Below are 56,433 nucleotides of genomic sequence, written 5' to 3'. Positions count from 1 at the left end.
GAAAGGCCGCGTTCCAGCCGCACCATCGGGCCGCGGACCACCGGGTGGTAGCGCACCGGAAGCTCACGGCGCCCGACGAACGGCAGTTCCCGCAACCAGCGGAAGGTCTCCCCCGCCGTTTCCTTCCCGGTCAGCACACCGATGACGTCCTCGTCCAGGACGCGGGGCAGCGACGCCGTGGCGGCGATCTCCTGCCTGGCCTTTTCGGGAACCCAGTGCAGGAACCGTTTGACCGCGTCATCGGTGGGATCACCGACCGCGTCCGCTTCGGTGGGATTCCCCCGTGCCAGCATGGCGACCAGGACGGGCAGACCGCCGCTCAGCCGCAGCACGCTCTCGATCACGTCTTCGCCGGTGACCCCGTGCTCGGCGAGCAGGTGGCGCGCCTCCGGCTCGGTGAACGGCCTGAGTTCGATCTCACGCACAAGCGGCGCGTACCGGTTCCAATTCCCTTCGTCCAGCGGGAACTGGCCTGCCACGGTGAGCACCAGGTTCTGCGGCAGGTCGCCGTACAGCCCGCCGAGCAGGTCGAGCAGCCAGGTCTCCAGCACCGGCGAGGTACGTTCGAAGGTGTCGAAGAACAGCGCGATCTGCCGGCTTTCCGGAAGGCGCCAGAGATCCTCCACGAACGGCTTGGTCAGCTCCTCCGCCGGTTCCAGGAGAAGCTGGACGTCGGCCTTTCGCTTGAACTTCGCCGCGAGGTAGACCTGCAGCTGCTCCAGTTGCTTCGCGGTCGCGTCCGCGTCGATCGCGTCGGCGGCGATGCTTCCGCCGGGGAGGGTCTTCGCCACGCCGAGACTGGCCTTGACCACGGTCTTCGTCACGAGCGCACGGCCGGCGGCCGGGGCCTGCGGATCGCTGTGGAGCCGTTCCCTCGCCTTGAGATAGGACTCGTAGCGCTTCTCGAATCGCCGCATCTCGTGCCCGCCGCGAGCGAGATCCTTCGCGAGTTTGACCAGTGTCGCGGGCAGATCCTGCTGTCTGTCGTCCACGAACCCGACGGCGGCGCGGGTCTCCTCGGCGATACCGCGAAGCTGGTCGAGGAGGAAGGACTTGCCGACCCCGGCGAGACCGTGCACCGAGAACAGGTACCGGCGGCGCCGATCGCTCCCGGGCAACCCCAGATTGACCCGGAAGTCCTCGCGTTCCCCGACTCTGCCGACGAAACCGTCGCTCAACCAGGCACGGGCGACGTCTTGGATGCTGGACCGACCGTCTGGACGTGACACAAGTCCTCACTTTGCCACATCCCACGACGAGTGAAGGCCCCTTTCCTCGACTGAGGAAAGGGGCCTTCACGAGACCACAGGTCAGGCCCGCAGGCTCGCACCGAAGCGTTCACCGGCGATCGCGACGGCGGCGTCGCGGGCCTTGGTGGCCTCGTCGACGGTCAGCGTGCGGTCCGAGGCACGGAACCGCAGCTTGTACGCCACCGAACGCTTTCCCTCGCCCAGCTGCTCACCCTGGTAGGAGTCGAACAGCGTGATGTCTTCGAGCAGCTCGCCCGCGCCCTCGCGCAACGCCTCGGCCAGGTCGGCCGACGGCACGCCGGTCTCGACGACGAGAGCGACGTCGAGCAGCACCGGCGGATACGCCGAGATCCGCGGCGCCGGACGGCTGTCCGGGATCGGGATCGCGTCCAGGTCGAGCTCCATCGCGACGGTGCGCGGCGGCAGCCCGAGCGCCTCGACGACCTTCGGGTGCAGCTCACCGGCGTAACCGACGGGCCACTGCCCCACCCGCAGCTGCGCGCAGCGGCCGGGGTGCCACGGCGGCTGGTCCGCCGCGGCGGTGGTCAGCTCGACACCGGCGGCCTGCGCCACCAGCCGCGCGGCCTGCACCGCGTCGGCCCAGTTCGCCTGCTCGCCCTCGCCCCACCATCCCGCGCGGCCACGACGGCCCGCGAGCACGACGGCGACGTGCAGCGGCTGCGGCGGGACGGCCGCTTCCAGGACCGCGAGTTCCTCATCGGTCGGCCGCCGGTCCACCCCGAGCGAAGGCATCGGTACCGGGTTCGGCCCGGGCAGCACGACCTGTCCGAGGTGGAACAGCGAAACATCCTTGAAGCCACGGGAAATGTTGCGCTGCAGGATCTCCAGCAGCCCCGGCAGCAGGCTGCTCGCCATCCGGTCCTTGTCCGCCTCCAGCGGGTTGCGGATTCCGACGGTGCTGCGGCGGACGTCGTCCTCGGGCAGCCCGAACGAATCCCAGACCGAGTCCGAGATGAACGGGAAGGGCAGCACCTCGACGTAGCCGTTCTCCGCCAGCGCACGCGCGACCGAACGACGGCGACGCTGCGTGTCGGTGAGGCCCCGGCCGGCCGGGGCTTCGGGCAGCACCGACGGGATGCTGTCGTAGCCCTCCAGCCGGAGCACCTCCTCGACCAGGTCCGCGGGCTGCACCAGGTCGCCGCGCCAGCTCGGCGGGACCGCGGTCACCAGCGCGGTGCCGTCCTCGGACGTGCCCACGTTGACCTTGCAGCCGATCTGCGAGAGCCGCTTGACCGTGACCCCGCGTTCGTAGCGCACCCCGGCCACCTGGTCGGGCAGGCTGATCGGCATGGTCACCGGCTTGTTCGGCTCGACGCCGCCCTCGTCGGTGCGGCCGGGCAGGATCGAGCCTTCGCCGTACTGGCGCAGCAGGCGCGCGGCGAGTTCGACGGCCGCCGCGCACAGCTTCGGGTCGGTGTAGCGCTCGAACCGCTTGGCCGCCTCGGAGAACAGCTTGTGACGGCGGGCCGTCCGGCTGATCGACGACGGATCCCAGTGCGCCGCTTCGAGCAGCACGTCGGTGCTCTCCGGCGTGATCTCGGTCGACGCGCCGCCCATCGTGCCCGCCAGCGAGATGACCCCGCTGTCGTCGGCGATGATCACGTCGTCGATGTCGAGCGTGCGCTCGACATCGTCCAAAGTGGTCAGTTTCTCACCCGGCTTCGCCTTGCGCACCACCAGATCGCCCTTGACCGAACCAGTCGCGAACGCGTGCAGCGGATGCCCGAGCTCGAGCATGACGTAGTTGGTCACGTCGACCGCGAGCGAGATCGAACGGATCCCCGCCAGCATCAGGCGGCGGCGCATCCACCACGGCGTCGGCGCCGTCGCGTCGAGGTTCTTCACCCGGCGCAGGACGAACCGCTTGCAGCCTTCGGTGTCTTCGATCCGCACCGGCCAGGCGTCGCTCTCGGCCTCGGGGACCTCGATGGACGCCGGGTCGCCGAACGGGACGTCGAGCGCGTTGGACAGCTCGCGGGCAAGGCCGCGGACCGACAGGGTGTACCCGCGGTCCGGGGTCGGCGTCACCTCGAGGACGGTGTCGTCGAGGTTGAGCAGCTTGTTCGCGTCCTCGCCCGGGCTGGCCGTGCTCGGCGGCAGCACCAGGATGCCGGAATGGTCGTCGCCGATGCCGAGTTCGCGCGCGGAACAGATCATGCCGTCGCTGAGCCGGCCGTAGGTCTTGCGCGAACCGATCTCGAAACCGCCGGGCAGCACCGTGCCGGGCAGCGCGACGACGACCAGGTCGCCCTCGGCGAAGTTCGTGGCACCGCAGATGATCCCGCGGGTCCTGATCCCGGCGGGGCCGTCGTCTTCGAACGGGCCTTCGTCGTCGTCCTCGTCGTCGAGGTTCTCGTCCGGCTTGTCGGCGGTGTGGTCATCGGACTCACCGACGTCGACCCGGCAGAAGCGGACCGGCTTCTTGAACTCGGTGAGCTCCTCGATCTCGGCGACACGGCCGACCACGAGCGGGCCGGTGACCGGTTCGAGCTTCCGGACGTCGTCGACCTCGATGCCGATACGCACGAAGGCGTCGGCCAGATCCTGGGCCGTGACCTCCTCGTCGACGTCGAGGTGCTCGGTCAGCCAGCTGGCTGGGACCTTCACTCAGGCCTCCGTTCCGAAGGGCAGGGTGAACCTGATGTCGCCCTCCACCATGTCGCGCATGTCCGGGATTCCGTTGCGGAACTGCAGGGTGCGCTCGATACCCATGCCGAAGGCGAAGCCCGAGTAGACCTCGGGGTCGACGCCGCAGGCACGCAGGACGTTGGGGTTGACCATGCCGCAACCGCCCCATTCGACCCAGCCCGGGCCGCCCTTCTTCTCCTCGAACCAGACGTCGACCTCGGCCGACGGCTCGGTGAACGGGAAGAAGTGCGGGCGCAGGCGGGTCTTCGAGTTTTCGCCGAACATCCTGCGGGCGAAGGCGTCGAGGGTGCCCTTGAGATGTGCCATCGTCAGGCCCTTGTCCACCGCGAGCCCTTCGACCTGCGAGAACACCGGGGTGTGCGTGGCGTCGAGCTCGTCGGTCCGGTAGGTGCGGCCGGGGCAGACGATGTACACGGGCAGGTCGCGGTGCAGCAGCGTGCGGGCCTGCACCGGCGAGGTGTGCGTCCGCAGCACCAGTCCGGAGTCCTCCTCACCGAGGTAGAACGTGTCCTGCAGCTGGCGCGCGGGGTGGTCCTTGCCGAAGTTCAGCGCGTCGAAGTTGAACCACTCGGCCTCGAGTTCCGGGCCGTCGGCGACCTCGTAACCCATCGCGACGAACGCGTCGGCGATCCGCTCCGACAGGGTCGCGATCGGATGCCGGGCACCGCGGGGCACCCGGTCCCAGGGAAGCGTGACGTCGACGGTCTCCTCACGGAGCACCTTTTCGTCACGCTCGACCTGGAGTACGGCACGGCGGTCGTCGAACGCGGCTTGGATACCTTGACGCGCTTCGTTGACCCGCTTGCCTGCCTCGGCCTTCTCCTGCTTCGGCAGGGCGCCGATCTCGCGGCGGGCGAGCAGTAGCGGAGACTGGTCCCCGAGGTGGGCGGGTTTGACCGCGGCCAGCGCGTCGAGATCCGCCGCGGCCGCGAACTCCGCCTCGGCCTGCTTGACGGCGGCCGTCAACGTTTCCGGCGCGAGGGCTCCCACCTGGGGGTCCTGCTTGTCGTTGGCTTCGGACATAACTCCTCGGCGTCCGCTGGGACTGGTCCGGTGCACGCGAGCGCACGCATGGGTTTAGCAGCTGCTGAATTCTATGGGACAGCGAACGGCGGCCCCCGATCACCCTCGGGCTGGGCACACCGTCACTCAGGAAGACGAAAAACGCGCTCTACGCCGTAAACAAGGTGCCGGAACGAACACTGCGTTCCATGAGAGCTCCCTTGGTGTCGTGGTGCGGACGGCGTCGTGCCCGCGACTCTACGTGGCCGCGGGCGACGAAGCCATCGGATTCCCGGCTCAGCGCCCGGCGAACGCGCCCTCGAAGTCCACCTTGCCGAACTCCTCCGGGACGATGCCGTCGGCGGCGTAGCGGTACAGCGCGGTCTGGTAGATCCCGGAGAGCGTCGTGCAGAGGATGGCGACCAAGAACCCCCACACGAGTGAAATCCCGAGGGCGACGAAGATCGTGATGGTTCCGCCGAGCAGGAAACCGGCACCCATGAAGACCACGAACCCGGCCAGCGTCAGCAGGAAGCCGACCAGCCCGATGCCGAACCTTCCGGCGGCCTGCTCGCCCCAGGTCCGCTTGAGCAGCTCCGCCGACCGCTTGGCACCGTGCCGGACACCGGCGTCCTCGATCATCATCACCGGCAGGACGAGGTAGGTGACGAGGTTCCAGGCGGCGCCGACCAACCGGCCGACGAAGAAGCCGATGAACCCGAACCGCTGCTCGATCTCCCGGAGGATCAGGGAAACCGTCGCGGTCACCACCGACCAGCCCAGCAGCGGCAGCCATCGGCGTCCCGCTTCGGCCAGCCCGGCCGCCACGCGAGGGTCGTCGCCGCGCAGCGCGACGTCGGCCTGCGAGATGAGGGCGGCGTTGAAGAACACCGTGACGAACGCGGCGGCGAGATAGAACAGCCCGATCATCACGTACGAACCGGGTGTCAGCCGGGAGTGGTCGGCGATCTCGGTGTGGGAGATCCAGTAACCCGAGCCGAGGAACACCGCGGCGACCAGCAGACCGGCGACGGCGGCGAGCACCGGGAAGATCGCGAGTTCCTTGCGGGACCGCAAAACTCGCCAAGAAGCACCGAACAAGGCGAAAGAACGGGCGATACGCCCCATGATTCCCCCAGTGAATCAACGGAAATGGTGAAGCGGCAGCTTAGCGAGCCGCGCGCGACGCCATCGCGTTGGTATAGACGCAGATCGCCGCGGCCGTCGCGAGGTTCAGGCTCTCCGCCCGGCCGTACATGGGGATCTTGACCGCGAGGTCGACCGTCTCCAGGACGCTCTGCGGCAAACCGTGCGCCTCGTTGCCGAAAACCCAGGCGGTGGGCTCGTCGAAGGACACCTGATCGAGTTCGTTGTCGGCGTAGCCGTGCGCGCCGAAAGTGCGGAGACCGGCCGCGGAGCAGGCCTTCAAGGCCGCGTCGACGTCCCGGATCCGGGTGATGGCGGGGTGGAACAGGCTGCCCGCGGCCGCGCGGACGCATTTGCCGTTGTGCGGGTCGACGCTGTCCCCCGCGAGGACGACCGCGTCGGCGCCGGCGGCGTCCGCGACGCGGATCACAGTGCCCGCGTTGCCGGGGTCCGCGACGTCGACGAGGACGACGACGAGCTTGGCGCCCGGCTTGAGGACGGTCTCTTGTGGACGGTCGACAAGCGCGCAGACCGCGACGATGCCTTGCGGCGTCACGGTCTCGGACAGGCCGTCGGCGGCGCGGTCGGTGATCGGCGAGACGGGGACTCCCGCCTCACGCGCGGCGAAGAGCAGACGCTCGTGCTGTGCGGCGGCGCGTTCGGTCACGAACAGCTCGTACACCTTGCCGCCGTCTTCGAGGGCGGCTTCGACCGCGTTCGCGCCCTCGGCGAGGAACCGTCCCGCCTTCTCGCGTTCGGCGCGGCGGGTCAGCTTGCGCGCAGCAACAACCCGGGGCGTCCGTTCGGTGAACGGAGCCGCCCCGGGTTGCGGAAGAGCGCTGTAGCCGGTCAGGCCGACTTCTTCTCTTCGGTGTTCACGTTCGCCTTGGCCAGCTCGGCCAGCGCGGTGAAGGCGGCGGCGTCGTTGACGGCGAGGTCCGCGAGGATCTTGCGGTCGACCTCGACACCCGCGGCCTTGAGGCCCTGGATGAACCGGTTGTAGGTCACGCCGTTGGCGCGAGCCGCCGCGTTGATACGGGTGATCCACAGCTGGCGGAAGTCACCCTTGCGGGCACGACGGTCCCGGTAGGCGTAGTTCAGCGAGTGAAGCGTCTGCTCCTTCGCCTTGCGGTACAGCCTCGAACGCTGGCCGCGGTAGCCGCTGGCGAGCTCGAGAGTCGCGCGACGCTTCTTCTGGGCGTTGACAGCCCTCTTGACGCGTGCCACTGGTCCATCCTGTCGATCTGGGGGCGCGGCGAGCGCGCCCGGGGTTTACAAGTGCGGGGGTGTCAGCGGCCGAGAAGGCGCTTGACGCGGCCGACGTCGTTCTTGGCGATCTCGGTCGTGCCTTCGAGGCGACGGGTGAGCCTGTTGGACTTCTTCTCCATCAGGTGGCGACGGCCGGCCTTCTGGCGGCGCAGCTTGCCGGTACCCGTGACGCGGACACGCTTGGACGTCCCGCTGTGCGTCTTCATCTTCGGCATTACGTAGTCCTCTTTCGTGCGGCGGCACACCGGGGTGCTCCGGTGTGCCGCTGACATGTGCTGGTCGGCGCTACGCGTCGGCGGGCGACTCGGACGGATCGTCCTTGCCGGCCTTCGCGGCCTTCTGCGGCTTCACGTTCTTGTGCGGGGCCAACACCATGATCATGTTGCGACCGTCCTGCTTCGGCGACGACTCGACGAAACCGAGTTCGGTCACCTCGTCGGCGAGCTTCTGCAGCAGACGGAAACCGAGTTCCGGCCGGGACTGCTCGCGACCGCGGAACATGATCGTGACCTTGACCTTGTTGCCTGCCGCGAGGAAGCGCGACACGTGACCCTTTTTGGTCTCGTAGTCGTGCTGATCGATCTTCGGCCGCAGCTTCTGCTCTTTGATGACGGTGAGCTGCTGGTTGCGGCGGGACTCGCGGGCCTTCTGCGCGCTCTCGTACTTGAACTTGCCGAAGTCCATGAGCTTGCATACGGGCGGGCGTGCCTGAGGAGCGACCTCGACGAGATCGAGATCGTTCTCCTGTGCCAGCCGCAGCGCATCTTCGATCCGGACGATGCCGACCTGTTCACCGGCTGGTCCGACGAGTCGGACTTCCGGTACCCGGATTCGGTCGTTGATGCGTGTCTCGGAGCTGATGGGGCCTCCCTGGTTCGAGGTAAATTCTTCTACCGTTTCGACCTGGTGCCCACATGCCGAAGGCCCCGGTACCGTGAGGTACGCGAGGCCCACTCATTCCGATCGCGTTCAGTCTCCAGAACCGAACACACCGCCGCGGACGCCCGAAATCGTCTTTGGCAAAACCGGACCCGGACACCTGATGTTACGGCAGTGACGCGGGTGGGAGCGGGGCTCCACTTGCGCCCCCGATCGCTCGGAGGCTGGTCGCTCGTGGAAGGGTACCAGACGTGTCAGATGAACCCGTTCAGCAACCCCCGTATTCCCCTGACGTCCGCGACCTGGAGGACATCCCGAGCGTCGAGGTGATCAGCAGGGCGGCCGTCATGCTGCTCTCCGCCGGCGCCGAGCGACTCGGCCTCGCCGACGAGGATCCGGCCGCTTCACCGCACCGCGACCTCGACGAGGCTCGCCGTCTGATCACCGCCCTCGCCGGGCTGGTGACCGCTTCGGCAGAGTACCTCGGCCTGCACGCGGGCCCGTTGCGTGACGGCTTGCAGTCACTGCAGAAGGCGTTCCGCGAAGCTTCGGCCGTTCCGGACGCGCCGGGGCAGGGGCCGGGCGAGAAGTACACGGGGCCGGTCTACTAGGCGTCGTCCCGCCTGCCTTCAAGTGCGATGAAGGGGCCTTTCATGGCAAATTTTGCCATGAAAGGCCCCTTCATCGCACGCGCACTAGGCGTCGGCGCGATTGGAAGCTAACATTTCAGATGTGAGTGGGTTAGCGAAGGTGCCGAGGTCCCTCCTCAGGGACGAGGCTTACGAGAACATCCGCCGGGCGATCATCGACGGGACACTGCCGCCGGGGACGAACCTGCGCGACGGCGACCTCGCCGATCAGCTGGGTCTCTCCCGGGCTCCAGTGCGCCAGGCGCTGCTGAGGCTCATCGAGGACGGACTCGTCGAGTCGAAGCCGCAGAGCTACACACGCGTGGCCGGCTTCGTTCCCGACGACGTCCGCGACGCGCTCCAGCTCGTGCGCACGCTGCACGAGTCCGCCGTCCGCGCGGGCGCGCCGCGGATGGGGCCCGCCGAGGTCGCGGCGATGCGCGCGGCCAACGCCCGGTTCGCCGACGCGATCGCCGCCGGGGACATCGCGACCGCGATCGCCGCCGACGACGAGCTGCACGACGTCCCGGTGGCCGCCGCGCGCAACCGGGCGATCGCCGCGACGCTGGCCCGCTACACGCCGCTGCTCCGGCGTCTCGAATACGCCCGCTTCGGCTCCCTGCCCGCGCACCGGTCCGTCCAGCGTCACGCGGAGCTGGCCGACGCGATCGAGGCGGGCGACGTCGACGCGGCCTGCGCGATCACCGCCACGATCTGGACCGAACTCGAAGCCCTCTTGGAGGCGCCATGACCCTCGCCGACTTCCCGCGCTACCCGCTGCTGTTCGGCCCCCCCCCGTCCATCCGCTCGAGCGGCTCACCGCCCATCTCGGCGGCGCGAAGGTCTGGGCGAAACGCGAGGACGTCAATTCCGGTATCGCGTTCGGCGGCAACAAGACCCGGAAGCTCGAGTACCTGGTCGCCGACGCGCTCGCCGAGGGCGCGGACACGCTGATCTCGATCGGCGGCGTGCAGTCGAACCACACCCGCCAGGTCGCCGCGGCCGCCGCACGGGCCGGGCTCAAGGCCGTGCTGGTCCAGGAGAGCTGGGTCGACTGGAACGACCCGCTGTACGACAAGGTCGGCAACATCCAGCTCTCGCGCATCCTCGGCGCGGACATCCGAATGGTCGAGGCCGGGTTCGGCGTCGGCTTCAAGGAGAGCTGGGAGAACGCGGTCAAGGAGATCGAGGCGGGCGGCGGGAAGCCGTACGCGATCCCGGCGGGCGGGTCGGACCATCGCCTCGGCGGGCTCGGTTTCGCGAACTGGATCGTGGAACTCGAAGCGCAGGAGGCCGAGCTCGGCGTCTTCTTCGACACGGTGGTCGTGTGCTCGGTCACCGGCAGCACGCAGGCCGGGATGGTCGCCGGGGCCGCGCTGTCGGGCAAGCCGCGGCGGATCCTCGGCATCGACGGTTCGGCGAAACCGGCCGAGACCCGCGACCAGGTCACGCGCATCGCCAGGGCGACCGCGGAGCTGATCGGCGCGGGCGAGATCGGCGAAGTCGAGCTGGACGAGCGGTACCACGCGGGGATCTACGGCGTCCCGGACGAGTCCACTTTGGACGCGATCCGGACGCTGGCGCGGCTGGAGGGTGTCCTCACCGATCCGGTGTACGAAGGCAAGTCCATGGCGGGGCTGATCGACCTCGTCGGCCGCGGTGAGATCTCACGGGACTCGAATGTGCTCTTCGCGCACCTGGGCGGGCAGCCCGCGCTGAACGGGTACACGAGCGTGCTCTAGCGGAGCTGAAGGACGCCATACCCGCATCCGACGCGGTGAAGGGCGCTTTCCCCACACGAGATGCGGGGAAAGCGTCCTTCAGCCAAGTCAGGCCACCACGGCCAGGACGTCGATCTCCACCAGCAGTCCGGCGGGCAGGCCGACGTACACGGTGGTGCGGGCCGGGTGCGGGGCCTCGCCGATCAGCTTGTTGTAGGCCTCGTTGAACACACCGAAGTGGTCGACGTCGGTCAGGTACACCCGCACCATCAGCGCGTCGGCCAGGCTCGAACCGGCGGCCTCGAGCACCGCTTCGATGTTCTTGAAGGTCTGCTCGGTCTGCTCGCCGACGGTCTCGCCGACGATGGCGCCGGTGGCCGCGTCGAAGGCGACCTGGCCGGCCACCTGCAGGATGTTGCCCTTGCGGACCGCCTGCGAGAACGCGGCCACCGGCTTCGGCGCGTTCTCCGTGCTGATCGCGGTCTTGCTCATTCCAACTTCCCCTTTCGGTTCCCCGTCCATCCACTGTGGACGGAAGCTTCTTCGGCGGCGGCGACGAGTTCGGGTACGAGCCCCATCAGGCCGTCGTAGTCCAGCAGCACCTTCGGCACCGATATCGACGCGGCCGCCAGTACGACGCCACCCGGGCCGCGGACGGGCGCCGCGATGCAGTGGATGAAGTCCTCGTGCTCGGCGTTGTCCACCGCGTAGCCACGGTCGGCGACGAGCCCGAGCTCCTTCCCGTACGCCTCGGGCGTGGTGATCGTGTTCGGGGTGCGGACGAAGAAGTCGATCCTCGACACCACGTCCGCCTGCTTTTCCGGCGTCATCGCCGCGACAAGCACCTTGCCGACGGCGGTGCAGTGCAGCGGCGCGCGTTTCCCGATGCGCGAGTACATCCGCACCGAATGCCTGCCCTCGAACTTGTCGATGTAGACGACCTCGCCGTCCTCATAGGACGCCAGGTGGATGGTGTGCCCGGTGCGCGAGTTGAGCCCGGCGAGCGCCGACTGCGCGGTGCGCCGGACGTCGCGGTCTTCGAGCGCCTGCTGTGCGAGGTCGAAAAGCGCGCTGCCCAGCCGGTAGTACCGCTGCCCTTCCCGGCGCACGAAGTGATGCGACTCCAGGGTCCGGAGCAGGCGCAGCACGGTCGACTTGTGCACGCCGATCTCCTCGGCGAGCTGATCGAGGGTCTTCGGCTCACGGGCGAGCCCGCTCAGCAGTGTGAGCGCCCTGTCCAGGCTTTGACTCATGCCGCCTCCGCGGGAAGAAGTACGTCGGCGGGGCTCATCCGCTCACCAATCCCTTGTCCGTCAGCTTCGCTGCCGCCCATGCTGCCTCATCCGCCCCGAGGAGCGTTTCGACCACGGATTCGGGCAACGGCGTCCCCACATCGTCGTGGGTCAGCAGGGTCGCGGCGGCCTGCAGGTGGCCGCGCCGCAGCCGGGTCGCGGGGGCGTCGCCGCGCAGGGTGGCGGCCAGGAAGCCCGCCGCGAACGCGTCACCGGCGCCGACCGGCTCCACGACGTCGACCTGGAGCGCGGGCGCGAACAGGGGCGCCGTGTCACCGTCGATCAGCGTCACACCGCGTTCCCCGTGCTTGACGACCAGTGTCTTCGGCCCGGGCAGCGCGGCGCGCAGCCGCTCCGGGTCACCGGTCCCCCACACCCGCTCGGCCTCGTCTTCCCCGGCGAGCACGATGTCGGCACGAGCGGCCAGTTCGGCCAGCACCGAAGGATCGCGCCCGGTCCACAGCGCGGGCCGGAAGTTCACGTCGAACGACACCAGCGTCTCGCCGCGCGGCCGTTCCAGCAGGGCCCGCACCAGGTCGAGACAGCCGTCCGACAGCGCGGGCGTGATCCCGGACAGGTGGATGACGCGCACCCCGTCCAGATCGAGTTTCCCCAGTAGCCCGGCGTCCATTCCGGACGCGGCCGAACCCTTGCGGTAGTACCGCACCGGGCTGCCCTGAGCGCCGCTTTCCTTGATGTAAAGCCCGGTCGGCCGCGTCGGGTCGACCATGACCGCGCTGACGTCCACCCCCGCCGCCGCGATCTCGCGCACCAGCGCCCGGCCGAACGGATCGTCGCCGACGGCACTCACCCAGGCGCTGGCGAAACCCAGCGCCGGGAGATGGCAGGCGACGTTCGACTCGGCTCCGCCGATGGTCCGCACCCACTTCCGTACCTCGTCGGGCGGCCCGGATTCGGCCGGTACGAACAAGGCCATCGACTCCCCGATGCAAATAACGTCGGGCGCGCTTGTCACCTTCGCGTCTCCTAGTCGTCACGCCGTTGACCTCTAGCGGACCGGATGCTACACCTATCCCACGCAATATGCGCAACGTCCGTTGCAACATACGCAACCGAGGTGAACCTCATGTTCGAAGCCGGCACCATCGATTCCGCCGCGGTCGCGGCCGTCCGGGAAGAGCGCGTCGACTGGCGCTTCCGCTCGGTCGCGCCTTCGCTGTCCGGTCTGACGATCGGCGAAGCCGCCGCTCGCGGCGCGAAGCTGTTCGAGGACGGCTTCCTCGGCCCGTTCGTCGTGCTCGACGAAGAGGCCGTCGAACACAACCTGCGCACGATGGCGGACTGGTGCGCCACGCGTGGTGTCGCGCTGGCCCCGCACGGCAAGACGACGATGGCGCCGCAGCTGTTCGAGCGGCAGCTCGACCACGGCTCGTGGGGCATCACCTGCGCGAACGCCGGTCACCTGCGGATCTACCGGGCGTTCGGGGTCTCCCGGATCCTGCTGGCGAACCAGCTGCTCGACCCGTCGGGCCTGCGGTGGCTGGCCGCGGAGCTGGACGCCGACGACGACTTCGAGTTCGTCTGCTGGGTCGACTCGGTCCGCGGCGTCGAGCTGATGACCGAAGCCCTGCGCGGCGCCCGCCGGAAGGTGGACGTGCTCGTCGAACTCGGCGCCGAGGGCGGCCGCACCGGTGTCCGCGACACCGGCACCGCGCTCGCCGTCGCCGAAGCCGCGCACGCGAGCCCGGCCCTGCGGCTGCGCGGATCCGGCGGCTACGAGGGCGCGCTCTCCCACCACACCGACGAGAAGTCGCTCCAGCTGATCAGCTCCTATGTGGACGGTCTGCGGGAACTCGTCTTCGCCTTCCACGAAAAGGGCCTGCTCGACGACGCCGGTCAGATCATCGTCACCGGCGGCGGCAGCGCGTACTTCGACCGCGTCGCCGACGAGCTCACCAAGGACTGGGGCGGCCTGGCCGTCCTGCCGATCCTGCGCAGCGGCGCCTACGTGACCCACGACGACGGCTTCTACCGCGTGATCTCGCCGCTGGGCGAGCACCCGCGCATCGGCGGCGTCGCGTCGTTCCGTCCCGCGCTGCGCGCCTGGGCGCAGGTCACGTCGAAGCCGACGGACGAACTCGCGCTGCTCACCATCGGCAAACGGGACGCCTCCTTCGACGAAGGCATGCCCGAGCCGCGCCTGATCCGCAAGGGCGACGGAGCACCCTCCGCGCTCGAAGGCCATTCCATCCAGAAGATGAACGACCAGCACGCCTTCCTCACCCTGCCCGCGTCGTCCCCGGTCGAGGTCGGCGACTGGATCGCCCTCGGTCTGTCGCATCCGTGCACCGTGTTCGACAAGTGGCCCCTCATCCCGGTCGTCGGCCCCGACGGCGAGACCGTGCTCGATTTCGTCCGCACGCATTTCTGATCCGTCCTCCACTCCCCGCAGAGGAAGAATCATCATGGACATCGTTGTCCGCTCCGCACTGGTCGCCGACGGCACCGGGGATCCGCTCACCAGGCACGACGTGGGCATCTCGGGTGGCCGGATCGCCAGTGTCGCCGAACCCGGCTCGCTCGCGGGCCGCCGCACCATCGACGCCGAAGGACTCGTGCTCGCGCCCGGGTTCATCGACATGCACTCGCATTCCGACCTTCAGCTGCTCGCCAATCCGGATCACCTCGCGAAGCTCTCCCAGGGCGTCACGACCGAGGTGCTCGGGCAGGACGGGCTCTCCTACGCTCCCGTGAACGACGACGTCCTCGCGTCGCTGCGTCAGCAGCTCGCCGGGTGGAACGACGATCCGGCGGGCTTCGACTGGAACTGGCGCTCGGTCGGCGAATACCTCGACCGGCTCGACGCCGGGGTCGCGGTCAACGCGGCCTACCTGGTGCCGCAGGGCACCGTCCGCATGCTCACCGTCGGCTGGGAAGACCGGCCCGCGACCGAAGCCGAGATGAACGCGATGAAGGAACTCGTCGCGACCGGTCTCGCCGAGGGCGCGATGGGCATGTCGTCCGGGCTCACCTACACGCCGGGCATGTACGCGACCACCGAAGAACTCGTCGAGCTGTGCCGGGTGGTCGGCGAGAACGGCGGCTTCTACAGCCCGCACCACCGCAGCTACGGCAAGGGCGCGCTCGAAGCGTTCGGCGAGATGGTCGACGTCTCCCGCCGCTCCGGCTGCCCGCTGCACCTCGCGCACGCCACGATGAACTTCTCGGTGAACAAGGGCAAGGCGTCGAACCTGCTGGAGCTGCTCGACCAGGCCCTGGAAGACGGCTGCGACATCACCCTGGACACCTACCCCTACCTCCCCGGCGCCACGTATCTTTCCGCGCTGCTGCCGAGCTGGTCCACCGAAGGCGGTCTCGACGCCACGCTGGCGCGGCTGTCCGATGTGGACACCCGCGAGCGGATCCGGGCCGAGATCGAGGAGACCGGCTCCGACGGCGCGCACGGCGTGCCGATCGACTGGGAGGCCATCGAGATCAACGGCGTCCGCCGGGACGAGAATTCCCACCTCGTCGGGCATTCCGTCGCCGCTTCCGCGCAGCGCGCCGGGAAACCGGCCGCGGAGCTGTACTTCGACGTGCTGCTCTCGGAAAAGCTCGGCACGTCCTGCCTGATGCACGTCGGGCACGAGGAGAACGTCCAGGCGATCATGCGCCACCGCACGCACACCGGTGGCAGTGACGGGCTCCTCGTCGGCGCCCGGCCGCATCCCCGCGCCTGGGGTACGTTCCCGCGCTACCTCGCGCGCTACGTCCGCGAACTCGGCGTCCTCGACCTCGCCGAATGCGTCGCCCACCTCACCGGCCGCGCGGCGGAACGCCTGCGGCTGACCGACCGGGGTCTCGTCCGCGCCGGATACGCGGCCGACCTCGTGCTGTTCGACCCGGAAACCGTCGCCGACACCGCCACGTTCGACGAGCCGCGGCAGCAGGCCGCCGGTATCCCCTATGTCTTCGTCAACGGTGTCGCCGCCATCGACGATGGTCAACCGACCGGCGCCCTCGCCGGCCATTCACTGCGGAACCCCGGGAGTGCCCGATGATCGACTGGCTCCAACACACGACGGGAGGTCTCCTGACCCTCGCCGCCGTCTCGATCGCGGTCTTGCTGCTGCTCATCATCAAGGTCAAACTCGAGCCCTTCATCGCCTTGATCGTGGTCGGCCTGCTGACCGCGCTGGCCGCGGGCCTGCCGGTCGGGCAGATCGTCGGCTCCGCGCAAAAGGCGTCGGATTCCCTGCTGGAAAAGGGTTTCGGCGGGATCCTCGGGCATATCGCCGCGATCATCGGGCTCGGCACCATCCTCGGGTCTATTTTGGAGCGTTCCGGCGGGGCGAAGGTGCTCACCACCGCGTTGCTGCGGGCCATCGGTGAGAAGCGGGCCCCGTTGGCGATGGGTCTCGCGGGTTTCGTCTTCGGGATCCCGGTGTTCTTCGACATCGGCATCTTCGTACTGGCTCCGCTGGTCTACGTCGCCGCCAAACAGGGCGGCCGTTCGCTGGTGCTGTACGCGCTGCCGCTGCTCGCCGGTCTTTCGATCACGCACGCGTTCCTCCCGCCGCACCCCGGCCCGGTGGCCGCGGCGGGCCTGCTGCACGTGGAACTCGGCTGGATCATCCTGATGGGCCTGGTCTGCGGTATCCCGGCGTTCCTCATCGGCGGTGTCGCGTACTCGACGTGGATCGGCAAGCGCATCGACATCCCGGTCCCCGAGGAATTCGTGGTCGAGGAAGAAGGCGACAAGGAAGAGAACCCGCCTTCACTCGGCCTGGTGGCGGCGATCATCGCGGTCCCGCTGGTGCTGATCCTCGCCGGGACCTTCGGCAGCATCTGGCTTCCCAAGAACTCCGCGCTCGCCGGTGTCGCCGCGTTCATCGGCACCCCGGCGGTCGCGCTGACGATCTCGGTGCTGCTCGCCTCCTGGCTGCTGGGCCTGCGCCGGGGCTTGACGGGCAAGGACTTGAGTGAGCTTTCGGCGAAGTCGCTGCGCCCCGTCGCGATGATCCTGCTCGTGGTCGGCGCGGGCGCGTTCTTCGGCGCTGTGCTGGCCGCGACCGGTATCGGCAAGGCCGTCGCGGGCTCTCTCGACAACGCCGGTCTTCCGGTCATCCTGGCGGCTTACGTGATCAGTTGCGGTATGCGGATCGCACAGGGTTCGGCAACCGTCGCGATCGTCACCACGAGCGGCATCGTCGCGCCGACGGTGGCGACGCTGGGTTACTCGCAGATGCAGCTCGCGCTGCTGGTCGTCGCCATTTCGGCCGGGTCGATCATCGCCTCCCACGTCAACGACGGCGGTTTCTGGATCATCTCGCGGTACTTCAACATGACGGTGCCGCAGACCCTGAAAACCTGGACCGTCTTGGAAACCGTCCTTTCCGTTTCCGGTTTCGGCGTGGCAGCATTGCTCATGGCAGTGGTTTAAACCACCTGAAAGCTGGGAGAGATCACGATGACCGGACTCGATCGACGCACCTTCCTCGGCGCCGTCGGAGCGGCTGGACTCACCACCGTTCTCGGTTCCCACCTCGCGAACGCCTCCGAACAGACCTGCGGACCGAAGGGAACCGGGGCCATCTACGTCAGCAGCTACACCAGTTCCGGGCACGGGCTCGATGTCGCTCACCGGGACGCGGCCACGAACGCGCTCGCCGTCGACCGGACGATTCCGGGAGTCAGCAACGCTTCCTGGTTCGACATCAGCGCCGACCGCAAGACACTCTACGTGACCAACGAGGACGAGAACGGCCAGATCTCCGCGCTCAGCCTCACTGATCCGGCGAAACCCAAGCTGCTCAACAAGAAGTCGGCGAAGGGCAAGCACCCGACGCACCTGTGCGTCCACTCGAGCCAGAAGTACGTGCTGGCCGCGAACTACAGCAGCGGCAGCGTCGTCGTCCTCCCGATCCTCGCGGGCGGGAAACTCGGCGACGTCGTCGATCTGGCCCAGCACAAGGGCGCCGAACGGGACGCACACGCGCACCAGGTGGTCAACGACCCCACCGGCAAGTGGGTGCTTTCGGTCGACCTCGGCGCGGATTCGGTCTACGTCTACAAACTCGACGTCGCCACCGGGAAACTGAAGCTGAACCAGCAGCTGAAGCTCCCGTCGGGCGCAGGGCCGCGCCACCTCGCCTTCCACGGAGGCGGCAAGTACGCGTACATCCTCGGCGAGCTGCGGGCCGAGGTGACCATCGCGGCGTGGGACCCGGCCACCGGGAAACTCACCGCCGGACAGGTCGTCAAGGCCGTTCCGGCCGGCACGCCCGGCGAGCAGTACCCGGGCGAGATCACCACGTCGAAGGACGGCAGGTTCGTCTACGCGTCCGTGCGTGGTTCGGACACGATCGCGTCGTTCGGTGTCGGCGAGGACGGGAAGTCCTTGAAGCTGCTGAACAACGCGCCCGTCGGCGGCGTCTACCCGCGCCACCTCACCCTGGATCCGACCGAAAGCTGGTTCTACGTATCCAGCGACAAGTCCGGCACGCTGAGCTGGCTGCCGCGTGATCCCGCCACCGGTCTCCCGGGGGCAGTCGCCGGAAAACTGGCACTCCCCCAGGTCAATTCCGTCCTTTTCGCATAAGGAGAAAATTCCATGAGAACTCGCGTCCTCATCGCGGGCCTCGCGGCGGTCGGCCTCGTCGCGGGCTGCGCGCCGGCCCAGAACACCCCCGCCGCGGGCGGCGGCGACGAGAAGACCGGCACGGTCCGGGTCTGGCTGTTCGACGAAGCCAACCGCGCACCGAAGGAAGCCGCGGTCAAGGAGGCGATCGCCGAGTTCAAGACGGCGCACTCGGGCGTCGAGGTCGACGTCCAGTGGATCCCGGTCGAAGGCCGCGCCGACAAGTTTTCAGGCGCCTTCAACGACCCCGCGAGCGCGCCGGACGTCGCCGAGTTCGGCAACACCGACGTCTCCAGCTACGCCGCCACCGGCGCGCTGGCCGACCTGACCGGCGACCTCTCGTCGTGGAAGGAAGGGGCGGACATCCTCCCGGCGGTACTGGAGACCGCGAAGTCCGGCGGCAAGACCTACGGGCTTCCCTGGTTCACCGGCATCCGCGCGTTGTACTACCGCACGGACCTCTTCGCCGAACTCGGCCTCAAGCCGCCGACGACGCTGGCGGAACTGACCGAGACCGCGAAGACGATCCGCGCCAAGAAGACGGAGCTGTACGGCATCTCCGTCGGTGGCAAGTACACCTACGCGATGCTGCCGTTCCTGTGGGCACACGGCGGCGAGATCGCCAAGCAGGACGGCGACAAGTGGAAGTCCACTGTGGACTCCGAGCAGGCCAAGGCCGGCGTGACGGCGTACGCGAACCTGCTGAAGGCGGACATCTGCCCGCCCGAGCAGTGCGCCAACCTCACCGGGACGCAGAGCATCACGGCGTTCGCCGGTGGCAAGGCAGGCATGTCCATCGGCGGTGACTTCAACCGCAAGGCCGTCGAAGCGGGCCAGGTGAAGGGCAAGTACGCGATCATCCCGATCCCGGGTACCGAGGCGGGCAAGATCGCCCCGGCGTTCTCGGGCGGCAACCTGCTCGGCGTGTTCAACGCGACCAAGCGCAAGAGCCTCGCTGTCGAATTCACCGAGCTGCTCGGTGGCGCCAAGTACCAGGAGAAGATGTACGTCGCCATGGGCAACCTGCCCACGCTCGGCAGCGTCCAGCAGAAGCTCGCCGCGAGCGACCCGTCGGTCAAACCGTTCGTCGACACGCTCACCGCCGGCACGAAGTTCGTCCCCGCCACCGCGGCGTGGTCGAAGATCGACGCGCAGAACGTGCTGCCGACCGCGATCCAGCAGATCGCGACCGGCGGCAAGGACCCGGCGGCCGCACTGGCCACCGCGGCGGCCGAGATGAACAAGGCGTTCGGCTAACCCGGACCCCGCCCCACCGCCACCCTCAACGGACAGACTGCGTCTGACTGAGAGAATTATGACGAAAGAAGCCCCCCGCACCACGGCTCCGGCCGTCCCGGCACGGCGGTCGCCCCGTCGTCGCCGGGACGGGCGGGCCGCCCTGCTCTACCTGGCGCCCGGTGGCATCCTGCTGCTGGCGATGCTGGTGTACCCGATCTACCAGCTCGTCCTGATCTCGTTCTACGACTACGGCCAGCCTCAGGCCGTCGGCAACGCGCCCCTGGTGTTCCTGGGCTTCCAGAACTACACCGACCTGCTGGAGAACATCCAGTTCTGGGAGGTGCTGGCCAAGACGCTCGGCTTCACCGCGGTCTGCGTCGTCGGCAGCCTCGCCCTCGGGACGGGGCTCGCCGTCCTGGCGACGCGGGTCCGTGCCTGGGCGCGGGTCCCGCTGTTCCTGGCGGCGCTGGCCGCGTGGGCGACGCCGGCGATGGCGGGCTCGTACGTCTGGCTGTTCCTGTTCGACGCCGACTTCGGGCTGGTGAACGAGGTGCTTTCGGGCCTCGGGTTCACCGGGATGGCGAACCATTCCTGGACCTTCGACACCTACAGCACGTTCGGGCTGGTGGCCGCCGAGGTCATCTGGTGTTCGTTCCCCTTCGTCATGGTGACGATGTACGCCGGGCTCAAGGGCGTGCCGGAGGAGGTCATCGAGGCCGCGTACCTCGACGGCGCGTCGACCTGGCGCACCACGTGGTCGGTCACCCTGCCGATGGTGCGGCCACTGCTGACCATCGCCACCATCCAGTCGATCATCTGGGACTTCAAGATCTTCACCCAGATCTACGTGATGACCAACGGCGGCGGCGTGGCCGGGCGCAACCTCGTGCTCAACGTCTTCGCCTATCAACAGGCCTTCGCCGGACAGGAATACGGTCTCGGCGCGGCGCTCGGAGTCGTGATGACCTTGCTGCTGCTGTCCATCACCGGGGTGTACGTCCGGTCGCAACGCCGGAGCGCCGGATGGGTGTGATCACGGCTCCCGCCCGGCGCCCACGCCGGGTCAAGAAACCGGGCAGGCTGATCGCCGAGATCATCTGCGTGGTGATCGCGGGCATGGTCGCGTTCCCGGTTTACTGGATGGTGCTTTCGGCGTTCAAGCCCACCGGGCAGATCCAGTCGGAGAACCCCCGCCCCTGGACGCTGACACCGACGCTGGAGCACTTCGAACGCGTGCTCAGCGGCGAGGGCTTCGCGCTGTTCTTCCTGAACAGCGTGATCGTGGCCGTCGTGGTGGTGGCGTTGTCGCTGCTGCTGTCGTTCCTTTCGGCTGTCGCGCTGACCCGGTTCAACTTCAAGGGCAAGACCGTCCTGCTGGTGATGGTGCTGGTGGCGCAGATGGTGCCGGTCGAGGCGCTGACCATTCCGCTGTTCTTCCTGATGCGGTCGGTCGGCGACGTCGCGCCGGCGTTCGGCACCAACCACCTCGGCTCGCTGATCCTGGTGCACCTGGCGTTCAGCCTGCCGTTCGCGATCTGGATGCTGCGCGGGTTCGTCGCCGCGGTGCCGCAGGAACTGGAAGAGGCGTCGAAGATCGACGGGGCGAGCCGCATGCGGTTCACCTGGCAGATCCTCTTCCCGCTGGTGGCGCCCGGGCTGGTGGCGATCAGCGTACTGGCGTTCATCCACGCCTGGAACGACTTCCTGTTCGCCAAGACGTTCATCATCTCCAACACCGAGAACCAGACGCTCCCGCTGGCGATCCTGGTGTTCTTCAAACCGGAGGACACCGACTGGGGCGCGGTGATGGCGGGTTCGACCCTGATGACCATCCCGGTGCTGGTGTTCTTCATTCTCGTGCAACGACGACTCGTGTCCGTCATGGGCGGCGCGGTGAAGGGCTGACATGCCTGGCTTCGAAACTCTGCTCCCCCGTCCCGTCTCGGTGGAACCGCTGCCGGGACGGTGCGCGGTACCGTCCGAAGTGGACGTACGGATTGATGCCGGACTTCCCGCCGAGGGTTATCGGCTGGAAATCGACCCGGCCGGGGTGACCCTGCACGCCGCCGACGCGGCGGGCGAGTTCTACGGCCGTCAGACGCTCCGGCAGCTCATCGGGCCGGACGCCTTCCGGGCGACGTCGATCCACAGTGGACAGCGGACGATCCCGTGCGGCGTGGTCACCGATCACCCGCGGTTCGGCTGGCGCGGCTGCCTGCTCGACGTGGCGAGGAACTTCCGGACCAAGGCCGAGGTGCTGCGGTTCATCGACCTGCTCGCCGCGCACAAGCTCAACGTGCTCAACCTGCACCTGACCGACGACCAGGGCTGGCGGATCGAGATCGCCGAATTCCCTAAGCTGACCGAGGTCGGCGGCTGGCGGAAGTCGTCCATGGTCGGGCGGCACGACGGCCCGGAACGCGACGGGCGGCCGCACGGCGGGTTCTACACGGTCGGCGACCTCCGCGAGATCGTCGCGTACGCTGCCGCGCGTTCGGTGACTGTCGTCCCGGAGGTCGACGTCCCCGGGCACGCGCGGGCCGCGATCGCCGCCTATCCCGAACTCGGCCCGGAGACCGCCGAACCGTGGGAGGTGTGGACGAGCTGGGGCATCAGCACGTCGCTGCTGAACACGGAGAAGTCCACTGTGGACTTCTTCAAGCGCATCTTCGACCACGTGCTGGACATCTTCCCGTCCGAGGTCATCGCGCTCGGCGGTGACGAGGTGCCCGGTGCGACCGAGGAACACGGCTGGTTCGTGCGCGAGATCGCCCAGCACCTGGTCGAACGAGGACGTCGCCCGCTCGGCTGGGACGAGGTGCTCGAAGCGGGCGACCTGCCGCCGATGGTCATCGGCTCGTGGCAGAGCGAGGCGGCCGGTGCCCGCGCCGCGAAGGCGGGCCACGACGTCGTCATGTGCCCCGAGGACCGCGTGTACCTGGACCACCGGCAGTCCGACCACCCCGACGAGCCGATCCCCGTCGGCTACCTGCGGACGCTGGAGGACATCTACTCCTACGAGCCGGTGCCCGCGGATTTCCCGGCCGACAGGGCCATTCTCGGCACGCAGGCACAGGTTTGGGCGGAGCACCTGGACACCGTGCGGCGGGTCGACTACGCCGCTTTCCCGCGGCTGTCCGCGTTCGCCGAGGTCGCGTGGAGCGCTCCGGAAGGGCGGGACTACGCCGAGTTCCTGCCGCGGCTGCGGGATCACCACCTGCCGCGGCTGGACGCGCTGGGCGTCGAGTACCGGCCGCTGGACGGGCCGCACCCCTGGCAGACGCGGCCGGGAGTGCCCGGACGGCCTCGCTAGAAGTGTGTTGGTGCAAGGCAGATCGTGAGGGACGATTCGGGTTGTCGAGGGGTAAGGCAAACCTGGCGTGGTTGTGGACGGTGTCAGTGACTCTGCGCGACGCCGGGCCGTTGGCGCCGACTGTGTGGATTTTGGTGCGTTGGATGACCAGAAATCCACACAGTCCCGCGTAACCGGACCTGTCACGACGGCCGGGCGGGGAGGGTGTGTGGAAATAGGGACGTTCACTGTCCCTATTTCCACACACCCCTCACCCTGAGTGACACCCCACGCCCTCGCCGGCCACTTGGCCCCTTCCTCGCATCAGGTGCGCGGAAGGGGCCATCATGAGCTCATGAGTGATCAGTCCGAGCGGTGGGTCGACGCCACCCAGCTTCCTGAAGAACTCGTAGCTCTCATCGACACACTCCGCCCCGGCGAGGACGTGCGTATCACCCGGAACGGCGAGACGATCGGGACGATTTCCGGTGCCGTTCACGAAAACCCGGCCCCTTCGACGGACTCCGACGACATCACGGTCGTGGCCACCGCCATGAAACTGTCGGCCTCGGCGCGGGACTCGTTGTCCGAGCGGCTCGGCTCCGGCTACCTCGTCCTGGACCTGCACTCTGCTCCCCCGACCGTCGACGTGCTGCTGGTCCCGCCTGCCAGCCCGCAGTTGATCGGCAACTTCCGCGCGCTGTACCCGAAGGCCCGGATCGTGATCACGGAGATCGAGGACGCCGAACTCGGGGTCAGGTTCGAAGGCCCGGTGCGCCGTCTCCTCGACGCCGGCGCCGAGGCCTACCTTCCTTCCAGCACGATCCCGCGTCTGGCGGAGCAGCTGGACCGGACCATGACCCAGCTGAACCAGCTCACCGACGGCAGGCCGGCTCCCCTGACCATCGAATCGCCGCGGGACGACCGCGTCCTCGAATGAGCGCCGGCCGGTAGAACAGTCGTGAGTGACAAGTGGGGTTAGAACGACACTTGCCACTCACGACATGGGCGAGGCTCAGGGCGTGCGGATCGACATCCGGCCGGTATCCCGATCACCCGATGAAGGGCAGGACCGGCGGCCAGGCGACTTCCACGAACCGCGGCCGGTAGATCCGCGCGTCCGCGATGTTGTCGCCGTGATCGAGCGAGTTCACGTTGTACGACACCATAAGCCTCCCCGGACGGCTCAGCTGCGGATGCGCGGTCGCGTCGTAGACGATCCGCCGGTCACCGGCTTCGGGTGCCCGGTAAAGAACCCGCGGTTCACCGAACGGACCGGTCGGCGAACCGGCGGTGTACGCGAGCATCACCGGGCTGAAGCCGGGACTGGTGTCCATGGTGATCAGCACGTATTCGCCGCCGGTCCGGGTCACCGAGAAGGCCGTCCCGATCCCGGACAGCATCCGGGCGGAGTCCTCCTCGTGGGACGACCAGCCGAAACCGGTCCAGAACCGCCATGGGCCGCGAAGGCCGCCGACGGGCACCCTGGCGAGCTTGAGGTGTCCTTCTTCGGCGCCGTAAATGTAGGTGTAGCCGCCATCGTCGAGCAGCTCCGATCCCCACGCGACCCTGTCGCTCACCGGGATCACCAGCAGCTCGGACGGGGTCAGCGCGGGCAGCCGGAACGTGGCCAGCGAGGTCCCGGTGCGCCGGAAATCGAGCCCGCCGGGCCCCGTCGTCTCGTACCGGTTGTAGAGCACCCGCAGGACGTCGCCTTCGACGACGCCGTCACCGACCCAGTAGTGCTCACCGGAGCCCGCGAGCCCGATCAACGGCTCCGGGGCGTCGGCGGTGCCGCCGTGCAGCGTCTCCCCCAGCGTGCCTGCGGGCCGCTGGACGACCAGGGTGTTGCGGGCGATCGGGCTGTCCGGCGGGCGGCTGTGGTCCGGGTTCACCCTGCCCAGGAACGTGTCCGAGAACAGCCACGCGGTGCGGCCGTCCGGCAGCGGGACCGACACCGTGCGATCCCCGCCGGTCCAGTGCCCGCCCTGGTCGCCGTAGCCGTTCCAGAGCTCGTTCAGCCCGCCGCCGGGGGCCACGGGCAGCGGCGCGGACGCGACGCCGCTGCTTGCCACCACGGCGCTGAGCAGCAACGCGGACACGACGAGAATCCGCGACGGCCGGCGCATCGGATCATGCTAAGGCCGCGGCGGTCTTTGTACGAGCCTTGTGCGGCAGGTGGTTACGGTCCGCGGCATGTCCTGGAAACTGCTTTCCGTGAGCGTGCTCGCCGCAGTCGCGTGCACCGGATTCACAACGGCCGAAGCCGCTTCGAAGACCTACTACGTCGACCAGGTCTCCGGCAGTGACACCGCGAGCGGCACCTCGCAGCAGGCCCCGTGGAAGTCCCTGGCGAAGATCTCCGCCACCACCTTCACCGCGGGCGACACCGTCCTGTTGCGTCGCGGCGGGACCTGGCCCGGTGGTCTCACCGTCAACGGCTCGGGCGTCACGATCGGCGCGTACGGCACCGGCGCCCGGCCGATCGTCAAGGGCCACACCGAAGCGTGCGTCCACCTGCCCGGCAACGACAACGTGGTGCGGGATCTGCAGATCGGCGTCGCGGCCGACGCGGGGCGCTGTTCGTGGGCCGGGGTGAAGGTGACCGGAGACCGCAACAAGGTGCTGTCGAATCTGATCACCGGCGCCGGCGCGGGCGTGTACATCGCGCCGTCTGCCGACCACACCGAGGTCACGCAGAACGACCTCGTCGACAACAACCACATGACCGTCGTGACCCCGGGCGGCAACGACGACTCCGGCGCGTTCGCCGTGCTGGTCCAGGGCGACGACTCCGACATCGGCTGGAACCGGATCAGCGGCTCGATCGCGAAGGCCGACGACTTCGGCGGCCTCGACGGGGCCGCCGTCGAGATCTTCTACGGATCCCGCAACGTCATCCACCACAACATCTCCGAGGACAACGAGACCTTCGCCGAACTCGGCACGGACACGAAAGACCCCGACGGCGTCTCGACCGGCAACGTCTTCGAGTACAACGCGGTCTTCGGGGCCAAGACGCGGGGCGGGATCATCACGCGCGGCGCCGAGGACGGCAACGGGCCGGTGCTCGGCACGGTGTTCCGCAACAACTCGCTCCGGCTTTCGAACGCCGAGTCGGAGGGCTTCGTCTGCTACGGCGGCTGCACGAACAAGACGCTGACGATGACGCAGAACGTCGTCCAGGCGGCGTACAAGGTCGGCTACGCGGACACGACCTTCACCGCGACCGATCACAACGTCTACTTCGGCGGGCTCCGGCAGTTCACGGCGGGCGCGACGGACAAGGTCGCGGATCCGAAGTTCACCTCGGCCACGAACCTCGTCCTGAAGGCGGGAAGCCCGGCGATCGACCTCGGCACCACGAAGTACGACGACCGCGACGTCGACGGCAACCCGGTGTACGCCGGGGCCCGGGTCGATGCCGGCGCCTACGAGTTCCAGGGCTGAACGCCGTGAAGGCCTCCTTCCCTACTCTGAGGGTAGGGAAGGAGGCCTTCACGGACGACCGAGCGTCAGTTGTAGATGCGCTGGACGGCGCCCGCCGCGAGGAGCCCGTTGGCCCACAGCGAGTTCACCCGCGAGACCTCCTGGGCGTTCGGCTTGGCGTTGGTGCAGGACGGGCCGGGGCCGCCACCGGACATCAGTTCGGAGCACGGACCCTGGTAGTTGTCCGGCAGACCGAGCGCGTGGCCGGTCTCGTGCGCGGCGATCCGCGTCTGGTTGTACTGCTGTGCCTGCGAATAGTCGATGAAGATGGTGCCGCGGCCGTGACCGTCGGTCTCGGCGTACGAACCCGAGGGGTCGTTGCCTTCGGTGTAGCGCAGGGTGGCCCCGGACGAGCTCTCCTGCAGCTTCACGTTGGACACCGAGTTGTTCCAGTTCGCCGCGCCCGCCTGGATGGCGGCACGGAAGCTGGGCGCTCCCGAGGCGTCGTAGTAGACAGTGGTCGCCGCAGCGGCCGACTGGGCAGGCTCGACAGCCGCGGCCTGACCGGCGGTGACCGGGACGGCGAGCAGCGCCAAGCTCACGGACGCGGAGACGAAGAACTTCCTTGCCATGGACCCACTCCTTGTGAGGACAACGGAATGGTTCGTGAATTTAGGAGCCTCGGCCGCGACTCGGCACCGACTTTCGTCGCGTCAGCCAGCTGGTGATTTACCAACACTTTCGCCCTATTGACATGCACACGTTCGCATACGACCATGCACGGCCCACCGCACTCACGGCCTCAGCACGAGCTTGCCCGAAGTCGCTCGCGCCTCCAGTTCCGCGAGCGCTTTCGACCCGTCCGCGAGGTCGTACACCGTCGGAGTCCCCGGCATACAGACACCGGCGGCGATGAGCGCGCGCAGCTCCTCCATCAGCTCCGCGAAGATCACCGGCGCCTGCTCGATCAGGACACCGAGATGCAGACCGATCACGTGGATCTGGTGCCGGAAGTTCAAGTCACGGTTGGTGATCGCGGCCTCTCCCCCGGCGACGCCGTAGACCACGACGCGTCCGGTGACCCGCTTGGCGGCGGCGAGGCTCGCGGCGAACCCCGCGCCGCCGACCGATTCGAGCACGAGGTCCACCTCTCCCGTCTCCGCTCCATAGTCGAGAACCCTGTCGGCGCCCAGCGCCCGCACCGAGTCGTGCTTGCCGGGCGAAGCGGTGCCGATGACGGTGGCGCCGTAATGCTTGGCCAGCCGGACCGCGGCCTGACCGACCCCGCCGCCCGCCGCCCGCACCAGCACGGTCTCGCCGGCGGCCAGCCGCCCCAACGGTTTGAGCGCGGCGAGCGCGGTGACCCAGTTCAGGATCAGCCCGATCGCCTGGTCGGCCGACCAGCCCGCCGGTACCGGAACCGCGCCGGCCGCGGACATGACCATGTACTCGGCGAAGGCCCCTCCGCCGGTCCCGACGACTTGGTCGCCGACGGCAGGCGCGGTCACTCCCTCCCCGACGGCCACGACCACTCCGGCGGCCTCGAATCCGGCGATGTACGGCACTTCCGGGCCGTCTTCGTACGTCCCCCGGGTCTGCATGACGTCGGCGAAGTTGACGCCGGCGGCGGCGACCTTCAGCAGGATTTCGCCTGGTCCCGGCGTCGGAACCGGTGCGTCGGTGATCAGGCGGAGATCTTCAGGACCGTTCGCGGAGTCCTGTCGCAGAGCGCGCATCGAAGTCATGTCCGCACACTAAAACCCTCACGTTTGCGTCAGGGTCAAGTCGCGGAGGTACGCGTCGAGGGCGTCGCGATTCCGGGTCATGAGCGCGATCCGGCGATCGAGTACTTCCCGCTGCCGCGCGACCTCGTCGAGCATGTACTCGCACGGCACTTTCGGCCGGACCTCCCCCGGCCCGTCGAGGTACGGGAGGACTTCGCGGATCAGCCTGACCGGCAGGCCCGCGTCGAGCATCCCGCGGATCTGCTGGACGGCCTCGACCGAACCGGAACAGAAGTCGCGGTAGCCGTTGCCTTCCCGGCCAGGGCTGATCAAGCCCTCTTCCTCGTAGTAGCGCAGCGCACGGACGCTGACCCCGGTCTTCCGTGCGAGTTCGCCGATCTTCACCCTGCCCACGGTAGCCATCGGGGCGCGGTATAGGTCGTTATACGGTTTTCGGCTTGTACCAGACCTCGGGGCGGCCGACCTGGCCGTAGCGGGGTTCGCGCTGGGCGAGGCCGTTGTCGGCGAGGTATTCGAGGTAGCGCCGCGCGGTGACGCGGGAGGCGCCGATCGCGGTCGCGGCCGCCCCGGCGGACAGGCCATCCGCGGCCGAGGCGAGGACTTCGGTGATCGCTTCCAGGGTCTGCCCGCTCATCCCCTTCGGCAGGGCCTGCCGCTCGGTGGTGCGCAACGTGCCGAGCGCCCGGTCGATCTCGGCCTGCCCGGTGACTTCGCCCGAAGCTCCGTGGAACTCGGCGTACCGCTCCAATTTCTCGCGCAGGGAAGCGAAAGTGAACGGTTTCAGCAGGTACTGCACCACGCCGACCGACACGGCCGCCTTGACCAGCGCCAGATCACGCGCCGAGGTCACCGCGATGACGTCGATCGGGAGGCCGGCCGCGCGCAGCGACCGGCACACCGCGAGACCGTGCGTGTCCGGGAGGTAGAAGTCCAGCAGCACCAGGTCGACCGGTTCGCGTTCGCAGAACCGCAACGCGTCGGCGCCGGAATGGACGACACCGGACACGGTGAAACCGGGCATTCTCTCGACGTACACCCGATGCGCGTCGGCGGCCACGGGTTCGTCCTCGACGACCAGCACCTTGATCATCGTGTCGGCTCCTTCGGCGGGTTCTTCAGCGGCAACCGCACGGTGAAGACCGCGCCCTCGTCGCGGCCGACGTCGATGGTCCCACTGTGCCGCCTCACCGCCTGACCCACCAGCGCCAAACCGAGCCCGTGCCCGTCCTCCGGTTTGGTCGACCAGCCGCGCCGGAAGACGCCCTCGACGTCGTCCACGCCCGGGCCGGTGTCGGCGACCCGCAGCAGCAACTCCTCGGCGTCGGACCGCACCGTGACCTCGACCCCTGGCCGTCCGCCGTCGCCGGCGTTCCCCGCCGCCGCGTCGATCCCGTTGTCGATCAGGTTTCCGAGGATGGTCACCAGGTCCCGCGGCGGGACGCCGGTGTCCGAGTCCTCCATGACGGTGTCGGGCGTGATCGTGAACTCGACGCCGCGTTCGCTCGCCTCCGCGGCCTTTCCCAGCAGCAATGCCGCGAGCACCGGTTCGGCGACCGCGCCGACCACCCTGTCGGTGAGTTCCTGCGCCAGCGCGAGCTCTTCGGTCGCGAACTCGACGGCCTGTTCGGGGCGGCCGATCTCGACCAGCGAAACGACGGTGTGGAGCCGGTTCGCCGCCTCGTGCGCCTGCGACCGCAACGCCTCGGCCAGTCCGCGCACCGTGGTCAGTTCCCCGGTCAGCGCCTGGAGTTCCGTGTGATCGCGCAGGATCACGACGGTGCCCATCGCCTCCCCTCGCGAGCGCACGGGCGCCGTGCTGACGACGAGCACCCTGGCTTCGGTGAGGTGGAGTTCGTCGGTGCGCTCCTCGCCCGAGGTGAACGCTCGGACAAGGTCTTCGGGAATGTCCAATGCGGACAGTTCCCGGCCGACCGGATCGGCGGCGACACCCAAGAGCGCCCGGGCGCCGTCGTTGCACAGCACCACCCGCCCGTCGCCGCCGACGAGCAGCAGTCCCTCGCGCATGGAATGCAGGACGGCTTCGTGATACTCGAACAGGTTGCTCAGTTCCCCGGGGGCGATCCCCCTGGTCTGCCGCCGGAGCCGGGCGCTGACCAGATAACTGCCGATCCCACCGACCACCAGCACCGCCACCGCGACCCCGATCAGCGGCCACAGACGTTCGCGCAGTTCGGCGTCGATCGCCTCGACGGTGATGCCGACCGAAACCAGCGCGACGACCTGTCCCGCGGCGCCGTGGACCGGGACCACGACGCGTTCGGAAGGCCCGAGCGAACCGGCGTAGGTCTCGACGACCTTGCCGCCGCGCTGCGCCTCGCCGATGTTCCCGATGAACGGCTGCCCGATCAGCTCCGGATTCGGGTGCGTGTAGCGGATCCCGTTCGTGTCCATGATGGTCACGAAATCCACTTCCGTGTCCGCGCGGACACTCTGCGCGAACGGCTGCAGTGTCCGGCTGGGTTCCGATGTGGACAGTGCTGCGAGTACGCCGGGCGCGTCCGCCACCGCTTCGGCGACGGCGGTCACCCGGTCCCTCGCCCGGTCTCCGGTGGCCCGGACGGAATCGAGATAGGCGAAGGTCACGCCCGCCGCGACGAGCACGAAAAGCACCACGAGCTGGAGAATCAGCAGCTGGCGGGCAAGACTGCCGCGCCTGGTCCGGATCCGCGTCGTCGAGGGCACCCGCTCATACCAGCACACCGGCCCGGGGGCCGCTCAGCGCGCCCGGCCGGAATTCCCCGGAAACCACTCGCGCGAACTCAATGAACACAACCGTGACCCAGCTCACCTGCCCGGGTGATAGTGACCGGCAATCCCACGGACACCCCCTGAGCTGGAGGCAAAGGTGCCTACAACGCCGGAAGCGGCGCCCCGACGCCGCGACAAGATGCACTACCTGTACCTGGCCGTGATCGCGGCGGTCGTCCTCGGCGTCATCGTCGGGTTCGCCGCGCCGGGCCTGGCCAAGGAGCTCAAGCCGCTCGGCACGGGCTTCGTCAACCTGATCAAGATGATGATCTCCCCCATCATCTTCTGCACCATCGTGCTCGGCATCGGATCGGTGGCGAAGGCCGCGAAGGTCGGCAAGGTCGGGTTGCTGTCGCTCGGCTACTTCCTGATGATGTCGACCTTCGCGCTCGCGATCGGCCTCGTCGTCGGCAACCTCCTGCACCCGGGTCAGGGCCTGCACCTCGACCCGGCGGCCGCCGCGAAGGCGCACACGCAGGCCGAGGGCGCCGAAGGCACCGTCGACTTCCTGCTCGGCATCATCCCGACCAGCTTCGGTTCCGCGTTCACCGAAGGCCAGGTGCTGCAGACACTGCTGGTCGCGCTGCTCGCCGGCTTCGCCGTACAGAAGCTGGGCACCAAGGGCGAGCCGATCCGCCGCGGCATCGAGCACATCCAGCGACTGGTGTTCCGGATCCTCGCCATGATCATGTGGGCCGCGCCGGTGGGCGCGTTCGGCGCGATCGCCGCGGTGGTCGGCGAAACCGGCTGGGGCGCGCTGCGCAGCCTCGCCGTCATCATGATCGGCTTCTACCTGACCTGCCTGGTGTTCGTGTTCGGCGTGCTCGGCACGGTCCTGTGGCTCGGCGCGCGGGTCAACATCTTCACGCTGCTCCGTTACCTCGGCCGCGAATTCCTGCTGATCCTCTCGACCTCGTCGTCCGAATCCGCTTTGCCGCGCCTGATCGCGAAGATGGAGCACCTCGGGGTTTCCAAGCCCGTCGTCGGCATCACCGTGCCCACCGGGTATTCGTTCAACCTCGACGGCACGGCCATCTACCTGACGATGGCGACGCTGTTCATCGCCAGCGCGCAGGACCAGCCGCTGGGCGTCGGCGAGCAGATCTCCTTGCTGCTGTTCATGATCATCGCGTCGAAGGGTGCGGCGGGCGTGAGCGGCGCCGGCATCGCCACCCTCGCCGGCGGCCTCCAGTCGCACCGGCCGGAACTGGTCGACGGCGTCGGCTTCATCCTCGGCATCGACCGGTTCATGTCCGAGGCCCGCGCGCTGACGAACTTCGCGGGCAACGCCGTCGCGACCGTCCTGGTCGGCACGTGGACCAAGGAGTTCGATCGTGAACAGGCGAACCGGGTCTTCAGCGGTCAGGCCCCGTTCGACGAAGCCACGCTGATCGACGACCACTCCGACACCTCCCCGGATCCTGACGGCGACAGGGAGAAGGCCGTGGCGCACGCGTAGCGCCCGGCGAGAAATCGGAACCGCGGTGCGAGGGTCCCCCGTCCTCGCACCGCGGTTCTTCTTTTCTGGAAAACTCCAAGGCATGCCGGACGCCATCGACAGCTACGTGATCGGGCGGTATTCGAAGCTCCTGCACGGCAACTTCGCCGGGATGATGAGCGGCCCCGAAGGTGAGACCTTCCTGCGGGACCTTGCCGAGGACGCGTCGCGGATCACCGACGAGGACTTGGAGTTCCTTCTCGACCACGGGTGGCGGGAACGGATCACCGCCGCCTGGCTGATCGGCACCGGCCGCCGCACAGCGTGGCGCGGACGCCTCCGGGAACTCCTCTTGGAGAGCGGAATGGTCTTCGCCGGGCAGGGCTACTGCTTCGCGCTGGCCCGGTTCGGCACCCTCGCCGACGCCGAGATCCTCGTGTCCTATCTGGACCACTACCTCGCGCGACCGGACCTGCGCTACGACCAGGCGTGGGCGCTCGCGGCCCTGCACCACCTCGACGCCGATCTCAGGACGGCCTACACGTCGCGCTATCTGCGACCTGGCGGCCTCTGGGAAAGCTGGTCCGCGGCCGACAACACGGACCTGCCGTTCCAGAAGATGTACTTCGACATGCTGTGCTCGCACGTCCAGCGAGCGGTGTACATCAGACGCTGACCCTCTCGTCGTAGACGACGCGGGACGCGGCGATCGAGTCGCGGTGGCGCTCGGCCCAGCTCAGCAAACCGCTCAGCGACGCGTACAACTCCTTCGCCATCGCCGTGGCCTCGTACTCGACCTTCGGCGGCACCGTCGGGTACACGGTGCGGACGAGCAGGCCGTCGCGTTCGAGGTTCCGCAGGGTCAGCGTGAGCATCCGCCTGCTGATCCCCTCCACCGACCGCTCCAGTTCGGTGAACCGCACCGGACCGCGTGTGGCCTCCAGCAGGATGCCGATCGCCCACTTGCCGCTGATCCGGTTGATCACCTCGAGCACGGTGCACGCCTCGAGTTTTTCCGGGTCGACCACACTGGCCCGCACGGTCACATCGGTGTTCCCCTGGGACATGGAAGTGCCTCCTTCCGGCAGGGAACAGAGTTACACAAGATGGGCGCTGTTACAAGTGATGCACCAAGGCATCACCTGCGGAAAGAACGGACCGAAGGCTCAGGAGGTGATCGTCGCGTAGGCCCATTCGGAGACTTCGTCGCCGAGGCGTACTTCGGCGGCGCCTCCGGGTTTCCAGACCCCGCTGCCACCGAACGCGGCCATCCCGCCCGTCTTGCCGGAATACTGGGAAAGCACCACCCACATCCCGTGCCCTGCCGCGACGCCGACCTGGTCGAGCAGCCGCTGCTCCTGGCCGTCACTGAAAAGCGCGCTGAGGACGTAGACTTCGGCGCCTGCTTCGGCAAGCTCCCTGGAGTGGTCCGGATTCGCGGCGTCGAGACAGATCGCGAGACCGAGCCGCCTGCCCTCGACCTCGATGATCACCTGGCGTGTGCCCGGTTCGAAGAGCTCTTCCTCGCTGTTGTGCAGATTGCGTTTCGCATAGGTGGCAACGGTTTCCCCCTCCGGACCGAGGACGAGCGAACCGATGTACCTGCGGCCGTCCTCCACGAGCGGAAGCCCGATGACGGCGTGCACACCGCCGGCCCGGCAAGCCTTCCGGAGCGGTTCGAGGCGTGGGTCGTCCGGCACCAGCCAGAGACCGGGCTCGGCGGCGAGCGCCTCGAACTCCAGGCCGGTCAGGGAAAGTTCGGGGAAGACGCAGAGATCGGCGTCCACGCTCCTGAGGAGCCTCGCGTGTTCGGCGATGTTCGCGGTGAGGTCCGCTGGGACGGTGAACGGCTGCACGGTGGCGACACGCATGGCCGGAGCCTAGCCCGCCGAAGCCCCCAGATACCCCTGCAATCCGTGTTGCCCCCGTCGCATCATGAGCGCGTGATTGATCCGGAAGACCGGCCTGGCTATGCGATCGAGCTTGCGCAGCAACAGTTTCCGCGCCTCGACCTCCTGCGTGATCTCCAGTCTGGTGCCGCCGCCCACCGGGGTCAGGGTGCCCGCCAGCATCCCTTCGAGATCACCGCTGAGCAGGACCCGCACCCGGCCTTCGTGCTCGTCCTGCCGGTCGCGGTGCATCCGCACTGTCAGCGCGTACGGCAGCCTGGCCCGGCATACGAGCTCGGCGGTGTCTTCGTCGACCTGACTGACCGAACGGACGTCGCGCCACCACAGCGGATACGCGGCGAGGTCGACGACTGCGTCGAAGACAGCCTTGGGCGAGGCGGGAAGCACCCACGTGTCGCGGAAGCGGTATCGACCGCCTCCACGACCCGTGAGCGAACCCGTCATACCTGCGCCGACACCAGGTTCCGGCCGTCCATGGTCACGACGTCGACCGAGGCCACGTCGCCGGGGGCGACCAGTGCCGAGCCGTCGATCCCGGTGCCCTCGCGTTCACCCTTCGCCGAAACCAGCCAGCTGCCCGCGTTGACCCGCTCACCGCTCTTGGTCACCACGACGAGCTGGCACTTCTCGCCTTCACGAACGCCTTCCGCCTTCGCGTGGAGCCGGATCCAGCCCACCGCCGGGATCACCCGGACCGCCAGCTGCGCACCCGTGTCCCGGTTCGTCGCCGCGATATCGCGGGTACCGGGGACCGCGGCTGTCGCCGTCGGCACCGGCAAGGCCACCGTCGACGGTTCGGGCGACGTCTGCCGTCCGACCAGCACGCCCGCGCCCAGCGCCACGACGACCAGCACGGCCGCGCCGGCGACGGCGACGGCGAGAAGCCGACGGGGCTTGTGTTCCTGAGTGCCTTCTTCTTCGCGAACCTGACGCAGCGTGCGCTGCAGGAGCAGGTCTCCCCCGTCGGGAGGTCCTTCGAGGAACGCCTCGGGCGGCACCTCGTCGAGGTGGTACCGCAGCTCCGACAGCTCGCGCACCTCGCGACGGCACGCGGGGCAGCTCGCCAGATGTGTCTCGAACATGGCCGCTTCCGCCGGGGTAAGGCCGCCGAGGACGTAGGCGGCAAGCTGGCCTTGGTCGTGTCCCACCGCACTCATCGCGCTACCTCCTTCCCTGTTCCCGACATCACGGCTCTCAGTGCCCGTAACGCGTAATAAGATCTCGACTTAACGGTACCCGGGGCCACGCCCAGGGATTGCGCCGCTTCGGCCACCGTCCGGCCCCGGTAGTAGATCTCCACCAGGACCTCACGATGTTCCGTGGAAAGACCGTCCATCGCGCCGAGCACGGCCATGGAATCCACGACGCTCTGCGCATGGTCCTTTTCCACTGCCGGAGTCGGCGCGCCCTCTTCGGGCTCCGGCACTTCGGGCGGCCTCGCCGCCCTGGCCCGCGCACGGTCGGTGATGATGTTCCTGGCGACCGTGAGCAGCCAGCCCCGCACCGATCCTTTCGCGTCGTTCTCCAGGTCTTCGGCGTGTTTCCATGCCCGGACCAAGGTCTCCTGTACGACGTCCTCCGCGGCCGCGCGGTCCCCGGTCAGCCTCGTCGCGTACGCCAGCAGGCTTCGCCCGTGTTCGGCGTACAAGTGCCGGACCAAGTCCTCGCCTTTGGCCTTTTTGGGCCGCCAGCCTCCGATCGCCACTCGTGTCCTCCCGACGGTCTTCTGGGTCGGCGAGGACAGTACTGCAACCCGCAGGGGCAGAGTGGATCGTTCGGCGCGCGCCGCGATCGAACTGTGCATCGGCACCGGCCTCTCCTCGGTTCTCCATGGCCGCCTCCTCTTGGCTCCCACACGGACGGCGCGGCGATGCGGTTCAACCGGGTCTTGTCGATCACCGGACGCGCTCGTATGCTGACGCCTCCGGATTCCGCCGCCGCCTGATTCCCGGAAGGGTGGAGGCGTGCGCAAGAAACTCGCGATCGTCCTGCTGGCGGTGGCCCTCGCGGCCGGATGCGCGGAAGAACCCCGTTTCAGCGCGACGCTGACGGATCCGGTGAACGTCGACCTGAGCTGGCCCGACGACGATCCGGACGCCGCGGGCAGGATCGTCGAGTACACGACCGATCCGCGGGGGGCGTACACGATCCTGCGGTTCGTGCCGCCCCGGCAGACGGCCTACCGGCATCCGGATCTGATGCCGGAAACGCGGTTCTACTACCGGATCCGGCCTTTCTACGGTGCTGTGTCGGACGCTGTCACGGTTTCCGGCCCCGCCGTCGGCGGCTCGGCCGGGCCGCCGGTCTCGCTGCGCACGAGCGGCCAGGCAGCCGCTCCGGCCGCGTTCCGTGCCGAGCCCGCGCCGGAGGAGATGGTGCGGTTCAGCTGGGCCGACCGCTCCAGCGACGAGGACGGTTTCCTCGTGGAGATCAAAAAACCCGGCGCGGACGGGTTCGTGCCGATCGAGGTCTCGGATCCGGGGACGACGTCGGCCGGACTCGCCTCGATGCCGGGCGAAGCGGGCGCCTCGTACCGGCTGCGCGCCTTCTACTACGGGCCCGCGTCACCGGTGCTGGACCTCGTGAGTGGTAAGGACGGTTAGAACCGTCCTTACCACTCACGAGCCCTAAACGAGAACGGTCTTCAAGAACTCGCCGGTGTAGCTCTCTTCCACCGCGGCGACGTACTCCGGCGTGCCCTCCGCGATCACGGTGCCACCGCCGGAACCACCCTCGGGACCCATGTCGATGATCCAGTCCGAGGTCTTGATGACGTCGAGGTTGTGCTCGATGACGATCACCGTGTTGCCCTTGTCCACCAAGCCGTTGATCACGCCGATCAGCTTGCTGATGTCCTCGAAGTGCAGACCGGTGGTCGGCTCGTCGAGGATGTAGACCGTCTTGCCGGTGGACCGCTTCTGCAGTTCGCTGGCGAGCTTGACGCGCTGCGCCTCGCCGCCCGACAGCGTCGGCGCGGGCTGCCCGAGCCGGACGTAGCCGAGGCCGACGTCGACGAGAGTGGCCAGGTGCCGGTGGATCGCCTTGATCGGCTCGAAGAACTCGGCCGCCTCCTCGATCGGCATGTTCAGCACGTCGGAGACGGTCTTGCCCTTGTAGTGCACCTCGAGGGTCTCGCGGTTGTACCGGTCGCCCTTGCACACCTCGCAGGGGACGTAGACGTCCGGCAGGAAGTTCATCTCGATCTTGATCGTGCCGTCACCGGCGCAGGCCTCGCACCGGCCGCCCTTGACGTTGAAGGAGAACCGGCCCTGCTGGTAGCCGCGCACCTTCGCCTCGGTGGTCGCGGCGAACAGCTTGCGGACGTGGTCCCAGACGCCGGTGTACGTCGCCGGGTTGGACCGCGGGGTGCGGCCGATCGGCGACTGGTCGACGCGGACCAGCTTGTCGACACCGGCCAGCCCGTTCACGCGGGTGTGACGGCCCGGGACCTGACGCGCGCCGTTGAGCTTGTTCGCCAGCACGGTCGCGAGGATGTCGTTGACCAGCGTGGACTTCCCGGAACCCGAGACACCGGTGACCGACACGAGGCAGCCGAGCGGGAACGACACGTCGAGCCCGCGCAGGTTGTGCTCACGCGCGCCGACGACGGTCAGCTGCCGCTTCTTGTCGATCGGGCGCCGGATCGCCGGGACCTCGATCTTGCTGCGGCCCGAAAGGTACGCGCCGGTGATGGATTCCTTGTTCTTCAGTATCTTCTTGTACGGTCCACTGTGGACGATGTGGCCGCCGTGCTCACCGGCGCCGGGGCCGATGTCGACCACCCAGTCGCTGGAGCGGATGGTGTCCTCGTCGTGCTCGACGACGATCAGCGTGTTGCCGAGGTCGCGCAGCCGGACCAGCGTCTCGATCAGCCGGTGATTGTCCCGCTGGTGCAGCCCGATCGACGGCTCGTCCAGCACGTACAGCACGCCGACCAGACCGGAACCGATCTGCGTGGCGAGCCGGATGCGCTGCGCCTCGCCGCCGGACAGCGTCCCGGAGGCGCGGTCGAGCGAGAGGTAGTTGAGCCCGACGTCGAGGAGGAAGCGCAGCCGCGCCTGGATCTCCTTGAGCACCGCGCCGGCGATGACCTGCTCGCGCTTGCCGAGCTCCAGCTCGTCGAGGAACTGCGACGCCTCCGCGATCGAGAGGGCGCAAACCTCGGCGATCGACCGGTCACCCTGCGTCTTGTGCTCGAGGGTGACCGCGAGGATCTCCGGCTTGAGACGCGTGCCCTGACAGGCCGGGCACGGCACCTCGCGCATGTAGCCCTCGTACCGCTCGCGCATGTACTCGGACTCCGTCTGCTCCTGGCGCCGTTCGAGGAACGGGATGACACCCTCGAAGGCCGCGTAGTACGAACGCTGCCGGCCGTAGCGGTTCTTGTAGCGGACGTGGACCTGGTCGTCGACGCCGTGCAGGACGGCCTTCTGGACCTTCGCCGTCAGCTTGCGCCACGGGGTGTCCATCCGGAAGCCAACGGTCTCGGACAGCGATTCGAGCAGGCGGATGAAGTAGTCCGCGCTCTGACCGCCCGCCCACGGCGCGATGGCGCCCTGGGCGAGGGACATCTCGTCGTCCGGGACGACGAGTTCCGGGTCGACCTCCTTGCGGACGCCGATACCGGAGCACTCGGGGCAGGCGCCGTAGGGCGCGTTGAAGGAGAACGAGCGCGGCTCGAGGTCCTCGATCGCCAGCGGGTGGCCGTTGGGACAGGCCAGGTTCTCGGAGAAGCCCCGCACGCGATGCGGGTCGTTGTCCGGCAGGTCGACGAACTCCAGCTCGATCAGGCCGTCGGCCAGCCGGAGCGCCGTCTCGACCGAGTCGGTGAGCCGCTGCCGCGAGCTCGTCTTCACCGAAAGCCTGTCGATGATGACGGCGATCTGGTGCTTTTCCTGCTTCTTCAGCTTCGGCGGCTCGGTGAGCGGATGGATCGTCCCGTCGACCACGACACGCGCGTAGCCCTGCTGCTGCAGGTTCTCGAAGAGGTCGAGGTACTCCCCCTTGCGCCCGCGCACGACCGGCGCGAGCACCTGGAAGCGGGTGCCCTCCTCCATGGCGAGCACCTGGTCGACGATCTGCTGCGGGGTCTGCTTGCTGATCGCCTCGCCGCACTTCGGGCAGTGCGCCTTTCCGGCGCGGGCGTAGAGCAGGCGCAGGTAGTCGTAGACCTCGGTGATGGTGCCCACGGTCGAACGCGGGTTGCGCGAGGTGGATTTCTGGTCGATCGACACCGCGGGCGACAGGCCCTCGATGAAGTCGACGTCCGGCTTGTCCATCTGGCCGAGGAACTGGCGCGCGTACGCCGACAGCGACTCGACGTAACGACGCTGCCCCTCGGCGAAGATGGTGTCGAAGGCGAGGCTCGACTTTCCGGACCCGGACAGACCGGTGAACACGATCAGGCTGTCGCGGGGCAGGTCGAGATCCACTCCGCGGAGGTTGTGCTCGCGGGCGCCGCGAACAACGAGGCGATCAGCCACGCCAGGGTCCCTTCAGGTTTCATTCTCAGCTGCGGTCGCCGGCCCGGTCGATAGCTGCACGGGCGGCCGCTTCCATGCTACGAGGCACCACCGACAGAAACTGGTTCCGAGTCCTTGACCTGCGGTTTTCCAGGCGTCTTGCGTCGATCCCGGCGAGCTGTGAGCCACCGGTGAACCGGCCGTTCGACGCCCGCGGTGATCGCCCAGCCCCCGAGTACGGCGGCGGCGAGCACGAGGGGCAGACGCAGCCAGCCGGGGACGCCGAGGTTCAGCAGGGCACGGGCCAGGATGTAACCGAGTTCCTGGTGCACCAGATAAAGACCATACGAGATGCCCGCGAGCCAGGTGACAGCCGGGGCGATCCTGGAGAGACCGGGGAACCGCCAGTCCGGTCCGCGCGCGGCCAGGCACACCAGCAGCAGCATGATCGCGAAGCCGATGGCCGACGGCCAGCGCTCGGGATCGTTGGGCATGGCCTGGTGGAACGGGAAGACCTGCAGGTCCTGGGCAGCGCAGGCGGCGAGCACGAAGAGCGCGACGTGCCAGTGCGCCAGCCGCCGTTTCGCCCACAGCCAGATCGCGATCCCGATCGCGAAGACATGGACGCGGTGCAGGCCGAGGCCGTAGTAGAAGGTCTCCACGAGCTTCGGTGTCGAAACCGGGTCGAACACGACGAACCGGAGGAAGAGCGGGACCAGGATCAGCGCCCAGAGCAGCCCGACGGTGAGCCGATGGGTCCGCCAGCGGCGCGGCCACAGCAGGGCCGCGGCGGTGAACGCGATGAGCTGGACCGGCAACGTCCAGTAGGCGCCGTCGAGGTAGTAGAAGAGTTCGTACCGCCAGCCCCATTCCTGGACCATGCCCAGGTTGGCAAGCAGATCGGCGCCGGTGGGGATGTACCAAGGCGACGGATCCGACGGCGGCCCCTGCGGGACGCCGAACAGGAAGCCGGAGAGGCCGGGCGGGAACGGCAGGCCGCTGAACCGGATCGTCGCGTACCGGGCGACGACGTAGGTGACGGCGACGGCCACCAGATACGCGGGCACCAGCCGCGCGACCCGGTTCCACAGCCACCTTCGAGGTTCACCCTTTCGAAGGCTCGCGCAGACGAAGAAGGCGGAAATCACCAAAAGGATGGCCGCGCCGAACTGAGCGGTGACCCGAAAGGGGTACCCCACCAACTCCGGGTGCAGAAGCGCCCCCTGATGGGTGACATGCCCGAGCATGACCGCGAAGACGGCGACCACGCGAAGGACGTCCCAGCTGATCTTGCGCGGAGTGCGCGGTGAGGCGTCGGGCACGGGGGTCCTGGGGCTCGGGTGGCAGGGCGACGCGAGCCTACGTCCTGCCCCTGTGTGGCGCCTGTGCGGGTGGAACCGATTGCAGGCGAACGACTACCGTGTGCGCTGTGAACATCGTCGAGACCTACACCGGGCATGTCGACCCCGGCGGCGACGCCGCCCGTCGCACCCTGGACGCGCTCACCATCACGAAGCTGTCGGTCGGCCCGATGGACAACAACGCGTACCTGCTCGTCTGCCGCGCCGAGAACGAAGCGCTGCTGATCGACGCCGCGAACGATCCGGAACGGATCTCCGACCTCGTCGGCCACGGCCCCGACCGTCCCGCGCTGAGGACCGTCGTGACCACCCACCAGCACCAGGACCACTGGCAGGCCCTCGGCGCCGTCGCCGGCGCGAACGGCTCGAACACCGCCGCCCACCCACTGGACGCCGAGCCGCTGCCGATCCCGCCGGACTTCCTCGTCGAGCACGGCGACACGGTCAAGGTCGGGCAGATCACCCTCGAGGTGATCCACCTGCGTGGTCACACCCCCGGCTCCATCGCGCTGCTGTACCGCGACCCGGCCGGGCACCCGCACCTGTTCACCGGCGACTCGCTGTTCCCAGGCGGTCCTGGGCGGACAACAAGTCCGGAGGAGTTCGCCAGCCTGTTGGACGACCTGGAAGCACGCATCTTCGGCGAGCTGCCGGACGAAACGTGGTTCTATCCGGGACACGGCGACGACTCCACGCTTGGCGAGGAGCGTCCCAAGATTCCGGAGTGGCGCGAACGCGGCTGGTGAGCTGACGACGTTCCCGAACGGGGCTGCCTAACACATAGGCAGCCCCGTTTCGTTTGCACCGGAACGGACGGGGCAGCTGGTCACGTCGCCGGCAGAAAGCATCGGCAGAAGTCGCAGCCCCTGCAGTCGGCGAGCCAGTAGAAGATCCGCATCGAACCTCCTTGAACGCAAGGGATGCGCGATACTTCGCGGCATGAAGTTCGGAAAGATCGATGCGCGCTACCTCGGCGGGGTGGCAGTGCTCGCGTTCATCTTGTTGATCGTCATGAGCGTGGCAATGAACCAGGGTGCCGACTGATGGGCCGCATGGGGCCGCAGAGCTGGCGCCTGCAAGGGCTCAGGATCGATGATCTGAAGCTACTCGCCGAACTCATCCACCTGGAATCCCTGCTACCGCTGGATTACGAACATGTCGACGATCTCAGTTCGCTCGCCGAGTTGCTCACACTTCGCCGGTTGAGCTTGCAGCGGAAAGGCACCCGGCTCGATCTCGGCGCACTGGCCCCAAGGAGAAGTTCTCCGTGTTGCACAGCGGCAACGCCTACAACGTAAAGCTGTTGGGCACGTCCAACAAGGTCACCATCGGCACCACTCGGCGCGTACCCAACTGGGTTCGCCTGGCATGAAACACTGGCGGACACTGCCTAACGTCAGTCGCTCAGACGCCGATGACTTCGACCATGTTGCCCAGGCCCTTAAAATCGTCTTCATTGCGAGTGTAGACCGGCAGTCCACGCGAAGATGCGACGGCGGCGATCATCAGATCCATTCGCCGGGGCTTAAGATCCCGGTTCGCTGCGAGGACCAGCGCAACCAGCGTTCCGTACCGGGCGGCGGCATCGCCGTCGAACGGAAGCGGGGTGAAATCGACGATCGCGGCACCGAGCTTCTCAGTTCGCGCCGCGCGGACCGCGGCATCCTTCGCCATCGCCACTCCTTGGTGGAGCTCAGCCATGGTGACAGCGGTGAGTTCCGGGATCTTCGGCAGTGCGGCAGGGTCGAGTAGGCCAAGGTCGATGTAAGTGCAGGTGTCGAGCACACCCGTCTCGTGACGTTCAGCCACGTCGCTGCTCCCACACATCGCCAGCATCAACACGGTCTTCGGTACCGAAGAAGTCGTCAGCTTCCTGTCGCATCTGGGCAGCCTCGACCTTGGGCAACCCGCGATGCCGCTGGACCAGTTCTTCGGCGGTCAGCCGCCGCCGACGCGGTATTGGCCGCAGCTCGGCCACCTCGACGCCGTTGCGAGTGACGTGGTAGATCTCGCCGGCCTCGACGGCATCCATGACGGCAGCGGAGTTGTTGCGAAACTCGCGCTGGGTGATCACCTTCATGAGACAAGTGTAGCCAGGTGTAGCTCAGCGGGCTACACCTGGCTACACTTGTTGACCTTTGACGCGATACACGGTTCCCGGCGGCGGATCTTCGGCGAGTTGCCAGACGAGACCTGGTCCTGCCCGCGACGCGGGACGACTCGACGCCGGGTGAGTTCTCAGTGGCGTCGACCCAGGGTCGGCAAACCGCCCGACCGCGTGACCACCGAGGTAGAACCGTGAACGTCGCGATCACCGCGATGGAGAACGTCGTTTTCGAGGTCCAGCAGTCGACGACGCTGTTCCGCTGTCAGCGCGGCACGTTCAGCTGCGCTGAGGTCACTCCAGGCGACTCTGCCACCCTCGAACAAAGAACGTAACTCCCGGAACGTCCGGACAGACATGTCAGACCGCGCACTACGCCGTGGACTCGCCGTTTTGGCCGCTCTTGAACGAGAGCGGCGGTTGGTCTCGCAGGCACACCCAAGGCCGACCATAAGACCGCATCGTGCGCATTCCATCTGTTTACCGCCCCTTGTCCGCCACGCCTGAACTCGAAAGTCAGTCGGATCTCGGCGATCCGGTGTTACGACAGGTGGTTTGGACGGCGATACCCGGAGTAACACCTGAGGTCACTCACAGGATGCACAGTGCCACCTGTCCAGAGGACAGCCTCAAGCATGATGTTGCTCGATACTGAGAAGTTCGAGCAACATCGCCGTCCACGGGGAGGAAGGCGGATGCACTCTGTTCATCCACTGGTCGCGGTCAAAGCAAAACTCGGCGAGTTGAACGCGCTAAGCAACCTGCGCTCACCCCAAGACGCTCGAGTGCGTGTAATGGTCGAGTTGCTCGACTCCGTGAATCCGGCAGGCAGGGTCTTTTCCGCGCTCGTCCGAGCCGCGGTACGGGCAGCGAGAGACGACCGCGCCTTGTGGCTCGACACCGCTTGGCTGGCAGGCGACAGTCCGCTCGCACGGCAGCCGGGTGGAGTATTCGAGTTCCTCGACAACGCCATCGAATCCGCGGCTGCGAGGGAGCACGGACTGTTCGCACCTGACGTCGCTTACCTGGTTCCCGTCGTCTCGGTCGACGCCACGGAGGATGAGCTGCGCAGAGTGCGGCTCCTGCTCGAACACAAGGAGCGCGACATCGTCATCCGGCTCCCCCACCTGGGCAGGCCGCCACACGAACTCCTCAGGCAGATCGGCTCGATCATGAGGTCGACCGGAACACGGCAGGGGCACGTACACGCAATCCTCGACGCCGGATTCGTCGAGATCGTTCGTCCAGGCGACACCGCTGGGGCGGCCGAAACCGCCTCAGCGGTGTCAGACCTGCTCGGCCCTGAAGCAACCACACTTCTGGCCGGATCGATCCCAGCTCTACGAACCACCTACGCGACGACCGCACGTGACCGTCCGGAAGTCACCTTCTGGAACGAAGTGCGCCACACCCGCGCGGACAGCGTCAACTACGGCGACTATGGCGTGACGCACCCAAAGCCGCCGAAGTCCGACGGCAATGCCAGAACCCCCAACCCGTATCTCTGTTACACAGTGCCACGAAAAACCGTAGTACTGCGCCGTAAAGCCGAGAAAGACGACGTTCCCGCCGAGTTGTTCGCAGATCTGGTCGAGGAGCTGGTCAAAAGAGTCGACTTCGCCGGACCGGCCTATTCATGGGGTGACCATGAGTTGACACGATGCCGGCGTACCGGCGGGCAGACCGCAGGATCGGTCTCTCGCTGGGTCGCCATGGCTACCTCTCACCACATCGAACATGTGGCACGGAGAACACCCGCCGACCTCTGACTTGGCGCTTCGGATGAGCCGCCTGCCCTCTATCCCGCGTCGAAGTCAAGTGTGGCTTCGCTTCGGCCAGCGAAAAGCGATGCCGTACTGCTCACCTGGACGACAGGACTCCAGGAAGGTGTGCTCGACGACCCCTCGCCGTATCTCGAGCAGGTGCCGATCGCCCGCGGGAGGTCGGACCATACGCTCGTGCTCGGTCTGTTCCGCGTACCACCAGCAGGCTTCCGGGACACAGTCGTCGAAGGCGATGCTGACACTCAGACCTCCGGTCACCTTGCCCTCGTCATCGACCACGCTCGGCGCGATCCCGTGATGGTCGACGTCGACGTTGATCCAATGCCGCTCCTCGTCGAGATCGTCTTCGCACGCGAGGGAAATGAACTCGTGGCGCTCTCCTTTTCGCAGCGTTTTAGGGAAACGCAGGTCCACGATCAACGAATCCCCCTGTTTCACACCCGGCGAAGTATCGACACGGCAACCGAATATCGCCTTGACAGGAACGGACGCCAGATCGCCGGTCCATCCGGTCAGAGCCCGCGCCATGTAGCCGTCGACGCCGTTCTCGCGAGCGATGACGTTTCGCACCGTCAGCCTGCGATATGCCACTCTGCGCCGCATTTCCACGGCCACCAGCAGGCGTTCCAGGAACACCGGCTGCGTCCCGTCCGAGGGCATCCGACGGCCGGACGCTCGAGGCTCAGAGGACGACGCGCGAGCGATCTCCACATATGGTCGCCAAGCTTTGTCATCACACGCGAGCATTGTCAGCTTCCTTGCCAAACGCAGGGACAATTCGTCATGCGATGCCCGCCGCCAAGCGTTGTGAGTCGGCGTCGTAGTGGTCGACGGCGGATCCGCAAACGCACTGGGCAGGTTGCCCGACCGGCCGAAACGGTCGGCCAGGGTCGTTCTCCCTTCCCTCTTCCTCAGCCGGAAAGCGGCACGCAGAGTGTTGCGGCGCCTGGATTCGCCAGTCGAGCCGGTCTTTTCGATCCCATCGAGGATCAACCCCCAGACAGCGAGCGCCGGCGCTTCTGGAGACACCGTGGCCATCGGTGCCGTCGGGCGGACAAGGCAAGCGAGCAAGGCAGCCGATTCGCTTGCCGGGCCTTCCATCGCGTAGCGCGTGAACCTGAGTGGTCCGCTGTCCTTGCGCACTGCGAGCCGGCAAAGCGCGCCGCCAAGACGCTCCGCCTCCATCTGGACTGTCATGACGCCCTCCACGATTCGTGGCGATGATCGACAATTCGCGACCCGACAAAACTACGGCGGCTAACAGAGAGCCGCCCTTGACGGTATGAAACTCCTCCTGACCGTGAAAGATCAGAACCGGGTGATGGCTTTCGCCGGTCGTCACGCCTAAGGTGTACTAGTACACCACGCACGAACGATTCGGCAAGAGCCACTCGAAACGGATCAAGGCTCCCCTGGCAAGGCAATCGCCCTACCTGAAAGGAATCCGCCGTAACGTTCCCGCTCCTCGGCCCGAACACCACCGCGATGCCGTACTACGGATATGGCCCCACCGCCGTCGCCATCGGCGGCCGTCTGCTCGCGCCCGAAGACCCCACCCACAGCGGGTACGGCGAGATCATCGAGCCGACTTGGCATCCCCCTCACGTCCGCGTGGTCCAGCCAGGTGACAGGAGCGCACGGCCGATCCGCCGCGCGGTCTGGTCCTTCTGGAGCACGCCGTACCGCCTGCAGCACGGAAGACACTGGCCGAGCGACTTCTTCCACGCGCTTTCCTGGATCCTGTCGTTCCGCCTCGCGTCCCGCCTCTTCCCCACCACGGCGCTGGTGACCGACGACTGGGGCCACGAACTGCTCGTCGACCGACTTCGTCTGCCTTTCAGCGACATATCGCTGAAGTTGAACGACCTCACCGGCCAAGACCCGTCATGGTGGGCACTCGGGAAGCTGCACGCGTACCGCGAGCAGAGCGAACCCTTCCTGCACATCGACAACGACGTGTTCCTCTGGCCCGGCTTCCCGGCGGCAGGGCTCGACGGGGAGATCGTCGCACAGAACCCGGAGCACGCACCGGTGTCCGATTCCGGCTACTACCGTCCGTCCGCCGTCGCCGCGGCCATCCGGAGCACCGGCGGGTTCCTGCCCGAGGAATTCAGCGAATACACCGGAGAAACCGCGCTGTGCACCGGAATCATCGGCGGCACGGCGGTTCCGCTTCTCCCCGCTACGCCGATCTCGGCATCCGAATGGTGGAATCGGCCGAAAATCAGGCGGCCTGGCAACGGATCGCGCCGCTCGAGGACTACAACCTCGTCGTCGAACAGTATCTGCTCGGCGCGCTGTGCTGGGGCGACCGCGCCACGGACGTGCAGTGCGTCTTCGGCTCTCAGCACGACACCTTCAAGGAAGACGTCGCGGTCGCCCAGCGATTCACGCACCTTATCGCGTCCGCGAAAAGCGATCTCCACTACATGCGTTTGCTCGCGCAGCGAGTGAGAAACCATTTCCCCGCCGATTTCGAGATCGCTCGACGTCTGTTCGGCGATCAGTAACGATAGCGCGAAGAATACAACCTCCTCCTCGTCCCGGGCGTCTTCCCGGAACCAACTCTCCCGCAGGAGGTCCTCGTCATGACCACCACTCTCCGGCGCGCGCTCGGGGCGCTCGCCGCCACCGCCCTCATGCTCACCGGCGCCATCGCCGCTGTCGCGCCGGCTTCCGCCGCGGCCCAGGTGATCCCTGCGATGACGGGGATCCGCACCGGCCAGAACCCCGGATTCGACCGGGTCGTGCTCGACCTGACCGCGGGGCCCGCCCCCGCCGTCCGATACCAGCTCGTCGACGAGTTGATCGCCGACGGCTCGGGCGAGATCGTGTGGCTGACCGGGGAGTACTTCATCGCGGTCGCCGCGACTCCGGCGGCCGCGCACGACGACGCCGGTAATCCGACCTATCCGGGGCCGCAGAAGTTCCGGACCCGGAATCTGAGCAACGTCATGGCGGTCGCGGTCACCGGCGACTACGAAGGCACGCTGTCCATCGGTCTCGGCGTCCGGTCCAGGACTCCGGTCACCGTGTTCACGCTGACCTCGCCGAACCGCGTCGTCATCGACGTCCGCCATTGATCACGAGCGGGAATCCGTGAAGGCTTTTCGTCCACCACACTGTTTCCGGTGAGCGAAATCCTTTTCGGATTCCCGCGCCGAAAATCACGATCTGCCCCAAGGGGCGAATTTTCGGAACTCCAGGTATCTCCCGCCCGGTATCGCGTTCTTTCCTTCCGTCAGCATCACCGCCGCTGCGAAGGAGAACCTCATGCCGACCCCACGCAATCCCGACACCCCGTCCTTGGGCCCGGGTGGCGACAACCTCGAAGCGGGCCCCGGAAGTTCGGGTCTGGGAAGCTTCTCGAACAGCGAAATCGGCGAACTGGTGACCCAGGCCGCCGAAACCATGGCCGCGTCCGGCGAGGACGCCGAACGCAATTACCAGCGAAGCCTCGACAGACTCCGCGAGCGCGCGGACGACGTCGTCCGCGCGCTCGGCGCGCAGTACGACGCCCTGTCCGAGGACCAGTACCTGGAGCGCTGGGGCCTGGTCCAGTTGCTCACCGACCTGCGGCACGCGGCCGCCGTTCCGGCGCTCGAAAACGTGCTGCGCCGGCCGATCCCTCCGGAGCGTTCCGACGACCCGGCACACGGGATCAGCACCGTCGGCGAAGAGGTCATCATCCGCACCACCGCCGTGGAAGCGTTGGCACGCCTGGCATCCGCCGGGGACAGCGCGGCCAAGGAACTGCTGCTGCGGCAGGTCCGGCACGAGGTGTTCACGGTGCGGCGCGCGGCGGTCCAGGCTATCGCCGAGGCCGGTGACACCGAGCTCACCGCCCGGGTGCGCGAGGAACTCAGCGGTACCGAGGACGAGCGCCTGCTGAACATCCGGCGGGTCGACGTCCGCGGTGTCCCGCAGGCCGTCGGCGGCCGGTACCTGAAGGAAACGCGGACCGACGACGTGCCGCCGCCCGAACCCCCGCGCTCCTGAACCGAACGAATTCCTTCCACAGACAGGGGATCTCCGATGGCCACTTGCAGCTACACCGTGCCTGACAAGAACGTGACCGGGGACAATTTCTACGGCGCCTCGATCTGCAATCAGACCTACATCGACTACTTCTGGAACACCTACGGATTCGCGGGCAACAAGGACTACTGGGACGACGGTTTCGGCTGGGAAGACGCGTGCAACACCGACAAGCCGCTGGCCCGGACGTTCAACGCGTGCTACCTGCTGACCTATTCGGCGCAGGACTACCAGAACGACGCCTATTCCGGGGCGATGCTGAACTGGGCGCGCCGCTACGTCCGCGACAACTGCGACGACCTCCGCTCGCTTTGCGGCGACGGCACCGCCATCGCCACGTCGTTCAAAGGTCCGTTCACCGACGACCGGATCGAGTTGTACCTGGGTTTCTGGTACTCCAGCGACGTTCCCAGCCGCGCCGAGACGTTGATCCACGAATCACGGCATCAGGGCGGGAAGCCGCACAACGCGAACTTCCCGGCGGGTTCGATCTACGGGGCCGGCAAGAGCGGCGCCGATTCCACGTGGGGCTACGAGGGTGCCTGGATGTACGGCGCGCTCTACCTGTGGTGGTTCTACGCCCAGGGCGCCCGGACGACGACGGCGCTGCGTGAACGAGCCCGCCAGCGCGGGAACCTCGTGATCGACAACGCCTTCGCGACCCACCCCGGCTTCAACATCTGAGTCACGACCGGCAAGCCCCCTCGCACTGCAGGCGAGGGGGCTTCGTCTCGCGATACCTCCGATGACTAAAGCCATGTCCCGCTCAACGGGGCTTGACCCAGCAGATACCAGCCGCAATCATCGGATCTCTCGGCAACCACGCCCTGGATCGAGAGCGGATGGTCATGAGAGTTCGAGCGCACCGCACCGCCTGGCTCGCCCTGGTCCTCGCCCTGCTGGCGGGACTGCTCACCACGCCGTCGGCGAGCGCGGAGGTGCACCATCCCCGCCAGAAGTGGCTGCGCGAGTCCACCGCGGGGCTCTTCCTCCACTGGGGCATGTTCACCGCGCCACGCCAGACCGACTGTGCCGCCTGGGAACGCGCCGTCACCGACGGCGGCTGGAGCGCCGGCTACTGGGTGGACGAGGCCCGCAAGCTCGGCGCCTCCTACATCGTGCTCGCCACCTTCCACAGCAGGCTGGGCTACGCGCGGCCGTGGCCGTCCGCGATCCCCGGCAGCTGCGCCACTCAACGCGACCTCCTCGGCGAACTCGTCAAGGCCGGCAACGCCAAGGGCGTCCGGACGATCCTCTACATGACCGACGACCCCCAATGGCACAAGGAAACCGGCGTCGAATCGCTGGATTCCGCCGCGTACTCCGCCTACAAGGGCAAGCAGGTCGACCTGACCACCCGCCCCGGCTTCGGCGAGTACAGCTACGACCTCTTCCACGAGGTCATGGACCGCTACTCGGACCTCGCCGGGTTCTGGATCGACAACGACAACGAGTACTGGGAGAAGAACAAGCTCTACGAACAGATCCGCGAGAAGCGCCCGTCCTGGTTGCTGAGCAACAACAACGAGGACACGCCGATCATGGACACCGTCAGCAACGAGCAGAAGACCGGCATCACCCCGCCGTACGACTATCCGCAGGCCGCGTTCACCCCGATGCCGCGGCTCACCGAGGCCGACTACAAGCTGCCGACCAACGGCGGCTGGTGGTACGACGGCACCGATCAGGCCGTCGACTTCCGGCTGTCCACCGGCCGCTACATCACCAACGCGGGTTCGTCGATGAAGTCGTTGATGGCCGAAACCCCGATGGTGAACGGGAAGTTCCCGCCGCAGCAGGAGGCGTACAACAACTTCATGGCGAGCTGGGTACCGCCGATCAAATCCTCCTTGCAGGGCAAAGAGGGCGGCGGGTACATGTACGGCGGGATGCAGCCCGGCTTCTGGAACGACGGCGCGCACGGCGTCATCACCGTCGAACCCGGCGCGGGAACGCAGTACCTCCACGTGGTCACCCGCCCGAGCACCGACCTGCTCCGTCTCCGCGACAACGGATACAAAGTGACCGGAGTGTCCGACGTCCGCACCGGGAAACCGCTGCGCTTCAGCCAGTCCGCCGGATACCTGACCATTGTGGACATCAAGGACTGGGACACCTACGACACGGTGTTCAAGGTGGAAACCTCCGGGCAGCGGCACTTCCTCGACTCACGCACGATCAAGGCGACCGCTTCGTCCTCGCGTGCGGGGCATCCGGCGTCGAATCTCGTCGACGGCGACTTCGAGAACTACTGGGACGCGGACGGCAAGGAGCCGGTCTCACTGACCTTGGACCTCGGCAGGCGGCGGACGGCGGCCTACCTCGCGGTGAACCAGCGCGAGATGTCACCGACGCACGCGCGCGAATCGTTCGGCAGGCCCGAGGACTCGTCCCGGATCCAGGACTACCGCGTCTACGTCAGTGACGACGGCCGGAACTGGGGCAAGCCGATCCGCACCGGCGCGATGCCGAGCGCCCGCGGCGTGCAGTTCGTCGACTTCGGCGAACGGCAGACCCGCTTCGTCAAGCTCGAGGTGCTGAACACCTGGTCGGGACCGCAGGCGAAACCCTTCTACCGGCAATTGGCGATCGACGAGGTCAAGGTCGCGTCCGGCTACCCGAGTTCGGTCTTCGGTGCCCAGGTCCCACTGGAGGCCGAGGCCTTCCGCAACGACCACGACGGCCGCGCCCACCTCGGCTGGTGCTCCTCCTGCTCCGGATCGTTTCAGGTCAAGGGGCTCGGCGGCGGCCCGCGCAACGCGGTCACCTATCCCGGGGTGACGGTCGAGGAAGCCGGGACCTACCGGCTCCAACTCGACACCACGGGCGGGCCCGCGACGTCGGTGGCGGTGAGTGTCAACGGCGGTGCCCCCGTCGAGACCGCGATCGACGCCGGCACGCCGGGAACCGTGGTGTCGACGGCGATCCCCGTCGCACTGAACGCCGGCGCCAACACGATCAAGGTGTTCAGCGACGCCACTTCGGGGCCGGGTCTGGACCGGATCGCGCTCGCTCCCCTGCCGCCGTCGTCCTACACGCCGAAGACGACCCTGACCGTCGAACCCGTTGGCGTCCAATGGCTTTCACCGGGGAAGCAGTCCTTGAAGGTGACCGCGAAGCTGCGGCTCGACGCCGATGACACGATCGGCAAGGTCAGCATGACGCCGGTCGTCCCGGCGGGCTGGAGCTTGCAGGGCGCTCCGGCCACGGCGGCGTCCATGCGCGTCGGGAACGAGCTCGAAGCCTCGTGGACGCTGGTCTCCCCCGAAGGCGTGACCGCGGCCGACATCCCCGTCACCGCGTCGTTCGACCTGATCGGCCGGGCGAAATCGGTGAGCAAGCCGGTCCGGGTGAGCCCGCGACCGGCGGACCGGGTCTTCATGCGGGAGGCCGAAGACTCGGCGAACGACGTCGGCAGCGCGGGCGTCACGAACTGCGGGGTGTGCTCGGGCGGCCAGAAGGTCCGCAACATCGGCGGCGACCCGGACGCGGCCGTACGGTTCGACGCCGTGACAGTGCCCGAGACCAGGCGCTACACCCTCTACCTCGACTTCACCGTCAACGGGCCGCGCTCGTACTTCGTCACGGTCAACGACGGCACTCCGGTCGAGGTGAAGGTCGACGGTGCCGGCAACAACACCCAGCTCACGACGTCCTTGCCGGTCGAGCTGAAGGCGGGGGCGAACACGATCGAGCTGTCCAACGACCACGCGTCCGCCCCGGATCTCGATCGGCTGTCACTGGGGTGAGGTACCGGCTTGACCCTCTCCCCGGGAGAGGGTTCAGGCTGGTCCCATGACGACCTTGATGCCGATCGGCGTGTTCGCGCACGCCACCCGGCTGTCGGTCCGCGCGCTGCGGAACTACGACCGGCTCGGGCTGCTGGTGCCCGCCAGGATCGACCCCGGCACCGGGTACCGCCGCTACTCGCTGGAGCAGTTCGCCCGCGCGGGCCTGATCCGGCGGCTGCGGGAACTGGAGGTGCCGCTGGCGGAGATCGCCGAGATCCTCGACGCGGGGACGCCGGACGAGGTGAAGGCCGCGATCAAACGACATCACGACCGGGTGGCGGCGCGGGCCGCGGAACTCGCGGCGATCAGCGGCGGGCTCGACTCCGTGCTCGCGGAGCCGACACGGTGGCTGCATGTTTACGAACGCGTGCGCACGCCGCAGCCGATCGCCCGTCTGACGATCCAGACCCCGCTGAGCGGCCTGGCCGAGCTGATCGGTCCCGCGTACGCGCGCCTGTTCGCGGCGCTCGACGCGCAAGGTGTCACGCCGTCCGGGCCGCCCGGAACCCGTTACCACACCGACGATCCCGGCGAGCTGACCGTCGAACTGTTCGTCCCTGTGGACGGGCCGGTGGCCGACGACGGCGAGATCGGCCCCGCCGAGCTTGCCGGCGGTCTGCTCGCGGCGACGATCCACGAGGGTGGCTACGAAGACGTCGAGACCGCGTACCGATCGCTGGGCCGCTGGATCGCCGAACGCGACCGCGTCCCGACCGGGCCCGCCGAGGAGTTGTACCTGGTGGCACCCGGCCCGTCGGTCGCGCCCGAGGCCTACCGCACCGAGATCGCCTGGCCGGTGACCGCGTGATCCTCGACGGCATCGAAACCGAGGGCGGAGAGCACTGCGAGACCAGCACTCTCGACGTCCTCCTGCGGCACGCCGGGGTCGAGCTTTCCGAGCCGATGCTGTTCGGGCTCGGCGAAGGCCTGGGCTTCATCTACTGGGACGGGAAGAATCTGCCGTTCCCCTTCCTCGGCGGACGCTCGAAACCCGCCGAGATCACGCGGAAGCTGACCGATCGTCTCGGACTCACCTTGCGGGTCAAGGAAACGACGTCGCCGCGCACGGCGTGGCGGAACGTGGCCGAGCAGGTCGACGCCGGTATCCCTGTCGGCCTGCAACTCGACTCGTTCCACCTCGAGTACTTCACCTCTAAAGTCCACTTCGGAGGGCACTTCGCGGCCTTGTACGGCTACGACGAAGAGCGCGCGTTCCTCGTCGACACCGCGCAGCAGGGTGGTTCCGTGTCGACGTCACTGGTGAGCCTGGAACGCGCTCGTGCCGAAAAGGGACCGATGACGGCGAAGAACCGCTCGTTCACCATCTGCGCGGATTCGCCTCCCGTCCCGCTCGCCGACGCCATCCGCACGGCTGTGCGGGCCAACGCGGCGGAGTTCCTCAACCCGCCCATCGCCAACCTCGGATATCGCGGGATCGGCAAAGCTGCCATCCAGGTGCGGAAATGGCTGGACCGCAGCAGCGATCCGGCCCGTGACCTCCCGCAGGCCGCCGTCCTGATGGAACGGGCGGGGACCGGCGGCGCGCTCTTCCGCCGGATCTACCGCGACTTCCTCGAAGAATGCACGACGCTCGTCGACGACGCCGGTCTCCTTGTGGCCAGTGAGAAATACCGCGAGATAACTCCACTGTGGACCGAAGTCGCGCGGTTGTTCACACAGGCGGGGGAAACCGGCGACGCGCGGCCACTGGCCGACGCGTCCGCCGTCCTGTCCGAGCTGGCTCAGCGCGAACAGGAGGCGATGACGGCGCTCTCGACGGTTCAGTGTGCGCGTTCGTAGGGCAGCTTCTCCCCCGCTTCCACCGCGAACGGCAGGTCGTTGCCCGCCGGCGGCAGCGGGCAGGTGGCGAAATCGGTGAACGCGCACGGCAGATTCGTCGCGCGGGTGAAATCGAGGACGACGGACCCGTCTTCGGCGGGCGGGGGCACCGCGAGCGACCGGTTCGCCGCGTAGGTGGTGACGCCGCTCGTGGCGTCGGTGAACAGGATGAGCAGGCCGTCCGTCTTGCCGTTGAACGCGGTGAGCGTGTGCTCCACGCCGTCGTGTTCGAAGCGCACGATGCCCGGGGAGACGTAGACGTGGCTGAGCCCTTCGACGACCGCGCCGACCGTTGTCGGCCGCGGCTCGTCGAAAGCCTCGAAGGTGCCGGCCAGCACCCAAGCCGCGTCTGGCTCGTATGCCGGGACGCCGCGGAAGGCGTTCAGCACCGGGGCTTTCGGGTCGTGCGTGCGGATCAGATACCCACCGCGGCGCGCCACCTCGGCCTCGACGTCCCCGGCGACGACCCTGGTGGTCGCACCGCTGTTGACCAGCTCGAAGCGACGGACGCCGGTCACCCTCTCGCCGTCGTGAGAGAGATCCGCGCCCTGCGGGTCGAGGTACGCCGCGTCGGCGTCCTGCCACCACAGGCCGGGCAGGCCCTCGTACGCGCGGGGTTTGTCCTCGAGCCAGTCGAGTGAGACCAGCGCGAGCCAGCCGAGCGGGGCGGCGAGATCGCGCTCGCGCTGGGTCTTCCAGCCCTGCCAATCCTGCGTGAACGTGTCCAGGCTTGTGCTCATCGCCGATCCCCTTCCGTGACCTTGCTCGTCCTCCCTGGTCAACGATGTGCCGGTGGTGATATTTCGTGTCCCGGTATGTGGACTAGGCGTTGTAGTCCTCGGTGACGCCCTCCTCGGCGGAGACCAGCTCGGTGATGGGTGCGAAGAAGGCCTTGATCCCGGGCAGGTTCGCGCCCTTCTCCCGGGACGCGGCGAAGTCTTCGGAGGACCGCCACCACACGACGTCGAGCCAGGTCTCGTCGTCGACCCGGATCAGCTGGGCGTCGAGGAAACCCTCCCGGTCCGCCCGGAAGTCGGCGAGCATCGTGGGGCGGGCTTGGAGCAGTTCGCCCGCGCGGTCGGCCGGGACTTTGAAGCGGGTCAGTTCGACTGTCGTCATGACGCCGATGCTAAGCGACCAGTCCTCTTTGGGCGCTCACCAGGCTCCCTGATGGATCACGGCCGCTCACCACTACGCAACGCCCAGTACGCATTCAGGGGACTAAATGCGCAGCCAGATTCGACCAGCACGCTCCGCGTTCGCCTTATTTCACCGAATCACTCTTTAGGTGTCGATGCTCCTTTTTGTTGTCACTTAAAATTACGAACACATGTTCGACTGATGTGGCGTATTATGGAGAGGTGTCCGAGACCTTCCTTCCCGAACTGCCGCAGGAGCTGTGGCGCGCTGGCAGACTGGAGCTTGCCCATGGCGTGCGGCAGTTCCTGCAGATAGTGCGGGTCGCCTCGGCCGGGCTGGGTCAGTATCTGGCGGAGGTCGAGTCCCGGGGCGCCAAAGACTTGTTCGGATACGGGTCCACTGTGTCGTGGTTTGCTGAGGTGGCGGGGCTGTCGTGGGGTGAGGCGCGGCCGGTGGTGAATCAGGCGATCGCGGTGAATCCGACCCGTGCTGTGGATGGCACGGAGGTTCCGGCGGTCGCGCCCGCCACGGGTGTTCTCGCCGCGGAAGGCGGGATCGGGGCTGAGCGCATCGCCCAGATCTTGGAGATCCTGGGGAAGATCCCGCCCGATACGTCCGTGGAGGATCGGGAGT

Annotated in this window: 54 protein-coding genes and 3 pseudogenes (1 of these 57 only partly in view); 28 read left to right on the top strand and 29 right to left on the bottom strand. The window is 67.8% G+C overall.

Annotated elements, in window-relative coordinates; all coding sequences use genetic code 11:
• From ACFOSH_RS43015 to infC, 8 genes are all read right to left on the bottom strand, one after another.
• Positions 1-1,178: the beginning of a tetratricopeptide repeat protein gene (locus ACFOSH_RS43015; protein WP_378247398.1), read on the bottom strand. The gene continues 2,158 nt to the left of window position 1, outside the view; the window shows 1,178 of its 3,336 coding nt (coding positions 1-1,178); its start codon is at positions 1,176-1,178; its stop codon lies beyond the left edge, outside the window.
• 132 nt (positions 1,179-1,310) lie between these two features.
• The gene (gene pheT / locus ACFOSH_RS43010) at positions 1,311-3,878 is read right to left on the bottom strand and encodes a phenylalanine--tRNA ligase subunit beta (RefSeq protein WP_378247396.1); all 2,568 of its coding nucleotides are present in this window, start codon (positions 3,876-3,878) and stop codon (positions 1,311-1,313) included.
• The gene (gene pheS / locus ACFOSH_RS43005) at positions 3,879-4,943 is read right to left on the bottom strand and encodes a phenylalanine--tRNA ligase subunit alpha (protein WP_378247394.1); all 1,065 of its coding nucleotides are present in this window, start codon (positions 4,941-4,943) and stop codon (positions 3,879-3,881) included.
• A 276-nt stretch (positions 4,944-5,219) separates the two neighbouring features.
• Positions 5,220-6,050 (bottom strand): DUF6159 family protein, encoded by an 831-nt coding sequence (locus ACFOSH_RS43000; RefSeq protein ID WP_378247392.1) that lies wholly within the window; start codon positions 6,048-6,050, stop codon positions 5,220-5,222.
• A 40-nt stretch (positions 6,051-6,090) separates the two neighbouring features.
• Entirely contained in the window at positions 6,091-6,921 is an 831-nt protein-coding gene (locus ACFOSH_RS42995) for a TrmH family RNA methyltransferase (protein WP_378247442.1), read from the bottom strand.
• Positions 6,918-7,295, bottom strand: a complete 378-nt coding sequence (rplT, locus tag ACFOSH_RS42990) for a 50S ribosomal protein L20 (RefSeq protein WP_005163284.1) — start codon at positions 7,293-7,295, stop codon at positions 6,918-6,920. The genes ACFOSH_RS42995 and rplT overlap by 4 nt, the downstream gene beginning before the upstream one ends.
• A 62-nt stretch (positions 7,296-7,357) precedes the next feature.
• A complete protein-coding gene (gene rpmI / locus ACFOSH_RS42985) occupies positions 7,358-7,552 on the bottom strand; it encodes a 50S ribosomal protein L35 (protein WP_005163285.1) in 195 nt (64 codons plus the stop codon).
• Positions 7,553-7,622: 70 nt separating this feature from the next.
• Positions 7,623-8,198: a translation initiation factor IF-3 gene (gene infC, locus ACFOSH_RS42980; RefSeq protein WP_378247440.1), complete on the bottom strand. Its 576-nt coding sequence runs from the start codon at positions 8,196-8,198 to the stop codon at positions 7,623-7,625.
• Between the two features lie 269 nt (positions 8,199-8,467).
• Between infC and ACFOSH_RS42975 the strand changes: the two genes are divergently transcribed.
• From ACFOSH_RS42975 to ACFOSH_RS42965, 3 genes and pseudogenes are all read left to right on the top strand, one after another.
• Entirely contained in the window at positions 8,468-8,827 is a 360-nt protein-coding gene (locus tag ACFOSH_RS42975; RefSeq protein ID WP_076157053.1) for a DUF1844 domain-containing protein, read from the top strand.
• A 121-nt stretch (positions 8,828-8,948) separates the two neighbouring features.
• On the top strand, positions 8,949-9,596 hold the full coding sequence (locus ACFOSH_RS42970) for a GntR family transcriptional regulator (protein WP_378247389.1): 648 nt from the start codon (positions 8,949-8,951) through the stop codon (positions 9,594-9,596).
• Positions 9,593-10,587: pseudogene (locus ACFOSH_RS42965) on the top strand (1-aminocyclopropane-1-carboxylate deaminase). The gene ACFOSH_RS42970 and the pseudogene ACFOSH_RS42965 overlap by 4 nt, the downstream one beginning before the upstream one ends.
• 87 nt (positions 10,588-10,674) lie before the next feature.
• Here the strand turns inward: ACFOSH_RS42965 and ACFOSH_RS42960 are convergent.
• From ACFOSH_RS42960 to ACFOSH_RS42950, 3 genes are read right to left on the bottom strand one after another with little or no spacing between them, the layout of a single operon-like run.
• Complete coding sequence (locus ACFOSH_RS42960) at positions 10,675-11,058, bottom strand: RidA family protein (RefSeq protein ID WP_378247387.1); 384 nt, start codon at positions 11,056-11,058, stop codon at positions 10,675-10,677.
• Positions 11,055-11,819, bottom strand: a complete 765-nt coding sequence (locus ACFOSH_RS42955) for an IclR family transcriptional regulator (protein ID WP_378247385.1) — start codon at positions 11,817-11,819, stop codon at positions 11,055-11,057. The genes ACFOSH_RS42960 and ACFOSH_RS42955 overlap by 4 nt, the downstream gene beginning before the upstream one ends.
• 34 nt (positions 11,820-11,853) lie before the next feature.
• Positions 11,854-12,795 (bottom strand): sugar kinase, encoded by a 942-nt coding sequence (locus tag ACFOSH_RS42950; RefSeq protein ID WP_378247383.1) that lies wholly within the window; start codon positions 12,793-12,795, stop codon positions 11,854-11,856.
• Between the two features lie 150 nt (positions 12,796-12,945).
• On the opposite strand from ACFOSH_RS42950, the gene ACFOSH_RS42945 reads away from it, so the two are divergent.
• The 9 genes from ACFOSH_RS42945 to ACFOSH_RS42905 all read left to right on the top strand — a co-directional run bounded on the left by ACFOSH_RS42945 (position 12,946) and on the right by ACFOSH_RS42905 (position 23,930).
• Positions 12,946-14,250 (top strand): amino acid deaminase, encoded by a 1,305-nt coding sequence (locus ACFOSH_RS42945; RefSeq protein WP_378247381.1) that lies wholly within the window; start codon positions 12,946-12,948, stop codon positions 14,248-14,250.
• Between the two features lie 34 nt (positions 14,251-14,284).
• Positions 14,285-15,880: an N-acyl-D-amino-acid deacylase family protein gene (locus tag ACFOSH_RS42940; protein WP_378247379.1), complete on the top strand. Its 1,596-nt coding sequence runs from the start codon at positions 14,285-14,287 to the stop codon at positions 15,878-15,880.
• Positions 15,877-17,262 carry a GntP family permease gene (locus ACFOSH_RS42935; RefSeq protein WP_378247377.1) on the top strand — a complete coding sequence of 462 codons (1,386 nt, stop codon included), beginning with the start codon at positions 15,877-15,879 and terminating at the stop codon, positions 17,260-17,262. The genes ACFOSH_RS42940 and ACFOSH_RS42935 overlap by 4 nt, the downstream gene beginning before the upstream one ends.
• A 27-nt stretch (positions 17,263-17,289) precedes the next feature.
• The gene (locus ACFOSH_RS42930) at positions 17,290-18,420 is read left to right on the top strand and encodes a lactonase family protein (RefSeq protein WP_378247375.1); all 1,131 of its coding nucleotides are present in this window, start codon (positions 17,290-17,292) and stop codon (positions 18,418-18,420) included.
• Between the two features lie 12 nt (positions 18,421-18,432).
• Positions 18,433-19,716, top strand: coding sequence for an extracellular solute-binding protein (locus ACFOSH_RS42925; RefSeq protein ID WP_378247373.1), 1,284 nt, complete (start codon positions 18,433-18,435; stop codon positions 19,714-19,716).
• Between the two features lie 55 nt (positions 19,717-19,771).
• A complete protein-coding gene (locus tag ACFOSH_RS42920; protein WP_378247438.1) occupies positions 19,772-20,731 on the top strand; it encodes a carbohydrate ABC transporter permease in 960 nt (319 codons plus the stop codon).
• Positions 20,722-21,603, top strand: a complete 882-nt coding sequence (locus ACFOSH_RS42915) for a carbohydrate ABC transporter permease (RefSeq protein ID WP_378247371.1) — start codon at positions 20,722-20,724, stop codon at positions 21,601-21,603. The genes ACFOSH_RS42920 and ACFOSH_RS42915 overlap by 10 nt, the downstream gene beginning before the upstream one ends.
• 1 nt (position 21,604) lies before the next feature.
• Positions 21,605-23,011 carry a beta-N-acetylhexosaminidase gene (locus ACFOSH_RS42910; RefSeq protein WP_378247369.1) on the top strand — a complete coding sequence of 469 codons (1,407 nt, stop codon included), beginning with the start codon at positions 21,605-21,607 and terminating at the stop codon, positions 23,009-23,011.
• 334 nt (positions 23,012-23,345) lie between these two features.
• Positions 23,346-23,930, top strand: coding sequence for a hypothetical protein (locus tag ACFOSH_RS42905; protein WP_378247367.1), 585 nt, complete (start codon positions 23,346-23,348; stop codon positions 23,928-23,930).
• Between the two features lie 112 nt (positions 23,931-24,042).
• On the opposite strand, the gene ACFOSH_RS42900 is transcribed toward ACFOSH_RS42905, so the two are convergent.
• The gene (locus ACFOSH_RS42900; RefSeq protein ID WP_378247365.1) at positions 24,043-25,119 is read right to left on the bottom strand and encodes a DUF5005 domain-containing protein; all 1,077 of its coding nucleotides are present in this window, start codon (positions 25,117-25,119) and stop codon (positions 24,043-24,045) included.
• Positions 25,120-25,186: 67 nt separating this feature from the next.
• Between ACFOSH_RS42900 and ACFOSH_RS42895 the strand changes: the two genes are divergently transcribed.
• Complete coding sequence (locus ACFOSH_RS42895; RefSeq protein WP_378247363.1) at positions 25,187-26,440, top strand: choice-of-anchor Q domain-containing protein; 1,254 nt, start codon at positions 25,187-25,189, stop codon at positions 26,438-26,440.
• 65 nt (positions 26,441-26,505) lie between these two features.
• Here ACFOSH_RS42895 and ACFOSH_RS42890 read toward each other — a convergent pair whose 3' ends face one another.
• From ACFOSH_RS42890 to ACFOSH_RS42870, 5 genes are all read right to left on the bottom strand, one after another.
• The gene (locus ACFOSH_RS42890) at positions 26,506-27,051 is read right to left on the bottom strand and encodes a snapalysin family zinc-dependent metalloprotease (RefSeq protein ID WP_378247361.1); all 546 of its coding nucleotides are present in this window, start codon (positions 27,049-27,051) and stop codon (positions 26,506-26,508) included.
• Between the two features lie 162 nt (positions 27,052-27,213).
• Positions 27,214-28,164 (bottom strand): alcohol dehydrogenase catalytic domain-containing protein, encoded by a 951-nt coding sequence (locus tag ACFOSH_RS42885; protein WP_378247359.1) that lies wholly within the window; start codon positions 28,162-28,164, stop codon positions 27,214-27,216.
• Positions 28,165-28,182: 18 nt separating this feature from the next.
• On the bottom strand, positions 28,183-28,566 hold the full coding sequence (locus ACFOSH_RS42880; RefSeq protein ID WP_378247357.1) for a MerR family transcriptional regulator: 384 nt from the start codon (positions 28,564-28,566) through the stop codon (positions 28,183-28,185).
• Positions 28,567-28,585: 19 nt separating this feature from the next.
• Positions 28,586-29,254, bottom strand: a complete 669-nt coding sequence (locus ACFOSH_RS42875) for a response regulator (protein WP_378247355.1) — start codon at positions 29,252-29,254, stop codon at positions 28,586-28,588.
• Positions 29,251-30,867, bottom strand: a complete 1,617-nt coding sequence (locus tag ACFOSH_RS42870; RefSeq protein ID WP_378247353.1) for an ATP-binding protein — start codon at positions 30,865-30,867, stop codon at positions 29,251-29,253. Before ACFOSH_RS42870 ends, ACFOSH_RS42875 begins: the two co-directional genes overlap by 4 nt.
• A gap of 205 nt (positions 30,868-31,072) precedes the next feature.
• Between ACFOSH_RS42870 and ACFOSH_RS42865 the strand changes: the two genes are divergently transcribed.
• The gene (locus ACFOSH_RS42865) at positions 31,073-32,392 is read left to right on the top strand and encodes a cation:dicarboxylate symporter family transporter (protein WP_378247436.1); all 1,320 of its coding nucleotides are present in this window, start codon (positions 31,073-31,075) and stop codon (positions 32,390-32,392) included.
• Positions 32,393-32,474: 82 nt separating this feature from the next.
• The gene (locus ACFOSH_RS42860; protein WP_378247351.1) at positions 32,475-33,047 is read left to right on the top strand and encodes a DUF6000 family protein; all 573 of its coding nucleotides are present in this window, start codon (positions 32,475-32,477) and stop codon (positions 33,045-33,047) included.
• Here ACFOSH_RS42860 and ACFOSH_RS42855 read toward each other — a convergent pair.
• The 5 genes from ACFOSH_RS42855 to ACFOSH_RS42835 form a co-directional block, all read right to left on the bottom strand.
• Positions 33,037-33,438: a winged helix-turn-helix transcriptional regulator gene (locus tag ACFOSH_RS42855; RefSeq protein ID WP_378247349.1), complete on the bottom strand. Its 402-nt coding sequence runs from the start codon at positions 33,436-33,438 to the stop codon at positions 33,037-33,039. The two genes, ACFOSH_RS42860 and ACFOSH_RS42855, sit on opposite strands and share 11 nt — an antisense overlap.
• A gap of 99 nt (positions 33,439-33,537) precedes the next feature.
• Positions 33,538-34,242, bottom strand: a complete 705-nt coding sequence (locus ACFOSH_RS42850) for a carbon-nitrogen hydrolase family protein (RefSeq protein WP_378247347.1) — start codon at positions 34,240-34,242, stop codon at positions 33,538-33,540.
• Between the two features lie 9 nt (positions 34,243-34,251).
• Positions 34,252-34,725 carry an SRPBCC family protein gene (locus tag ACFOSH_RS42845; protein ID WP_378247345.1) on the bottom strand — a complete coding sequence of 158 codons (474 nt, stop codon included), beginning with the start codon at positions 34,723-34,725 and terminating at the stop codon, positions 34,252-34,254.
• The gene (locus ACFOSH_RS42840) at positions 34,722-35,438 is read right to left on the bottom strand and encodes an anti-sigma factor family protein (protein WP_378247343.1); all 717 of its coding nucleotides are present in this window, start codon (positions 35,436-35,438) and stop codon (positions 34,722-34,724) included. The genes ACFOSH_RS42845 and ACFOSH_RS42840 overlap by 4 nt, the downstream gene beginning before the upstream one ends.
• Positions 35,435-35,986 carry a sigma-70 family RNA polymerase sigma factor gene (locus ACFOSH_RS42835; RefSeq protein ID WP_378247434.1) on the bottom strand — a complete coding sequence of 184 codons (552 nt, stop codon included), beginning with the start codon at positions 35,984-35,986 and terminating at the stop codon, positions 35,435-35,437. Before ACFOSH_RS42835 ends, ACFOSH_RS42840 begins: the two co-directional genes overlap by 4 nt.
• Before the next feature lie 259 nt (positions 35,987-36,245).
• Here ACFOSH_RS42835 and ACFOSH_RS42830 point away from each other — a divergent pair, with 259 nt between their 5' ends.
• A complete protein-coding gene (locus tag ACFOSH_RS42830; RefSeq protein ID WP_378247341.1) occupies positions 36,246-36,884 on the top strand; it encodes a fibronectin type III domain-containing protein in 639 nt (212 codons plus the stop codon).
• A gap of 24 nt (positions 36,885-36,908) precedes the next feature.
• On the opposite strand, the gene uvrA is transcribed toward ACFOSH_RS42830, so the two are convergent.
• Together uvrA and ACFOSH_RS42820 are read right to left on the bottom strand one after the other, a co-directional pair.
• A complete protein-coding gene (uvrA, locus tag ACFOSH_RS42825; protein ID WP_378247339.1) occupies positions 36,909-39,764 on the bottom strand; it encodes an excinuclease ABC subunit UvrA in 2,856 nt (951 codons plus the stop codon).
• Between the two features lie 77 nt (positions 39,765-39,841).
• The gene (locus ACFOSH_RS42820) at positions 39,842-41,065 is read right to left on the bottom strand and encodes an acyltransferase family protein (protein ID WP_378247337.1); all 1,224 of its coding nucleotides are present in this window, start codon (positions 41,063-41,065) and stop codon (positions 39,842-39,844) included.
• A 107-nt stretch (positions 41,066-41,172) separates the two neighbouring features.
• On the opposite strand from ACFOSH_RS42820, the gene ACFOSH_RS42815 reads away from it, so the two are divergent.
• Complete coding sequence (locus ACFOSH_RS42815; RefSeq protein WP_378247335.1) at positions 41,173-41,850, top strand: MBL fold metallo-hydrolase; 678 nt, start codon at positions 41,173-41,175, stop codon at positions 41,848-41,850.
• Between the two features lie 658 nt (positions 41,851-42,508).
• Here ACFOSH_RS42815 and ACFOSH_RS42810 read toward each other — a convergent pair.
• Together ACFOSH_RS42810 and ACFOSH_RS42805 are read right to left on the bottom strand one after the other, a co-directional pair.
• Positions 42,509-42,913 (bottom strand): type II toxin-antitoxin system VapC family toxin, encoded by a 405-nt coding sequence (locus ACFOSH_RS42810; RefSeq protein WP_378247333.1) that lies wholly within the window; start codon positions 42,911-42,913, stop codon positions 42,509-42,511.
• Positions 42,906-43,184, bottom strand: coding sequence for a type II toxin-antitoxin system Phd/YefM family antitoxin (locus ACFOSH_RS42805; protein ID WP_378247331.1), 279 nt, complete (start codon positions 43,182-43,184; stop codon positions 42,906-42,908). The genes ACFOSH_RS42810 and ACFOSH_RS42805 overlap by 8 nt, the downstream gene beginning before the upstream one ends.
• 218 nt (positions 43,185-43,402) lie before the next feature.
• Between ACFOSH_RS42805 and ACFOSH_RS42800 the strand changes: the two genes are divergently transcribed.
• Together ACFOSH_RS42800 and ACFOSH_RS42795 are read left to right on the top strand one after the other, a co-directional pair.
• Entirely contained in the window at positions 43,403-43,543 is a 141-nt protein-coding gene (locus ACFOSH_RS42800) for a hypothetical protein (RefSeq protein ID WP_378247329.1), read from the top strand.
• Between the two features lie 300 nt (positions 43,544-43,843).
• The gene (locus ACFOSH_RS42795; RefSeq protein ID WP_378247327.1) at positions 43,844-44,977 is read left to right on the top strand and encodes a beta family protein; all 1,134 of its coding nucleotides are present in this window, start codon (positions 43,844-43,846) and stop codon (positions 44,975-44,977) included.
• A 45-nt stretch (positions 44,978-45,022) separates the two neighbouring features.
• On the opposite strand, the gene ACFOSH_RS42790 is transcribed toward ACFOSH_RS42795, so the two are convergent.
• Positions 45,023-46,189, bottom strand: a complete 1,167-nt coding sequence (locus ACFOSH_RS42790) for a hypothetical protein (RefSeq protein WP_378247325.1) — start codon at positions 46,187-46,189, stop codon at positions 45,023-45,025.
• A 288-nt stretch (positions 46,190-46,477) separates the two neighbouring features.
• Here ACFOSH_RS42790 and ACFOSH_RS42785 point away from each other — a divergent pair.
• From ACFOSH_RS42785 to ACFOSH_RS42750, 8 genes and pseudogenes are all read left to right on the top strand, one after another.
• A pseudogene (locus ACFOSH_RS42785) lies at positions 46,478-47,101 on the top strand (DUF6734 family protein); the annotation flags it as partial.
• Between the two features lie 95 nt (positions 47,102-47,196).
• On the top strand, positions 47,197-47,502 hold the full coding sequence (locus ACFOSH_RS42780) for a DUF6734 family protein (protein ID WP_378247323.1): 306 nt from the start codon (positions 47,197-47,199) through the stop codon (positions 47,500-47,502).
• Positions 47,503-47,580: 78 nt separating this feature from the next.
• A complete protein-coding gene (locus tag ACFOSH_RS42775; protein WP_378247321.1) occupies positions 47,581-48,075 on the top strand; it encodes an AMIN-like domain-containing (lipo)protein in 495 nt (164 codons plus the stop codon).
• A gap of 190 nt (positions 48,076-48,265) precedes the next feature.
• On the top strand, positions 48,266-48,991 hold the full coding sequence (locus ACFOSH_RS42770) for a HEAT repeat domain-containing protein (RefSeq protein ID WP_378247319.1): 726 nt from the start codon (positions 48,266-48,268) through the stop codon (positions 48,989-48,991).
• A gap of 36 nt (positions 48,992-49,027) precedes the next feature.
• Complete coding sequence (locus tag ACFOSH_RS42765; RefSeq protein WP_378247317.1) at positions 49,028-49,714, top strand: hypothetical protein; 687 nt, start codon at positions 49,028-49,030, stop codon at positions 49,712-49,714.
• Positions 49,715-49,872: 158 nt separating this feature from the next.
• Positions 49,873-52,779 (top strand): discoidin domain-containing protein, encoded by a 2,907-nt coding sequence (locus ACFOSH_RS42760; protein WP_378247315.1) that lies wholly within the window; start codon positions 49,873-49,875, stop codon positions 52,777-52,779.
• Between the two features lie 46 nt (positions 52,780-52,825).
• A complete protein-coding gene (locus ACFOSH_RS42755) occupies positions 52,826-53,629 on the top strand; it encodes a MerR family transcriptional regulator (protein ID WP_378247313.1) in 804 nt (267 codons plus the stop codon).
• Positions 53,626-54,621 (top strand): BtrH N-terminal domain-containing protein, encoded by a 996-nt coding sequence (locus ACFOSH_RS42750; RefSeq protein WP_378247311.1) that lies wholly within the window; start codon positions 53,626-53,628, stop codon positions 54,619-54,621. Before ACFOSH_RS42755 ends, ACFOSH_RS42750 begins: the two co-directional genes overlap by 4 nt.
• Here ACFOSH_RS42750 and ACFOSH_RS42745 read toward each other — a convergent pair.
• Both ACFOSH_RS42745 and ACFOSH_RS42740 read right to left on the bottom strand, forming a co-directional pair.
• On the bottom strand, positions 54,603-55,400 hold the full coding sequence (locus ACFOSH_RS42745) for a DUF1684 domain-containing protein (RefSeq protein WP_378247309.1): 798 nt from the start codon (positions 55,398-55,400) through the stop codon (positions 54,603-54,605). The two genes, ACFOSH_RS42750 and ACFOSH_RS42745, sit on opposite strands and share 19 nt — an antisense overlap.
• 82 nt (positions 55,401-55,482) lie before the next feature.
• Positions 55,483-55,779, bottom strand: coding sequence for an antibiotic biosynthesis monooxygenase (locus ACFOSH_RS42740; RefSeq protein ID WP_378247307.1), 297 nt, complete (start codon positions 55,777-55,779; stop codon positions 55,483-55,485).
• Positions 55,780-56,021: 242 nt separating this feature from the next.
• Between ACFOSH_RS42740 and ACFOSH_RS42735 the strand changes: the two are divergent.
• Positions 56,022-56,433: pseudogene (locus ACFOSH_RS42735) on the top strand (HNH endonuclease); the annotation flags it as partial.

The organism is Amycolatopsis speibonae, assembly GCF_042647925.1.
GTDB lineage: Bacteria > Actinomycetota > Actinomycetes > Mycobacteriales > Pseudonocardiaceae > Amycolatopsis > Amycolatopsis speibonae.
Note: the sequence above shows the minus strand (reverse complement) of the source record. Positions and strands in the feature narration are given on the sequence as shown.

Bases quoted from the DNA above. Each gene is read 5' to 3' on its own strand.
- ACFOSH_RS42805 (WP_378247331.1), bottom strand. From the start codon at position 43,184: ATGAAGGTGATCACCCAGCGCGAGTTTCGCAACAACTCCGCTGCCGTC.
- pheS (WP_378247394.1), bottom strand. From the start codon at position 4,943: ATGTCCGAAGCCAACGACAAGCAGGACCCCCAGGTGGGAGCCCTCGCG.
- ACFOSH_RS42930 (WP_378247375.1), top strand. From the start codon at position 17,290: ATGACCGGACTCGATCGACGCACCTTCCTCGGCGCCGTCGGAGCGGCT.
- ACFOSH_RS42760 (WP_378247315.1), top strand. From the start codon at position 49,873: ATGGTCATGAGAGTTCGAGCGCACCGCACCGCCTGGCTCGCCCTGGTC.
- ACFOSH_RS42945 (WP_378247381.1), top strand. From the start codon at position 12,946: ATGTTCGAAGCCGGCACCATCGATTCCGCCGCGGTCGCGGCCGTCCGG.
- ACFOSH_RS42935 (WP_378247377.1), top strand. From the start codon at position 15,877: ATGATCGACTGGCTCCAACACACGACGGGAGGTCTCCTGACCCTCGCC.
- ACFOSH_RS42925 (WP_378247373.1), top strand. From the start codon at position 18,433: ATGAGAACTCGCGTCCTCATCGCGGGCCTCGCGGCGGTCGGCCTCGTC.
- ACFOSH_RS42940 (WP_378247379.1), top strand. From the start codon at position 14,285: ATGGACATCGTTGTCCGCTCCGCACTGGTCGCCGACGGCACCGGGGAT.
- ACFOSH_RS42905 (WP_378247367.1), top strand. From the start codon at position 23,346: ATGAGTGATCAGTCCGAGCGGTGGGTCGACGCCACCCAGCTTCCTGAA.
- ACFOSH_RS42950 (WP_378247383.1), bottom strand. From the start codon at position 12,795: ATGGCCTTGTTCGTACCGGCCGAATCCGGGCCGCCCGACGAGGTACGG.
- ACFOSH_RS42745 (WP_378247309.1), bottom strand. From the start codon at position 55,400: ATGAGCACAAGCCTGGACACGTTCACGCAGGATTGGCAGGGCTGGAAG.
- ACFOSH_RS42855 (WP_378247349.1), bottom strand. From the start codon at position 33,438: ATGTCCCAGGGGAACACCGATGTGACCGTGCGGGCCAGTGTGGTCGAC.
- ACFOSH_RS42850 (WP_378247347.1), bottom strand. From the start codon at position 34,242: ATGCGTGTCGCCACCGTGCAGCCGTTCACCGTCCCAGCGGACCTCACC.
- ACFOSH_RS42755 (WP_378247313.1), top strand. From the start codon at position 52,826: ATGACGACCTTGATGCCGATCGGCGTGTTCGCGCACGCCACCCGGCTG.
- ACFOSH_RS42900 (WP_378247365.1), bottom strand. From the start codon at position 25,119: ATGCGCCGGCCGTCGCGGATTCTCGTCGTGTCCGCGTTGCTGCTCAGC.
- ACFOSH_RS42915 (WP_378247371.1), top strand. From the start codon at position 20,722: ATGGGTGTGATCACGGCTCCCGCCCGGCGCCCACGCCGGGTCAAGAAA.
- ACFOSH_RS42770 (WP_378247319.1), top strand. From the start codon at position 48,266: ATGCCGACCCCACGCAATCCCGACACCCCGTCCTTGGGCCCGGGTGGC.
- ACFOSH_RS42775 (WP_378247321.1), top strand. From the start codon at position 47,581: ATGACCACCACTCTCCGGCGCGCGCTCGGGGCGCTCGCCGCCACCGCC.
- ACFOSH_RS42765 (WP_378247317.1), top strand. From the start codon at position 49,028: ATGGCCACTTGCAGCTACACCGTGCCTGACAAGAACGTGACCGGGGAC.
- ACFOSH_RS42795 (WP_378247327.1), top strand. From the start codon at position 43,844: ATGATGTTGCTCGATACTGAGAAGTTCGAGCAACATCGCCGTCCACGG.
- ACFOSH_RS42740 (WP_378247307.1), bottom strand. From the start codon at position 55,779: ATGACGACAGTCGAACTGACCCGCTTCAAAGTCCCGGCCGACCGCGCG.
- ACFOSH_RS42955 (WP_378247385.1), bottom strand. From the start codon at position 11,819: ATGAGTCAAAGCCTGGACAGGGCGCTCACACTGCTGAGCGGGCTCGCC.
- ACFOSH_RS42895 (WP_378247363.1), top strand. From the start codon at position 25,187: ATGTCCTGGAAACTGCTTTCCGTGAGCGTGCTCGCCGCAGTCGCGTGC.
- ACFOSH_RS42840 (WP_378247343.1), bottom strand. From the start codon at position 35,438: ATGAGTGCGGTGGGACACGACCAAGGCCAGCTTGCCGCCTACGTCCTC.
- rpmI (WP_005163285.1), bottom strand. From the start codon at position 7,552: ATGCCGAAGATGAAGACGCACAGCGGGACGTCCAAGCGTGTCCGCGTC.
- ACFOSH_RS42890 (WP_378247361.1), bottom strand. From the start codon at position 27,051: ATGGCAAGGAAGTTCTTCGTCTCCGCGTCCGTGAGCTTGGCGCTGCTC.
- ACFOSH_RS42875 (WP_378247355.1), bottom strand. From the start codon at position 29,254: ATGATCAAGGTGCTGGTCGTCGAGGACGAACCCGTGGCCGCCGACGCG.
- ACFOSH_RS42960 (WP_378247387.1), bottom strand. From the start codon at position 11,058: ATGAGCAAGACCGCGATCAGCACGGAGAACGCGCCGAAGCCGGTGGCC.
- ACFOSH_RS42865 (WP_378247436.1), top strand. From the start codon at position 31,073: ATGCACTACCTGTACCTGGCCGTGATCGCGGCGGTCGTCCTCGGCGTC.
- ACFOSH_RS42790 (WP_378247325.1), bottom strand. From the start codon at position 46,189: ATGACAGTCCAGATGGAGGCGGAGCGTCTTGGCGGCGCGCTTTGCCGG.
- ACFOSH_RS42910 (WP_378247369.1), top strand. From the start codon at position 21,605: ATGCCTGGCTTCGAAACTCTGCTCCCCCGTCCCGTCTCGGTGGAACCG.
- ACFOSH_RS42880 (WP_378247357.1), bottom strand. From the start codon at position 28,566: ATGGCTACCGTGGGCAGGGTGAAGATCGGCGAACTCGCACGGAAGACC.
- ACFOSH_RS42885 (WP_378247359.1), bottom strand. From the start codon at position 28,164: ATGACTTCGATGCGCGCTCTGCGACAGGACTCCGCGAACGGTCCTGAA.
- ACFOSH_RS43000 (WP_378247392.1), bottom strand. From the start codon at position 6,050: ATGGGGCGTATCGCCCGTTCTTTCGCCTTGTTCGGTGCTTCTTGGCGA.
- ACFOSH_RS42845 (WP_378247345.1), bottom strand. From the start codon at position 34,725: ATGACGGGTTCGCTCACGGGTCGTGGAGGCGGTCGATACCGCTTCCGC.
- ACFOSH_RS42860 (WP_378247351.1), top strand. From the start codon at position 32,475: ATGCCGGACGCCATCGACAGCTACGTGATCGGGCGGTATTCGAAGCTC.
- ACFOSH_RS42780 (WP_378247323.1), top strand. From the start codon at position 47,197: ATGGTGGAATCGGCCGAAAATCAGGCGGCCTGGCAACGGATCGCGCCG.